This window comes from Armatimonadota bacterium (assembly GCA_018268395.1).
Classification (GTDB): Bacteria; Armatimonadota; Fimbriimonadia; order Fimbriimonadales; family Fimbriimonadaceae; genus JAEURO01.
On the sequence record JAFDWQ010000005.1, the window covers coordinates 173,015 to 230,140 of the forward strand.

Sequence of the window (57,126 nt, forward strand, 5' to 3'; positions counted from 1 at the left end):
CTGCGGGAAGGTCCGGGTCGTCGAAGTCTTGTCCATTGCCCCTCACGACGCCGCGACGTGCAAGAAACGCGTTAGAGCCGTTCCTTTTCCCGCCTGCCCGTCAACCGCTCGACGCTCACAGCGAGGATGACCGCCGACCCGATGATCACCCACTCGTACTTCGAGTCCCAATGGAGCGTGACGACGCCCTGCCGGAACAGCATGATCAAGAGCGCGCCGAGAGCGGCGCCGAACGCCGTCCCCCGGCCACCGAGCAGGCTGACCCCGCCGACGACCGCCGCCGCGATCGCATAGAGCTCGTAACCTTGACCGTCCGAACAAGACGCCGAACCGTAGTACGACGCACCGAGGAAGGCGGCCAGCCCGGCGCAGAGCCCGCACAGCGCGTGCGCCCCGACAATGACGCGCGGAACGCGGATTCCGGAGAGTCCGGCGGCTTCTCGGTTGCCCCCCGTCGCATAGAGGTCGCGCCCGGCGACGGTCCGTGAGAGGTAGACGCCGACGATGACGACCGTCGCGACCATGACGAGCAGCGGGACCGGGTGCAGGTCCTTCCGGAGCCAGAGACTGGACTTGACGGCACCGACGACCGCGTCCGGCATCAGGACGCTCTCCGCCTTGCTGGTCGTGAACGCCAGCCCGCGATAGATCCACATCGTGCCGAGGGTCACGACGAACGGATGGACTCCGAGGTTGGTGACGAGGACGCCGTTGACCAGGCCGCACACGAGTCCGATCGCGAGGCAAAGGACCAAAGCGGCGGCGACCGCCGCCCCAGGAGGCCAGCCCGGCGCGCCCAGCGTGCGGAGGGCCATCGCCGTCCAGACCCCGCTGAGCGCATAGGTGGAGCCGACGCTCAGGTCGATCCCGCCCGTGACGATGACAAGGCCGATCCCTACGGCCAGGACGGCGAAGAAGCTCGTGTCGGTCAGGGTCTGGAAGACCGTCCCCGCGTTAAGGAAACCGTTGACCGTGCGCCCGGTCATCCGGTCGACGTGGGAGCCGGCCAGGGCCGTCACCGCGACCGTGACGGCGAGGATGACGCCGACGAGCCCGGCCTGGGGAAAGCGCGCGCCGACCTTCGCGAGACCCATCGTTGGCCCGGCAGGATACCGGTCGGCCCGCGGAACTTCGTCGTGAGCGAGGGCAAAGCTCCTCTTCGGGACGGACAAAGAGCAGCTCTGGAAAGGAAGAACGATGCTTCAGAAAGGAAAAAAGAAGCTTCAGAAAGCAAAAAAGGTTCTTCAGGAATGAATAAAGAAGCTTCAAAAATGAAAAAAGGTTCTTCAGGAATGAAAAAAGAAGCTTCAGGAATGAAAAAAGGTCCTTCAGGAATGAAAAAGGAAGCTTCAAAAATGAAAAAAGGTTCTTCAGGAATGAAAGAGGGTGGTTCAGAAGAGGAGAAAGGTGCTCTAGATAGGAACGATCGCCTCTCAAACCGCGCCGCTCAGGTTCAAACGATGTGCCGGCAGGTGGTTTTCGGCCGGGTGGCCCGGTCTGGCAACGGCGTCCACGCCTCATCACGCCGGACACGAGACCGTTGCAGACCGGGTCAAGGACGCCGCATTAGACGGGCCGGTGAAGCCGCGCGTTGTGAGTCGGTGCGGACGAAGCCTCCAGACTCGGTTCGGCGGCGTGCGGTGTGAGGTGGTGTCCGGAGTCTGGAGGCAGCAAATGGAGACGGACACTGAGATCCCCATTCACCTGTGCCACCAGGCGGTCGGTCACCTGAGTCCTGCCACACGCCGCCGAAAGGAACTGTCACAGAGTCCCCTGTCACCGACGGAGCCGGAAGACGGTCTTGATGTTGTTCCGACCATCCAGATCCAGCACGACCCCGACGACACCCAAGGGGCAGAGGCCAACACCGTGGGGTTTTCCGTCGATCGTGCCGACGTACAGGAATACCCACCAGCCTTCTGTCATCACGAAGTCCCCCACCTCAACTTTGGCGCGAGGTCCGAGATCCTCGGCGGCACGGCTAAAGTCGGCCACGTCGACGCCGGGCTTCGCCAGCGGATAGTCACTTCTTGCCAGGACATGCGCAAAGAAGCCCCGCGGAACGAACTCGTCGGCCGACCTGTCGGGATGAGGCTTCCACCGGATCTGACGTTCCTGTGCGTCGTAAATCAGGTTGCAGGCCGTCAGCAGCCGCCTGTCGACGTTCGCCGCGTTTAGCGCCGCCAACGCCTGTTGGCGATGAACGGGCGACAGATCCAGGTCGGCAGTGGTCTCAAGGACCCATCGATTGGCACCATCGTTGTTATCGTCATTGATCCCGCTCAGGCGACCCCAGACGTCTGCTGCATCCTTCACGAGCGCTTTCGCCTCGTCACCGGTTATGTCTCGCTTGTTGGAGAACCGGGAAAGGACGGTACCCACCTGATTCAGGTCTTGCCTAGCTAGGAGATTGAAGGCCTCTGCCGTGCGGCCGAACTGCTCGGCCTTGTACTTCGACCAAGAAGCTCTGCGGTCCCAGTCTTCGAGTTGCAATTGTAGCGCCCGAAGCTTCTGCCTTGACTCCTCAAGCTGCTGCTTCGACGCCTTAAGTTGGTCTTGTGTCTGATGAAGGTGGGAGATAGCTTGCTCAGCTTGTCGGCCGATGAAGGCGAACGATCCGAGAGCAGTCGCAATGGCCATTACCAAGAGTGTGCCAAACCCAAGTGCCACAATGGATTGGGCCCGTTGACGCCTTTCTTGTCTCGCGACAACTTCCTCTACCACAGAATTCTTCTCGTCCATGATCACTGCTTCCTAGACCTATTTGCCTCCGCGGCCCATCGACATCAACGGTTTCCAGGAACCTGCCCCGTCCAGGCCGTCCATGTCTTTCAACGCCTTTTCGTTGAGCCCGGCCAGAACCTTGGCGGGCATGTTCGGAATCTGAGAGATCTGATCTCGGTAGTCCAGGATCTTCCGGACGTGCCTGATGATCAGGGGAGCCAAGTAACAGAAAGGAACCACTGAGATCGAAAAGGTGCCGAGGTTGAAAGCTGCGAGGATCGGGCCTAATTTCGGGCTGACTTGCATTGCCGAAACGGTGCTAGAGGCGACCAGGATAACGAGCACTGCCGCCTTCTCATAGGCGGCGCGCCGATGCCTCCGCATCGCCAAGTTGAACAAAAGACCCTTTTCCTCTTCCGTCGCCATCTGCGCGCCGGTGGAATTCTAGCATAGCCAAATGTAGCCGCTGGCGCGCGAAGAAAGGATCGGGCGGAACTGCAGTGCTGCTCCAATCCTTGCTGAGCTTCTAAGGGAACCCTCGCGTTGTCGATGTGTGGGTGCCTCATACGTTTCAGGTGCTTTGCTTGGCGTGAACCTGCGTCCCTTGCTATCTGAAGATCCCCAAGATCCTCCGATTGGAGTCTAAGCACCGTGTAAGCCTCTTGCTTAGTTTACAAAGCAACACGTTGCCCGGTCTGGCAACGGTGTCCACGCACCAGTCCTTCCTTTCAATGACCGTTGAAAACTAGGTCGGAGTGCTCGAGACCTCCCCTCAGCGGGCGGCGAGGGCGGCCTGAGCCTCGCGGCGTGACCGTCCGACCCCTTCCGCTTCTTTGTCCGACGAGGAGAAGGGGAAGGGGTCTTGAGCTTTCCGGCCGCGCAGAGGGACGAACCGACGGTCGAAAGTCGGCCAAGATGTTCCGAATGACTTCGCGCCGTGCCCTCCTTGTCGTCGTCGCGGGCTTGAGCCTGCCCGTTTGGGCCCAATATCCGGGGGCGGCGCCTGTCCCCTCCCCGTGGAAGACCGGGTTCGAGTCGATCCAGGAGCGCGACGCCCGCTCCATCCTAGGCTTCTTGGCCGGACCGGACTTTCTCGGTCGGAACGCCCTGACGGCCGACTTCCAGTTGGCGGCGGGGGCGTGCGCGCAGATGTTCCGCGAGATGGGCGCTTTGCCTGCAGGCGAGAACGGTTCGTATTTCCAGCGGTTGACGCTCGAAACGACGACGGCGGTGCCCGAACAGACCGGGCTGTCCAGTGCGGACGGAAAGTGGAGCGTCCCTTATGGCGTCGACTTCCAGACCGGAGCGTTCGATTCCGGGTCCCGCCGTTTCCGGCTGGCCTTTGTCAGCGGTCCGGCCTCGGGAGGGGCGTCCGGACTGGATTGGGCTCAAGTGCGCGGCGCGATGATCGTCCTGTCGCCGACCGCGTCCCGGAACCCTGAGATCCGGGACAAGACGGCGAACGCCGTGCTCGGACTCGGAGCGTTGGGGGTCCTGACCCCTCGTGCCGGACGGGCCGACGCCAGGAACTCGGCCCAACACGTGCCCGGCGCGGAAGACCCGCGGCGCGGACCGCTCCCCGGCTTCCTGCTGTCGCCCAAATCGGCGGCCGAGCTGGCCCAACGGTCCGGTGCGAAGGGCTACCTCCAAGAGGAGCAAGGTTCGGCGGCCATCGAGCTCTCGGAAGAACTCGAAGTCAAGGTCGCGGTCACCAAGACAGGACAAGACACGGTGAACGTCGTCGCGAAAGTGCCCGGTTCGGATCCGAAATTAAAGGGCGAATGCGTCCTGGTGGGTGCCCACCTCGACCACATGGGCGTGAGCAGCGACGGCGTCCGTTATGGGGCCGACGACAACGCGTCCGGATCGACGGCCGCCCTCCTCCTCACGCGCGCCTTGTTGAAGAACCCGGTCAAGCCGAAGCGCACCGTCGTGGTCGCGCTGTGGTCGATGGAGGAGCGCGGGACGTGGGGTTCGCTGAACTACTCCGAGAAGCCGCACATGCCCATCAAGGACACGGTCGCCTACGTGAACATGGACATGGTCGGACGGAACGAGAACTCGGGGCCTGACATCCCGGAATTCAACACGCGGGCGGTCTACCCCGGGATCGTCAACCTGAACTCTCCGGACTTCGAACGGATCCTGGTCGACGCGAACCGGTACGTCGGACTCGACCTGCGCCAAGACAAGGAAGACCGCACGGAACGCAGCGACACGCGCAACTTCGTTTTCCGCGGCGTCCCGACGGTCAAAGTCTTCACGGGCGAGCACGAGGACTACCACCGGACGGGCGACACGCCCGACAAAGTGAACTACGCCAAGGCCCTTAACGTGACGAAATGGATCTACCTGACCGTCCAGCGGCTCGCTTCCGATGCGGCGCGGCCGAAGTTCGAGCGGCACCCGTTCGTGGCGCCCAAGGACGTCCGCGTCTCCGGTTACGCGACGTTGGCGGAGGGGTCGTTCCCGGCCGGCTCGGTGCTGCGCGTGACGGTCGAGGACACGGCGAGGGCGGACGCGAAGGCCACGGTCCTTGCCAAGTCCGAACATCCGGCGGTGGGGAACCGGGTGCCGTTCCAGGCGCTCGTGCCTCGAAGTTCGCTGACGGCGGAGACCAGGGCCGTCGTACGGCTGCAAGTGTTCGACAAAGGCCAACTCGTGGCGACCACGGACACGGCGGACTCCTTGCCGCCAGCCGGCTGGCCACGGGCGAAGACGATCGCTTTGAAGCGCGTCCCTTAATGGTTTCCTAAAAGGTATCTTTAACTTTGGAGCCGTCAATGAGAACGATCGTGAAAGTGGCCGCCTTCGTGCTGGCCGCAACGTTGCCATTCACCGCACACGCCCAGGACGCGGAGGGCATCGCGAAAAGGGTCTACGCCAAGTTCGCAAGGCTCATGGAGCGAGGCGACGTGACTGGCATGTCAGCCCTATTGGCGCCGGACTACTACGCCGTGGGGCTTGATGGCAAGACCGTCACGAAGGCCGACACCGTCGCGATGATGAAGCAGATGTGTCCGACCTTCCGCGACGTCGACGCCAAGTTCATCGTCACGGAGGCTTACCGATCCGGGAACGAGATTACGGCCTGGGTGACCATGGACGTGAAGGCCAAGGTCAAAACGGACGGGAAGTGGCAGCCGAGGGCGATGAAGATGAGGTTCGTCGAGACGATGGCCTTGCGCGACGGCAAGTGGCTGTTCGTGCAGACCCACTCGCTCGACGAATGACCGTCACGGGACGGTTTTCAGCGTCTCGTCGAAACCTCGCGGGACGAAAAGCCGTTCGTACGAGCCGATCGCGAAGCGGTCGGTCATGCCGCTGACGTAGTCGACCGCGCCTTGCACGCCGAGGTAACCGTCCGGCAACATCCCGTCCTCGACGTAGTACGAGAACAGGGCCTGGACCACCCCCTGTGCCTTCAACGTATCGGGATTGACGGTCGGATAGCGAAGGTACACGTGGTCGTAGAGCCACTCCTTCAAGGCGTTCATCGCCGACAGCATCCGGGGCGAGAGGGCGATGGCGGGCTGGTCGAGGCTGTGTTCGACCACGTCCGCGACCATCGCTCCGACGCGGCGTCCGTGCGTCGCCCCGATCGACGTGAACTCGTCCGGGATCGAACGGACGATCCCGCTGCGTAAGGCGTCGTCGAGGTCGTGGTTGAGGTACGCGATCCGGTCCGAAATCCGGACGACGGCCGCTTCGAGCGTGCTCGTCGGTTCGCCGTCGTGGGAGCTGAGGTCGGCCCGGCCCTTGCTGTGGCCTCCGATCCCGGACTTGACCTCTTCCGTCAAGTTCAGACCCGTGAGCACTTCGAGGACGCGGAGGCTTTGTTCGTAGTGACGGAAGCGGGCGTCGTCGCCGACCGACCGTTTCAGCGCACGGTCGAGGGCTTCCTCGCCCGCGTGGCCAAAGGGCGTGTGGCCCGTGTCGTGCCCCAAGGCGATGGCTTCGATCAGGTCTTCGTTCAGCCGCAGCGCGCGGCCGATCGTCCGGGCGACCTGCGCGACTTCCAACGTGTGCGTCAACCGCGTGCGGTAATGGTCGCCGACGGGCGCGATGAAGACCTGCGTCTTGTACTTCAGCCGCCGGAACGGTTTGGAGTGCAGGATCCGGTCGCGGTCCCGCATATAGCAGGTGCGTAAGGGATCCGGCTCTTCGGGCTTTGTCCGGCCCGCGCCCGCCGCCGAGCGTTGGGCGTATCGGGACAAGGATTCGTCTTCGCGCCGTTCGATCGCCTTACGGACACCGTCTTCCATCCGAAGGTTGAGACGGGGCCGGAGAGGGGAAGTCGTCAGGGACCCGGTTTGCGGGCCGTGCCGCGCTGCTGGTTCCGTCGCATCAGCCGGTCGCGAAGATTGTCGATCCGGAATCGGATGCCGATACGGGTCTCGCTCGGGAACTGTCGGTACGCGATGAAGGGCTCGAACTCCTTGGCGACCAACGCGATCTCGTATTCACGGTCGTACCACTTGTGCAGGTCGACGTCGTACTTCGCGAGATAGCGGAACGTGTAGGGTCCCGACTTGAAGTCCATGCGGGCGTGGAGCGCGCGGTCGGAGACGAGCGGATCGAAGGGGAACGGTGCGTTGCCGGCGTCGCCGCCCATGACATAGGCCGCGCCGAAGCTGAGCGCCGGGCTCGGCCGGTAGACCACGCCCGCCTCGGCCCTGGCCCATCCGTAGACGCCGTCTTTCGACGCCGATCCGAACGCGTCCAACCGGACGTGCGTGCCCAGGTTCTTCGCCAAGGTCTTCGGCGGTGCCAAGAGCGATCCTTGGAGGGTCGCCCGTTCCTTCCAAGGGCTCTCGCCGTTCAGTCGCAGGCTTTGAAGACGGACCGATCCGATCGCGCCCATTCCCATGAGCGGCCCGCCCGTTTCAGCGACGAGGTCGATCCGTTTGCTCACGTTCTCCGAATCCGCCGGCCGGGCCTGGGTGGACTGGTTCCAGAACGATCCCACCGCGAACGACCGACGGGGGTCGCGAAGGTCGGACTGTTCGTCGTCGGGAGTCCGGACGTCGACGGAATCGAACCACCCGTTCGAAGCGCGCTCGCCCAGGTCGCCGCTGGGAGAGATCAAAGTCGTCGCGTCTTGGGACAGAGGGCTGAACGCGTACTGAAGACCGAAGCCAGGTTCGCGACGGGGAAAGGTCTCCCAGAACGTGCTGAACACGCCGTGCGACCCGACGGGCACGCCGCCCGCCCAGGAAATGCCGAACCCTTTGTCCCGTCGGTTCGCGAAACTGGGAAGTCCGAAACCCTTGATGCGGCGATTCAAGGAGAACGCCAAGCGCGGGACCGGTCCAAGTTTCGTGCCGGCGACGAGAAGGTAGACGTTGCGGGCGACGCCTCCGCCGCCGGGAGTGATCGAAACGGACTCGGCGAGGAAGGCGACCGGGCTCTTCCCGCTTTCCGAGAGCGAACCCCGGGCGTTGAAGATCTCCCACTTGCCCGGGCGCACGGACATTCGCTGGGCTTTGATGTTGACGTTGTCCGCCGTCAGTTCGACGTCGTCGGCTTCTCCCGTCTTCGCCTCCCAGTTGAACGTGATGCGGGAGCAGACGACCCGGCCTTCGGGGTCGGTGAGAAGGACGTTGCCACGGGCCGTGCCTTCGGACTTGCCCGGATCGAGACGGAGCTCGTCGCAACGGACGCTCGTCGGATCGTAGGTGGCGGTCACGTCGCCGCTGAGGACGGTTTCGCCCGTGACCGGGTCGTATTCGCCCTCGAGGAAGCTCAGTTTGAGCGTTCCCCGTACCGTGTGTTGAACCTGGGGGAGGGCTTGGGCCGGGACCAGGATCGGCGGAAGGAAGTGTCCCGGAACCATTGACAGGATCTCAGTCTACTCAACGAACTTAACGTTTCAGGGGCGCGTCATATGTCATACTGGTGGGATACGGTCCTATGGCGGAGTCTCAAGTTTTCGGTCAAGTCGACGCTGGTCTCCTTAGCGAAGACTCTTATTGGGTCGCCCGATGCCGCCGCGGCGACGAAAGCGCGATGACGGCCTTGGTCTCCAAGCACCGACAGCGTTTGGTCCGGGTCGCCACGAACATCCTCCGCGACAAGCACGAAGCCGAGGACATCTCGCAAGACGCCTTCGTCAAGTCCTTCCGCGAGATCAAGAGCCTGCGCGACGACCGCGCCTTCGCCAGCTACATCTATCGCATCTGCGTCCGACTCTGCATGGACCGGCTCCGGTCACGGCGCGTCGAGCCCGGCATCGTCGAGCGGTCGACTCCGTCCGAAGCGCCCGGCATCGAAACCCGCCTCGTGGTCGAGATCGTGCTCTCCAAACTCTCCCCCGACCTCCGCGCCACCCTCGTCCTGCGCGAAATGGAACAGCTCAGCTACGAAGAACTGGCCGAAGCCATGCACGTCCCGCTCGGGACGGTGCGCTCACGGCTCCACACCGCACGCGAAAAGTTCCGCGCCGCCTGGCTGGAGGCGATGCAGGAGACCGCCTGACGTGATGGACGACCAGAGCCTTTCCGGCCTTCTGCGCGAAGCCTCGCTCGATACCGAAGCGGGCGACGCGTTCGTCGGTCAGACCCTCCGAAGGGTCAAACTCGACCGAGGGGCAAGGTCGTTGCGGTTCTGGCTTCCGGCCATCGTCGGCGCCGCGGTCGCAGGCCTCGCCGCCCTCTCCGCCGTCGAGATGCTGTACTTCATGCCGGAACAGAGGCCGGTCGACGTCCGAGGGCAAGAAGCGAAGACCGCCCCCAACGATCCGAGCCTGCAAGACTTCATCGATCCCGGAACGCGCGCCACGGCGAGATGAGCGCGACCTGGAGGGCCCTGGCCGGAGCCGTCCTCGGCGCCCTGCTCGTCCTCGCCCTTCACCCCCGGTCCCGACCCTATCTCTTTGCCGGCGTCCTCCGGCGGGGCGACGCCGAACTGCAAGTCGTCCGTAACGCCGTCGCCCAGGTCCAAGGCGACGGGGCCAGGCCGTTGCGGCTCACCGAAGCCGGACTCTGGATGGAGCGCGGGGCCGCCGCCTCCGAACGCAGCGACACCAACCGCCTGCTCCTCCTCTCCGAGATCGCCGACCAAGGCGCCCGCGCCGAACCCGACAACGCCTTCTGGCGACAGATGAAGTCCATCTTCCTCTACGACCTCGCCAAGCGCGACGGACGGCCCGTCGACAGCAGCCTCCGGGAGTGGCAGCGAGCGGCCGGATCGCGACGGTGGGACGACCATCAGAGCGAACGGCTCCGACAGCTCGTCGACACCCTCGCCCTGAAAGACGGCGCCGACTTCGCCTGGCACTACGCCCTCGCCGCGTCGCTCCGTAGCCCGACCGCGGCCGAACGGACCGTCCTCCACAGCCGCGCCATGCTCGTCAACGCGCGCGAACCCAAAGAGGCCCGAGCCGACGACGTCCGCAACGGTTCGCTCATCCGTTCCGGGGCACGGTCCCTCGCCGGAGCCTACTGCGGCGTCCAGATCACCCGGTTCGCCGCCATCGGCTCGGTCGTCGGCATGGAGAGCCCGCGCACCGTCGAAGAGGCGAAGGGAGCGTTCCTCGATCTCTTCGTCGACCGCCCCGACGTCCAAAGGGAGATGGCGTCCCAGATCGCCCTCAACGAAGCCTGGGCCGCGCTCGTCCCCAGCCGCGACGATGCGGCCGGTTCGACGGGCGCGTTGATGCGCGGCGCCGCGACGACCGTCAACCTTCCCGGGATCCTGCTCATGGTCGGCCTTGGAGGACTCGTCACCGCCCTCGCCGCCCACCTCGTCGAAAGGAAGCCGGGGCTCGTCCGGTTCCTCAACACCGATTGGGCGCTCTTCACCGGTGCCGCCGTCGCGATGCTGACCTACATCGTCACCGGCCTCGTCGTCGTCGCGCTATGGAGCTTCGTCGCCATCGTCGCCTTCCGCATCCACCCCTACCGCTTCCGACCGGGCGACCCCAGGGGCCTCGGCGTCGTCTTCGGCGGCACGATCGCGTTCCTCGCCGTCTTCGTGACTTTGGCGCTGGCGTCCTACCTCGTCTATACGTCCGTGCCCGGAACCCTGCTTGGTCAGGCAGCGTCGATCCCCAGCGTCGACGGCCCGGCCGGACGTCAACCGCTCTATCTGGCCATGCTCGGCCTAAGCCTGGTGGTCGTCGCCGCCCCGGCCTGGGGGTTCTTCTACATGTTCCCAGCGACGAAGGTCTTGCCGATCGCGGTCAAGACGTTCGGTTCGGTCGTCGCGGTCGGATGCCTAGGGCTGGCCGTCCTCGCGACCCCGCTCTGCATCGTGGTGGACAAAGGCCTGGCCCAAGGGCTCTCCCAGATCTTGGAGAACGAGCCGAGCTACCACCTGGCCCAGCCGCAATAGGGATCCGGAGTCACGACCTCGTCTGCAGCGCCGCTGGACCCCTTGAGGAAAGTAACCTTGGCAAGTGCATCGGCTCGAGGCCTTCTTCTTAAGCGATTGCGTCGTAAAGGTCGCCCGTGACTGCACGCTGTTGTTGGTGCAATGCGGCAGATCGCACCGAGAAGCTCTCGACCGGCGCGACCGCATGGTGCAGGCGGTGATGGGTATCGACGGTTCGATCGGCCACGTAGCCTCAATGGATCTGGGCGAAGCCTTAGACATCGAAGGGGTGAAGGCTGTGATCGCAGCGCTCGGTGTCGGGATCTACCTTGAGGCGGAACCTGCCGGCTTCGACTTGTCCAGGCTACGCTATGGACACATCGCCATCGAAGTCGAAGACAGTCCGCTGGGTCGAGAGGTCGAAGGACAAGTTCTGGAGTTGTTCGACACGCTGTTCCGCCCGATCCGGGAGTCCGGCCTTCTCAGCTCAAGCTTGGTCGGATCATGAGGCGCTGCGCCCCGGACCGCTTCAGCCGAATTCGAACCGGACCCTAAGGAGCGATTGCGGGCCGACGTCCCAAGGGCTCCACGCGAGAAAGGGGGGGGCCGCAGACTCTCCTCGTCTGGAACGGACGTCCGTGCCGCGAAGACGAGGAAGGGATCGGGAATGGAGGTCCACGCGCTGGGGACGGTCGGACAGCTATGGGCGGTCATCGTGCCCTGATCGACCGGACTCCCGCACTTCGAGACTGCGCCTCCCGTAGGGTTCTCCTCGTCCAGGACCTCAAAACCGTGCTTCAGGACCCTTTATTCGTGCCTCAGGACCCCAAAACCGTGCTTCAGGACCCTTTATTCGTGCTTCAGGACCTCAAAACCGTGCTTCAGGACCTTAAGACCGTGGTCCAGGACCTCAAAACTGTGGTCCAGGACCCCAAAACTGTGGTCCAGAGCAAATAAGTCAGGCCTCAAAGCTCGCTGGTCGTGGCTCAAACCGCGCCTTGATCGACGGTTTGAACCTGGACAACGAGAGCTGGACGTCCTGTACACTGAAGAAATGTTTCGAGCTGCTGCGTTGGCCGCTATGGGACTTGGGAGTCCCGTTGCTCACGGTTCTATTGCCTTCACTCTAACGGAGCTCCGCTATGAGCACTCCCTGCCTTCTGGTGGATCGGACGCCAAGGCCATCAACGACCGCGGGTACGCTGCAGGCGAAGCGACCTTTCCCAGTGGGCTTCAGTTCCCTCGGATATGGCGGCCCGACGGGACGTCTTACGGTGTCGACATGCCTCCGATGCGGGAAGGCACGATCGCGGCGATCAACGGTCATGGGGACGTGTGCGGGACGTTCGACCCAAGCGATGACGAGATCCATGCGTTCTGCACCCAAAGCGGCACGTTCGTGGACATGGGGCTCTTGGAAGGCTTCTATCAGTCATCTGCGGCCACGGGCCTGAACGACAGCGGCACGGTTTGCGGATGGGCGAGGGACGCCTGGGCCGTCAGTCATGCGTTCACCTGGAAGGACAACGTCTTCCTCGACTTGCACGCCTGGGATGATCAGTATTCCACGACCAACGCGTATTCCATCAACAACGACGGCGCGGTCGCGGGAACGGGTCGAGCGCTACCCTACTATGATTACGCGCTCCTATGGACCGCCGGAGAGGCGATCCGCCTTCCCAGCTTGCCGACGGACTTCGTAATGGACATGGCCCTCGGGATCAACCGCGATAGTTGGGCCACGGGAGAGTCCTGGATCGGTTCGGGTTCCCGCGCGGTCCTTTGGCGCGGAGGAGAGGCTATCTCCCTCGGCGTCCCCGCCGGCTACAGCAGTACGACGGGCTGGGACGTCAACGACCTGGGCCAGGTGGCGCTCCTTGCCGGCGGCAACGGCAAATACGACTCGCCCTTCCTCTGGTGCGAGCGCAAAGGCCTCTACGACCTGCGCGCGCTCGCGGGCGGCATGCCGGGCTGGAGCCAGGTCCGCCCCTTCGGCATGAACAACAAGGGCCAGGTCGTCGGGCAGGGCATCTTCGAATACCAGCCGGGCAAGACGCGCTGGACCGCCTTTAAGCTGACCCCGGTCGACGCCACGGTCGCACCGGGCACGGCGACGGTGCTGCTCGGCAAGAAAGCGGCGGGGGACGCATCGAGCCTGGCCGCCCTCGACGGCGACGCGCTCAAGGTCTGCAGGTTCCTCGTGCCGAACCAGGACGCGGCCCCCGTCACGGTCCAGCTCGACGGGACGCTGCCGTCCTTCCCCATGAACCTCTGGCTCTCGGTGACGGCGCGGAGCGCGAACGCCGGCGCCTACACGCTGCGGCTCGACTTTTGGGACCGGGACGCGCTCGCCTATGACCCCCGCGACCTTTCGACGGGCACGCTCGGCACGGGCTTCGCCTTACAGGAGTGCGTGGCCAAGGGCGACCTGGCGCGGTACGTCGGCCCGTTCGGGGAGGTGCGGTCCAGGGTCCGGGTCTCGACGGTCGGCCCCGCCGCATCGGCCGGTTGGTGCGCCGAGTTCGACCAGGCCGTCTGGCACGCCGTTCCGGAAGAGTGACCGCGAAGAAATTGCAGGGAAAGGTGGCCTTTGCCCTTTTGTCCATGGCCAGACGTGCCGATCTCCCTATTGAGGAAGGAGCGGTCCGACGCTCTTGGACGAACAACGATGGCAAGCAACGATTTCCAGGGAAAAAGCGATTCTTCGCTCAGTCAAACGGCTCACCAAGCCGCGACAGTGATCCAGGCTAACCTTGCCGCATATGGCGTCAGTTTGCCGCAGATCACGTCGGTCACGTTAGCCGTTAACGCCCTTGACGCGGACGTGACCGAGGTCACGGCTAAGACGGCCGCGCTCAAGGCCGCTTACGAGGGCAAGCGCGCCGACCGGGCGAACCTCATCAACGTACTCAGCGTCGTCGGGGCTGTGATCTACAACAACCCGAACGTCACCGACGAGATGATCGCGGCGGCAGGTTTCGCCGTCCATGACACGGGCGGGACCCCGGTCGTGCCGCAACAGCCGCTCGACCTCTTGGCGGCCCCGTTCGCGGACGGCTCCGTCAATCTGAAGTGGAAGCGGAACGGGAACCCGACGGGCGTCTCGTTCCTCGTCGAGTCCCGCGGCGCGACGGGCGGATGGGACTTCGTCACGAGCACGAACAAGGCGCGGACCACGGTCAACGGCTTTGCGCCGGGTGTGACGACGTGGTTCAGAGTGACGGCGACGAAGAACGACCTGACGTCGCTCCCTTCCAACGAGGCACCGATCTATGCCTCTGGCGGCGAAGGCGCCCTGAGCCTGGCGGCCTAGGGGGGACCGGGGGGTCGCGGACCGGGTAGGCACGGCCAGGCCACCTACTCCTACCCCTACCCCTGACCCCCGAACCCTGAACCCTTGGCCCGGTCCGCTGGTATCCTGCCCGTCGGTCTTCATGAACGTTTTGATATTGGGGTGCGGCCGGAGCGGGGCGATGCTGGCTTTGCACCTTTCCGCCGACGGCCATAACGTCACCCTTGTCGAGAGGGACCCCGAGGCGCTCCGCCGCTTGGGCACCAGCTATCCGTGCCGGATCGTGGTCGGAGACGGTTTGGACGAAGACGTGCTCCTGAAGGCGGGCGTCGCCGAAGCCGACGCGTTCATGGCGATGACGCGGGGGGACAACACGAACCTGATGGCCGCACAGATCGTCCAGCGCAAGTATAAGGTCGCACGGATCGCGGTCAAGGTGGCCGATCCGATGCGGGCGGAGGCGTACCGAAAGTTGGGGCTGTTCTGCATCAACGCGAGCGCCCTCATCGCGGGGATGTGCCGCGACTTCCTCTCCGAGAACGATTACAAGTCGATCGACCAGTACAACGTCATGATCACGCCGCCGACGGGGGGGAACTGATGTACCTAGTCTTGGTCGGAGGCGGCAACGTCGGGATGCAACTGGCCAAGCGGCTGATCGCTCGCGGCCACGAGGTGCTGATCCTCGAAAAGGACTCGCGCTCGGCCCAACGGCTTTCGAACGTGCTCGGGGACGAGCACGTCATGCACGGGGACGGCTGCGAGATCCACACGCAGAAGTCGGCCGGGTTCAACCGTGCGGACGTCGTCGTCGCGGTGACGGGCGAGGACGAAGACAACCTCGTCGTCTGCCAGCTCGCCAAAGAACAGTGGAGCGTCAAGCGTGTCTTGGCGAGGGTCAACGACCCCGACCACGAGGAGATCTTCCGCGAGATCGGGATCGACCACACGGTCAGCGCGACGGGCATTATTTTCTCGCTCCTGGAGCAACAGTTGCAGGGTGACGACATCGTGCCGATCGGGGCGCTGCACCGGGGGAACGTCGAGGTGGTGGAGACCAGTCTGAGCAGCCGCTCTCCGCTCGTCGGAAAGAAAGTGCGCGACCTGAGCCTGCCACAAGGGGCGTTCATCGTCTGGATGCTGCGCGACGGGCAGGGTGTGACCGTGGACGGCGACACCGAGTTCCGCATCGGCGACATGCTCGTGACGCTCGTCCCGACCGTGAGCGCCGAAGACTTCCGGTCGGTCCTGACCGCGCATTGATCCGCAAAGCCGTCGCGCTCTTCCGGTTGTACGCGGCGGACGTCTTCGCCTATAAGGCAGCGGCCGTGATCTGGGTGCTCGCCGACATGCAGACGGCTTTGCTCATGCCCTTCGTCTGGAGCGCGGTGGGCGGCGTCGCAGGCATGGGGCCGGGGCAGACGGTCGCGTACTACGTCGCGGCGATGTGCGTCAGCCAGTTCGTGACGTGCCACTTGTTGTGGGACATCGCGGTCGACATCCGCGAAGGTGCGTTTTCGAGCCAACTGCTGCGCCCGGTCTCCTACCTGTTCGCGAGCTTCGTGCGCAACGTCGCCTGGAGGCTTGCGAAGGCGGTGCTGTTCGTGCCTGTCGTCCTCGTCCTGCTCCCGCTTTACGGTCGTCCGGACTGGACGGGCCTCCGCTTCGGGCCCGAGTTCGTCCTCTCCGCGGTCCTCGGCCAGGTCCTGGCCTTCGCGGCGGCGTACTGCATGGCCCTCGTGACGCTTTGGACGACCGAGTTCATCTCGATCTTCCAGGTCTACTACTTTCCCGAGCTGTTGCTCTCAGGGCGCGTGGTGCCGCTCGGAGCGTTCCCGCCGGCCGTCCAGGGACTGGCGGGATGCACGCACTTCCGGTATACGGTGGCGTTCCCCGTCGAGGTGCTGTTCGGCAAGGCTTCGGGGGGCGTGTTCTGGGCAGGGATCGGGGCGCAGGTGGCCTGGACCCTTGTTTTCTTGTGGCTGGGGCGGGTCCTCTTCCGGGCAGGAGTCCGGCGTTATGCCGGGTTCGGAGCCTAGCGGGGCGGTCCGGCGTCCGAGCGGGAACTCTCCACCGTGCCAAAATAGTGAGACGAACATGCTCAAGCGTCGCAGTGTCCTGGGTCTAGCGTTCGGTCTGACCGTCGTTTTGGCCGTCGCAGGGTGCAGCCCTTCGACGAAAGTGTTGCGGTTGAACCTGAAAAAGGGCGACACCTGGTCTTACGACTATAAGGTCGACACCTGGATCGACCCGAGTAAGGTCGACCCGAACGACAAGGCGATGCGCGAATACGCGCCAGGTAAGGGCTCGGCCGTCATCGAGGGCGTGGTCTCGATGAACGTCGTCGACGTGAAAGACGGCAAGACCACGATCCGCAAGTACACGACGTTCGACAAAGTGACGGGAAGCGGGATCTGGAAGCAGCAGGCGGAAGTCGAGACGAAGGGCAAGAAGCCTGAGACGCACACGATCGTCTGGGACTCGCGCATGGTCGACCAGGTCAAGCGGCCGGAGGAACTCGATCCGATGACGAACACCTTGAACGGGTTCTTGCCGGAGAAAGCGATCGGCGTCGGCTCGTCGTGGGAGTACTACCCGTACCCGGGCGGAAAGATCCCCGCCAAGGCGAACGTCGAGGCCGAAGAGAAGATCCGCGGTTTTGACACCTATAAGATCGCGGTCGTCCTCCCCGCCAGTATGGAAGAGGAGAAGGTCACGTTGACGGTCTGGATCGAGAAGACGACGGCCCGCCCGATTTCGGTCGAGCTCATCGCCCATTCGAACCAACGGGGCTGCATCACCGAGAACAAATACACCCAGGTCATTAAGGAGTGAGGGTCTTCATCATCGGGGGGACGCGGTTCATGGGACTGCGCCTCGCTCAGAGCTATTCCGCCGACCTGCACGACGTGACGACGTTCACGCGGACGGGCGGCTCCGGTGCCGGTCATATCCAGGGCGACAGGCGCGAGGCCGGGGCCTTGAAGCGTGCGGTCAGCGAGTCCAAGCCGGATCTGATCGTCGACATGATGTGCATGACGGCGCAGGACGCGGTCGACCTCGTCGACGCTTCGGCCTGCCCGTTCGTCGTCGCGAGCAGTTGCGACGTCTATCGCAACTTCGGCTGCGCGATCGGGACGGATTCGGCCGATCCCGACCCGGTGCCGCTGGACGAAGACGCGCACCTCCGCGATTCCCGTTATCCCTATCGAGGGACGGAGAGGGCCAAGCGCGACCCGTGGATCGACGACTACGACAAGATCCTGGTCGAGGAGAAAGTCCTCGCAGCGGGAGGGACGGTCGTACGGCTGCCGATGGTCTTCGGACCCAACGACTACCAGCACCGTTTGTTCGAATACCTGCGGCGGATGGACGACGGCCGCCCTGCCATCCTCTTGGGCCGGCAGCAGGCCCGTTGGACCTCGTGCCGGGGCTACGTCGACGACATGGCCCATGCGATCGCCTTGGCGGGTAAAGGCGCCGGACAAGGGCCCAAGCTTTACAACGCCGCCTACGAGACGCTCATGACCGAGGCGGAGTGGGTGGCCGCGATCGGACGGGCCGTCGGTTGGACAGGAGTGGTCAAGACCGTCGAGGATGCGGCTCTGCCCGAACACTTGAAGTCGCCGACGGACTTCAGCTACGACGTGGCCGTGTCCTCCGAACGCATCCGTCGGGAACTGGGCTATGCGGAGACCAAACCGTTGAGCGAGGCTTTGCGCATCACGGTCGCCTGGGAGAGGGAAAACCCGCCGACCCAGGCGACGGCCCCCGACTATGCCGCCGAGGACGAAGCCCTGGCCGCAGCCGGGGCAGGTTAGCCGATGAGCCGGCTTTCGAGGACGTTCGCCGACCTTTCGACCCGGGGCGAGAAGGCCTTGATCCTGTACGTCACGGCCGGCGATCCGTCGCTCGACGACCTTCCGGGAATCCTTGAGGCCCTCGTCGAAGGCGGCGCGGACGTGATCGAGGTCGGCCTCCCCTTTAGCGACCCGATCGCCGACGGTCCCGTCATCCAAGCCGCGTCCCAACGGGCTTTGGAACGTGGTGTGACGACGTCCCAAGTGTTCCGAGCCTTAGAACGGAGGCCGGACGTTCCGCTCGTCCTCATGGGCTATATGAACCCGATCCTGCGCCGCGGGTTCGACGTTTTCGCCAGGGAGGCCGTGGGCGCCGGTGCCGACGGCGTCATCGTTTGCGACCTGACGCCTGACGAAGCGGGCTCTTGGGTCACGGCCGCCCATGCCGTTGGGCTCGATACCGTCTTCTTGACCGCTCCGACTTCGACCCCTGATCGGCTCGCGCTCGTCTGCGAGAACGCGACCGGGTTCGTCTACGCCGTTTCGAGGACAGGCGTCACGGGATCGTCGGACTCGGGCTGGGACGAAGCCGAAGACCTTGTCGGAAGGATCCGCTCCCGAACGGGCTCGCCCGTCTGCGTCGGCTTCGGGATCAGCACGCCCGACGACGTCCGGGCCGTCTGCGCTTTCGCCGACGGGGCGATCGTCGGTTCCTGGTTGGTCGGCCTGTTGGCCAAGGAATGGGACGGCGGGCGGGGAAGGGACAAGGTCGTCGAGGCGGTCCGTCGCTTGAAAGACGCGACCTGCTGAACCGGCCGCGCATAAAAGGGCCCTCTCCGGAGGCCAGTCCGAAGAGGGCCGACAGGGTTCCTTAGCGGGCGTAGAACTCGACGACGCTCTGCTCGTTGAAGAACTTCGGGAAGTCCTCGCGCTCGGGCAGCGTGACGATCTTACCGGCCATGTTGGCCACGTCCGGTTCGATGTAGACAGGAACGGCGGCGCCTTCGTACTGGCTCCGGCGGGCGATCCCCTTGCTGCTCTCGCGGTCGCGGACGCTGACGACGTCTCCGACGCGGCAAGTGTAGCTGGGGATGTCGACCAGCTTGCCGTTCACGAAGATGTGCTGGTGGCTGACGAGTTGGCGCGCCTGCTCCATTGTCTTGGCGTAGCCGAGGCGGTAGACCTGGGTCTGCAACCGCATCTCCAGAAGCCGGAGGAAGTTCAAGCCGGTGTTGCCGTGCATCTTGCTGGCCTTTTCGAACGTGTTCCGGAACTGCTTTTCAAGCATCCCGTAGTAGCGCCGGATGACCTGTTTGGCCAAGAGTTGCTCGCCGTATTCGGACATGCGCCGTTCGCGCATGTTCGGGCCGTGCTGTCCGGGCGGGTAGGGCCGCTTGGACGACGGGCACTTGGCCTGTCCCCAGATGTTAAAGCCGACCTTGCGGCAAATGTCGCTTCGTCTTCCTCGATAAGTCGCCATGCTTCGTTTCTCGTTTTCGCAGGGCGGACGGGCGCGGCAAGGAGCCGCTCTCGGCACGATCGGCCGATGTCCCGTTCGCCATGCTTGTTCATCAAGCCGTTCCAATGGGTTTCGCACCGGGGCCGAAAACGGCTCCGGGCGGGCGATGGACGGTCATTATGGCACAACCCTCCGGTTCTGTCGTACCGGCCCTACCGGTCCCTGGCGGGCAAAGCCGGTCCGTCTCAGCCACAGGGTGCGGCGCCTCCGGCCAAGGCAGCCGACACCGAATGCAGGGACAGGCGCATCGTCGACCGTGATGCCTATGAGCCTGGACAGGTCCCTAGAGGTCTAGGACTTGTAGATCGAATACGCGTCCCAAGAGGGATCGAGGGAGAGCCGAAGGGAACAGAGCTGTCCCACGTGGTAGAAGTCGTGGCTGGATCCGTACGTGAAGGCCGTTTTGACCGCGTCCTCGGTCGGGTTCTGCGAGACCAGATCGCAAAAGCGGTCGCGGTGGGCGAACGTCTCGCTCCGGAGGGCGTCGAAATCCGTGGCCTTCGGCTTGAACGTGCCCCATTCGTGCTGACCGCCTTCCAGATGCGCCGTCCCGGCGACGTAGCATTCGGCAAGGTGCGCCAAGGTTTCTCTGGCCGACATCGTATGGGCACCCGGTTTGGCGTCTGCGGAACTCTCGTCTAGCCCTTCCAAAGACTTTTCCAGTTGATAGCGGGCATCGTCGGAGACCGTTCGGAAAAGGGCGGTGGTTTCCATTTTGAGGATTCTGACCGGACCGGGCCTACGGCCCGCCGGACGGGTAGAACCGACCGTTATGACCCGATCGGGCGACCACTGGCAGTCCTCGGCCCAAGCCTGGATCGACAGGGTGGAATCGGGCGACCCGAACCGCGACCTCCTGCTCGATCCGGTCATGCTCGGCCTTGTCGAAAGGGCGGGGGGACGCAGAGTCCTTGACGTCGGATGCGGAGAAGGCCGCTTCTGCCGGATGCTGGGCCCTCGAGGCTTCGCGTGCACGGGGATCGATCCGACACCGGCTTTGGTCGCAAGGGCCGCTGCCCTGGACCCGGACGGCCGCTACCTGATGGCTTCGGCAGAGCGTTTGCCATTCGCTGACTCGAGCTTCGAGACGGTCGTGAGCTACCTCACGTTGTGCGACATCGACGACTATCGGGCCGCGATCAAGGAAGCCGCGCGCGTCTTGACGCCAGGCGGACGTTTCATCGCCGCGAACGTCAACACGGCCCTGGGCCCGGCGACCGGATGGGTCAAAGACGACCGGGGGCGAAAGCTCCACTGGCCTCTCGACCACTATGCCGCAGAGTCGGGCTTCATCGCCGAATGGTGCGGCATCCGGATCGTCAACTACCATCGCCCGCTTTCGGACTACTTTGGCGCCCTCTTAGGTGCAGGCCTGGACCTCAAGGGGTTTTGGGAGCCGGTGCCAGAGCCCGAAGCGGTCCGGCGGCACGCCGGGTTAACGGACTGTCTGCGCGTCCCGAACTTCTGGGTCACGTCCTGGCGGAAGCCCGTTTAGCGCGTCCAGCGCCAACGGTTGAGCGGGAAGAAGATGGCTTCGCTCTTGCCGATGACGCTCGCCCGGGGGACAAGGCCCCATCCGCGGCAATCGTACGAGCCGTTGCGGTTGTCGCCCATGAAGAGCAGATAGCCCGGGGGCACGGCGACAGCCGGGGCGTCCCGCCATGCTTTGGCCTGCCGAAGGTCGTTGGGGATGTACTCCGGGGCGCAGGTCGTGAGACCGTCGATGACCTGGTCGTCGAGAGGGAACATGTTCACCGTCGATGGGGAGTACTGGACCGGGACGACGCGGTCTCCGTCCAAGACGAGCTTAAAGTCGGCCTGCATGACGGTTTCCCACTCGTCCTTCGGCGCGACGGGCCCGTTCGGATCGACGGTGTAGTCGACGTAGGGTTCGTCGACCACGCGCCCGTTCCGGACCAACTTCTTGCCCTTCCACTCGATGACGTCGCCGGGAAGGCCGATCAGGCGTTTGATGAAGTCGGTGTCCTCTTGGTCGTGGCCCAACGCCCGCTTCGGCGGTTTGAACACGACGATGTCCCCGTGTCGAGGCTCTTGCACCCGGTAGACGAGCTTGTTCGCGACGATGTAGTCGTAGAGGTTCAGGGTGTCGATCATCGACCCTGACGGGATGAAGAACGTCTGGATCCCGAACGGTCGGACGAGCATGAAGACGACGACTCCCGCATAGCAGACCGCGTCGCAGACCTCGTTCACGATCCGGGCGAACGAGTAGAGGCTGCCCCGGTCGTCAGGCTCGACGGACTTGAGGTAGGGGTAAACCGCGACCCGGACGAGGGTCAGCGACAGCACGAACAGGAGGACGATGCTGAGGGGAGCCCTTGCCAGCCGGTCGATCCAAAGGACGAAGCCCCCTGGTTCGCTTTGGGCGAGCAAAGCTCCGAAGGGCGGCACGGCCTAGCGCTTTTCCTCGATCCTCGCCGCTTTGCCGACCTTGTCGCGCAGATAGTAGAGCTTGGCCCTGCGCACTTTGCCACGCCGCGTGATCTCGAACTTCGCGACGTTGGGCGAATGGACGGGGAACGTCCGTTCCACGCCGATGCCTCCGCTGATCTTCCGGACGGTGACGTTTTTGGCGATGCCGCCGTGGCGGACGGCGATCACGATGCCTTCGAAGACCTGGATGCGCTCTTTGCCGGCTTCACGGACTTTGACGTGGGCCCGCACGGTATCGCCAGGCTTGATGTCGGGCACGTCGTCCTTCTGATACGTTTTGGCAACGCTGTCCAGTATCGCCTGCTTGTTCATGGTCGTCTCCGTCTACGGGGTGCGGACGGAAATTATGACCCAGGCGGGCGTGGCGGTGTTGGGCCTCGTCAGTCGAGCTTCCGCCACCGGGCGACGGGCAGCCAAATGAAGTCGGCGCGGCCGACGATGCTCTCCCTCGGGACGAGCCCCCAGAAACGTCCGTCGGACGACCCGTTCCGGTTGTCGCCCATGAACAGGAAATAGCCAGCGGGCACCTTGGCGGGAGGGGCGTCCTTCCACTTCATCGCTTGGGACTTGTCCTTCGGCCAGTACGGCTGTTTCGTCCCGATCGAATTGGGCTGCAGCATGTCGAGGGAGATCGAGTAGTTGTTGACATAGTCGCCGAGGACCTGGACAGGGACCGTCTGACCGCCGTCTTCGACGAGCTTGAAGTCCGGCTGAGGGATCATCGGCCACATGCTTTCCGGGGCCCGCGGGCCCTCCGGATAGCCGGGCTTGGTGTAGCCCGCGTGCTTCTCTTCGACGAGTCGACCGTTCCGGTACATCTTCTTGTCCTTCCACTCGATCGTGTCGCCGGGCGAGCCGATCAGGCGCTTGATGAAGAACGTGCCGGGGTCTTGACCCGGTTCCAATGCGACGACCGGCGGCTTGAAGACGATGATGTCGCCGTCTTTCGGTTCGCCGCCTCGGTACACCCACTTGTTCACGAACACGAAATCGCCGATCAAGAGCGTGTCGATCATCGAACCCGAGGGGATCGTGAACGCTTGGAACCAGAACGGACGGACGAGCATGAAGACGACGATCGACGCGTAGACGATCGCGTCGGCGATGCCGTCGACCGTCTTCGCCACGCCGTACGTCCCATAGCGCTTATGCTGCGGTGTCTTCTTGAAATAGGGGTAGAGGACCACGCGGACGACGGTCAGGACGAGGCCCAAAACGAAGATCTGGCTCAGGGGCGTGCGGCCCAACTTGTCGACGATCGTCATCATCTGGTTCTGGGCGAGAAGGTCCGTGAGGTTGAACATGGGTTATTCGAGAAGCGAAACGTCCTGGCGGTGGAGTATTGACGCGGCGAAAAGGTCGGGCCGGGACTCCCTGGTCCTCTTCAGGGCCTGGGCGCGGCGCCAAGACCGGATCCGGCCGTGGTCGCCGCTGAGAAGCACGTCCGGAACGCGCTCTCCGAGGAACTCGTTCGGACGGGTGTAAAGCGGATGCCCGAGCAGGCCCCCTTCGAAGGAATCGTCTTCGTGGCTTTCAGGGTCGCCGAGGACGCCCGGGAGGAGCCGGACGACGGAGTCGGCGACCATCAGCGCCGGGAGTTCGCCTCCCGTGACGACAAAGTCGGCGACGGAGAAGGCGTCGGTACAAAGCCGGGTCCGAACCCGTTCGTCCAGTCCCTCGTAGTGTCCGCACACGAGGACGAGCCGGGGGCAGGACGCGAGGTCGCGTGCGTGCCTTTGGCGGAAGGGGACGCCTGCGGGATCCATCAGGACGACCCGGGCGTCGCCTCTCGTGTCCGGACAGGCTCCGATGGATTTCAAGGCTTCGTGCACCGGCGGCGCCATCATGACCATGCCTGGACCGCCTCCCGTCGGGGAATCGTCGACCGAACGGTGCTTGTCGGTCGCGAACGTCCTCGGGTCGACCGTTTCGAAGGTGACGGCGCCGGACGACCGGGCTCGGGCCATGATGCTGAACGACACCGATCGTTGGACCATCTCTGGAAAGAGCGTCACGAAGTCGATGCGCACAGGAGAATGCTACCGTCTACTCTGGCTCCCGTACGGCCAGGTTCGATGCGGGTCCATGCGTCAAGAACTCCTGGAGTTCGAAGCGGGGTCCCTTGCGGTCCGTGCGCTCGTACGTGCCTTCCTGCGTCATCGTCCATGCCTTGACGTTGTCCTGGAAGTGCCGAAGCAGGACGTCGTCGCGGAGGTATCGGACCTGGTCTTTGTCGGTGACGGGGACGAGGACTTCGATCCTTCTGTCCAGGTTGCGGCGCATCATGTCTGCACTTCCGATCCAGACGTCGGGGTCGCCGCCGTTCTCGAAAAGATAGATCCGCGAGTGTTCCAAAAACCGGCCCACGATGCTGACGACTTCGACGTTCTCGCTCAGGCCCTTGACGCCGGGCCTTAAACAGCAGATCCCTCGGACGGCGAGCTTGACCTCGACCCCCGCCGCGCTCGCTTCGTACAAGGCGTCGATCACTTCAGGGTCGACCAGAGAATTGAGCTTGAAAAGGATGCGGCCGCCCCCTTGGGCGACGTGCAGCTTGATTTCACGCTCGATCCGGTCGATGACCTCTTCCCGCAGGTTGTAGGGCGCGACGAGCAACTTGCGGTAGGCCGACTGCTTCGAGAAGCCGGTCAAGGTGTTGAAGAGTTCGACGACGTCCTGGCAGACCTCTTCGTCGCAGGTGAAGAGGCCCAAGTCGGTGTACGTTCGGGCCGTGTCAGGATTGTAGTTGCCCGTTCCGATGTGGGCGTACGTCCGGACACCGTCCGGGTCTTGCCTGACGATCAGACAGAGCTTGCAATGGACCTTTTTGTCGCGGAACCCGTATGTGACGTGCACCCCGGCTTGTTCCAGAGCGCGCGACCAGACCAGGTTGTTGCTCTCGTCGAACCGAGCTTTCAGTTCGACCATCGCTGCGACCTGCTTGCCTTGCTGGGCCGCGTCGAGAAGACTGTCGACGATCGGCGACTTGGCCCCGACGCGGTAAAGGGTCATTTTGAGTCCCGCGACCTTGTCGTCCAACGAGGCGGACTCTACGAACTTTTCGACGGGAAGAAAGCTGTCGTATGGGTGGTGGAGCAAGACGTCTCCGGACCTTACGGCCTCAAAGATCGAGTCCGGCTCGCTCAGATCGTGCCTGAGAGTAGGGACGTGCTGGGGATACTTGAGGTCCTTCCGATCGATACCGTGCAGTTCCCACAGGGCGTCGAATCCCAAATGTCCAGGCACGGCCCAGCAATCCAGCTCGTCGAGTTCGAGCCGCTGCCGGACATGGTCGGCCCAAGCCGTGTCGCCATCGTCCTCGTATTCGAGCAGGACGGGGTCTCCGAACCGCCTCAGGTTCAAAGATTGTTCGACGGCCGTGATCAGGTCGGCCGCCTCGATCTCCCGGACCTCGACGTCGGCGTCCCGGACGACCCGGAAGCGGTGGACGGCCCGGACGTGGACGCCGGGGAAGAAGGCCTCCGAATTGCGCGCGATCACGTGTTCGAGGAAGGTATAGACGCCTGTTCGGGGATCGACGGGCACAAGGCGAGGCAAGATCGTGGGGACTTTGATCCGAGCCAGCTTGTAACCCTCTTCGTCTTCGAGTTCAAAAGCGAGGTTCAGACTGCGGTTCGAGATAAACGGGAACCGGCTGACGGGCTCCATCTGCAAGGGCGTGCAGAGGCTGAAAACGTTCCTTTCGAAGTGCTCTTTGACCGCGTCGGCGTCCAGCCGGGCGTCGTGGGGCCCGATGACTTCGATCCCCTCGGCAGACAGTGCGGGAAGCAGCTCTTTGGCCCACAACCGGCCGCCTTCGAGCCGCATGGGGAGCGCCCGGTCTGCAATGAGCCTTAGTTGTTCGGTCGGGGTCAGGCCGTCGGGCGTCGTCTCGGTGATGCCGCCCGACTCTTGCTCGATGAGGCCGCTCACACGGACCATGAAGAACTCGTCCAGGTTCGATTCGAAGATGGCGAGGAACTTCAGGCGTTCCAGCAACGGGTTGTCAAGGTTCGCCGCCTCCTTCAAGACCCTCTCGTTGAACGCGAGCCAACTGAGCTCCCGGTTGACATAACGTTCCGAGCGTGGGTCGCGCCGCCCAGACGGTCCCTTCATGGTCTGCACGTCACGACCTTGCCTTGGGAGATTTCAAGGACGGCCCCCTCTCGGACGCCGAACGCGCTCACGGTCACTTCCTCGAAACCGAACCGTTCCATCAACGCGAGATAGACCAGGGAGCCAGGGACCAGGGTCGCCGCACGTTTCGGCTTGACAGAGAACCGTCGTGCGATCGCCGCGATGCCCAACCGTGAGGCCGACCAGGCCAAGTACTCGAGTTCCTTTCGGTGGAGGACGGGCGAGAGATCCGGATGGAGGGCGCGCCACAGACCGCGCGCGACCCCGCCGCACGCGACCATGGCTTTGGCGTCCGAGAACGCGGGCAACCCGGTCAAGACCTTATCGATCACGGTTTTCAAGCGAACGGACTGGGCGGGTCGGAGCGGTTGGCTCAACCCCGCCTTGTCGATCAGAACGCCCGTTCCCAGGGGCAGGGAAGCATCCTGCAGGAGGTCGGCGTCTTGGCAATGGGCGACTTGGACGCTGCCCCCTCCGGCTTCGACCAGGACGAAGCGGCCCGTCATCGACGCGTCGGCTTGCACGCCTTTCAATCCTAGCTCGGCCTCACGTTGTGGGGAGATTAAATCGATGGTGACTCCCGTCTCCTTGCGGACGGCGGTCAAGACGGCGCGGTGGTTCCGGGCCCGGCGCACGGCTTCCGTGGCGAAGACATAGAAGTGCCCGGCGTCCAGGTCGTGGGCCGTCTCGCGGAACCGCCTCATCACAGCGGCCAGGTTCGCGGCGTCGGATCTCGGGATCACGCCTTCGTGGCTGACGACCTGTCCCAGTGAAAGCCATTCGCTGACGTTGGCGAGGCGTTCCAAGCCCCTTGGCCCGATCCGGGCGACCAAAAGGTGCGCGGTGTTGCTGCCGATGTCGGCCGCCGCGATCACCTCTCGCATGCCGGCATTGTACTGGCTGTGCCATGCTGGACTCGTGGCGGAAGGCGGACTCATGGAAGCGGTCGAATGGGCCGAAGAGCTTCACAGGGGTCAGTGGCGCGACGGGGACGTGCCCGTTCCCTATCTCTGCCACCCGCTGGAAGTGTTGTCCCTCGTGCGTTATGTCGGCAAAGTCGAGGACCAAGACCTCCTTTGCGCGGCCGTGCTGCACGACGTCGTCGAGGAGACGTCGGCGACCGTGGGCGACGTCCGGTCTCGGTTCGGCGAGAAAACGGCCTCGCTCGTCGAAGAGCTGACGCGGACCGAGCCCGGTCCCGACGTGACCGACGGATTGACCGCCGACGCCGTTTGGGCTTTGCGTTCGGCGATGCTCCTCTCGGAGATCGCCGGCATGAGCCCCGAAGCGGCGACGGTCAAGTTGGCCGACCGGATCTCGAACCTGAAGGAAGCGCGGTCGACCAAGCGGGGCAAAAAACTCGCCCGTTATGCCGACCAAACTTGGCGCATCCTGAAGATCGTCCCAAAGACGGTCAACCCCCGGTTATGGGCCCGGCTCAAAGAGGAAGCGGAGCAGACCGTAAAACCAAAGGACAAGAAGGCTCGCCGTGCTGTACGAAAGTGACGTCGACCCCTCGCCGATCCTCGGCCGAAGGATCGCCGTCGTCGGATATGGGAACCAAGGCCGGGCCCACGCCCTGAACCTGCGGGACCGTGGATTGGACGTCAGTGTCGGCACCCGGCCGGGCGACAGCCGCACCCAGGCCGAATCGGACGGCTTTCCGGCCCTGGACGTCGAAACGGTCGTGGCCGGAGCGGACACGGTCGTGCTCACGGTCCCGGACGAATCCATGGGCCAGGTGTTCGAAAGCTCGGTCAGGCCCGCATTGGCGGCAGAAGCGGCCCTCGTCTTCGCCCACGGGTTCGCACTGACGTACGGCCTTGTGAAGCCGGAAGGCCGGACGTGCGTCCTCGTGTCACCGTCGGGTCCAGGGACCGCCCTTCGGGAGTCGTTCGTAGGCGGGAGCGGCCTTCCGGCGTTCATCGCGTCGGACCCTATGGACGGTTTGACCCTGGCCGCAGCTTATGCCTGGGCGATCGGTTGCGCCCGCGCCGGCCTGATCCCGACCGACTTCCGCGAGGAGACCGAGGCGGACCTTTTCGGCGAGCAGGCCGTCCTGTGCGGCGGCATGCCGGAGTTGGCCACGGCCGCCTTCGAAACCTTGGTCGGGGCCGGATTTTCGCCCGAAGTCGCCTACATCGAGTGCGTCCATCAGGTCCGGCTCCTGGCCGATCTGATCGCGCGGCACGGCGTGGCGGGCATGAAACGACGGATCAGCGACACGGCCGAATGGGGCAGCTACCAGGTAGGGCCGGTCGTCGTCGGTGACGAAGTCCGGGCGGCGATGGCCAGATCATTGGCCCGGATCCGGTCTGGAGAGTTCGCCCAGGAATGGCTGATCGAGGCTTCGAGCGGGAAGCCCCGACTCAAACAGAAGCGCGAAGCCGAAGGAGCGAGCCTTCTTGAACAGACCCGTCGGGGACTCTTTCCGGACGGCGACTAAGACGACCGTTCCCGGGTGTCGAATTCGATCCGAACGGACCGGCCCTCGTCCTGGGTCAGTTCCCGGACGCTCCGGAACCCGGACTTGGTCAGAAAAGACCGCCAGAACTTGAGCGCCGGACGGTTGTCCGCCGAAAACTCGGCCGTCCAGGGCCCTTCCCGGCCTTCCAGGACGGTCTCGACGGCAAGCGAGCCGATTCCGAGGCGGCGGTAGCAACGAAGGACGAAGACGTCGAGGACGGTGCTGTGGCGGGGGCCGTCGGCGACGCTGCAGACGATGAAGCCCGCCGGCTTACCTTTGATGGAGATGATCTGGACGTCGGCCGAACCGTCGGAGTAAGCCTTGGCGCGGGCACCGTCGCAGAAGCTCCCGTCGAAGTCCGGCTCGTGCTCTTCGAACTCGCTCAGGTCGTGACCGTAAAACTGCAGCAAACGCTCAAAGAGCGTACGGTTCGAATCGTCGATGCGCTGTAGTCGGACGGGCACAGGTCGGGCACTTCTCCAAAAAGAAACGGTGCAAACAGATCATGGGACAATACAGCCTTGGGGAGCCCGCAGGTTTCCCCTAAGGAAAAGAAGGATTACTGGGAGAGGGCTTTGTTCGCGGCCTTCGCGACCCGGCTCTTGCGCCTTGCCGCCTGGTTCTTGTGGACGACGCCCTTCTGGACAGCCTTGTCCAGGAACTTGTTGACCGTTGCGACCGCTCCTGCCGTGGCCTTCTGGTCCTTGTCCTGGGCCGCCTTGCGCGCCTTCTTGATGTAGGTCTTCAACGCCGATTTCGCGGCGGTGTTCTTGTCCCGCGCCCGCTCGCTCCGGCGGATGTCCTTCTTGGACGCTTTCAGATTGGCCATAGGTGGAGGAAGGAGTATAGCACGCCGGGAGGCCGGATGGGCCCGAACCTGGTCCCGTCCTGCGGCGTCTAGCGTAACAAGGCGCGGTCACGACCGTCAAACGAGTGTATGATGGCCGCGAGGAACGCACTGGGGTTGAACCTTCAGATGCCGGCAAAAAGCGCATCGATGGAGACGCGGCACGATCGCGACAGTGACGAGTCGCTCGTCGCCAGGGCCCGTGAAGGGGACTACAGCGCGTTCGAAGCCCTTTTCGAGCGCCACCGCGACCTCGTCTACCGCTTCGTCTATCAGATGACGAACCGGCGGGACGACGCCGAAGACTTGACCCAAGAGGTCTTCGTCAGGGCTCACCAGAACCTTCAGCGCTATCGGGACGAGGCCAAGTTCACGACGTGGCTCCTCCGCATCGCCACGAACCTGAGCACCGACCGTGCGCGGATGGTGCAACGCCGGGCGGCCCTCGAGGCCCAGGAGTCCGGCTCACAAGGTGCGCTGGCCTGGATGACCGTCGGGAACGTCGACGATCCGGTGGAAAACCTCGAATCGGACCGCAGGATCGCGGTGCTCCGACAGGCGCTGGCGGAGCTTCCGGACCATCACCGCAACATGATCGTGTTGCGCGACATCGAAGAAATGGACTACAAAGACATGGCCAGCCTTTTGAACTGCACCGTAGGCGGGGCCAAGCTCAGGGTGTTGAGGGCCCGCCGTGCCCTCCGCGACAAGGTGCTGAACCGGTCGAAGGAGCAGTCGCTGTGAAGGACAAGGACCGATTGATCGATGCGGCGTTCGACGGCGCCGTCCAAGACTTGCCGGCCCTCGGCCCGTCCGAAAACCGTGAACTCGACCTGCTGAAAGGCCTGAAGAGGGATCTGGCGGCGTTGAAGGAGGTCCCGGAGTGCCAATTGACGGCCGACAGGGTCAAGAACGCCATCCTGGCGAGCCGCGCCGTCCCGGCCCGTTCGCCTGCCCGCTGGTTCTGGATCCCGACGGCAGCGGCCGCTGCGCTCGCCGTGATCGCGGTCACCCGCATGAACGGACTCCCCGACGCCGTTCCTCAGGCCGGTCCGCCTCGCGCTACGTCTCCCGACGCCGGAACAGTGGCGTCCCGGGGGTCCGACCGTTCGAGCGCGCCGACCGGAGAAGCCGTCGCGATGACCTCGCCGGAACCCGTCATGGCCGACTTGCGGTCAGAAGGCTTCTCGCCGAAACTGGAAGACGTATCGTCGACGAGGCGCATCCGAATTCGGAGTTCGGCCCCTAAGCCGGCCGGTGCCGGCGAGGAAAGGACCGTGGTCGACGCCGTGAACCGTGTCGCGATGGCAGCGACGGGGACCACCCTCCGATCGACCGAACCGACCAGGCCGGAAGCGACGCCCGTTTCGGCCGACAAGCCGGAACCGGAGCCGGTCGTGGTCGTCTCTCCCGACTTGAACCCGGAGACCGGCGTCAGCGACGCCAAAGAGGTGAGCAGGCCCAAAGATGTTCTGTTCGGCGGTTAGTCTTTTCGTCGTCGCCCACGCGGTCGCGGCCGGCCAGCAGCAGGCGGCCCTTCAAGACCCGGTGTGGGAGAAGGTCAAGCCCGTCTTGGCCCGGATCGACGGGATCGGTCAACCGGCCGGCCTGGCCGTTTTGATCGACGCCCGCGGCTTCTTTCTGGCCCACCGGAGCGCCGTCCAGCTCGACGCGGTCGTGGGAACGATCAACGGACGTCTGGTCCCGATGACGCTGACGGCGGTCGACGAACAGACCCAACTCGCGCTCTTGCGGGCCGAAAACTGGCCGATTACAGGGCCAGAGCCTGTCAAGGTCACCGGCAAGCTCGCCCTCGGGAGCAAGGTCGTCGCCGCGACCCCGACCGGCCCGTTGCGGGGCGAACTCGTCCGAGACAACCGTATCGGGCAGATCAAACCGTCCCTCCGGTACGCCCCCCTCTCCGAGATCCGCCTCGAGTCCAATATCGCGCCCATCGGCGGCGCCCTTGTTTTCGATTCTTCGGCCCGGCTGGTGGGCGTCCTCGGAGCGACCCTCGTGTCCCCGGCGAACGTCGGCCAGAACACCCTGACCAAGACTTTCGACAGGGACGCCAAGCAGTCCAATTACGGTCCACAAGGAATGACCGTCGCTTACGCCCTAAGCCCGGCCGTCCTCGAGCGGGTGGTCCAGGGACTCTTGAGCCCGTCGCACAAAGTCCTTCATCCGAGCATCGGGGTGTTCTTCCGCTCCGGCCCGGAACCGGGCGCCCTCCTCGAAGAGGTCGTGGCGGGTTCGTCCGCGGACAAGGCAGGATTGAAAGTCGGCGACCTGGTCGTCGCTGTCGACGGAAAGCCTGTCCAAAGCCACGTGGACTTCGCGATCGCCGTGTTCCAGTCGAACGTCGGTGACACGATGGAGCTGAAGGTCCGGCGCGCCGGCGTGGACTTGACCGTCAGGGTGCCCGTCGTGTCTCAGCAGTCGCTGTCTTGAACGTCGATCAACGTCCAACGGACGGTCGACTTACCGTTGAACACGTTCTCTTCGATCGAGAAGACGGCGTCGACCTTGCAACCGGGCTCGCGGGCTGAAAGCTCCTGACCGAAGCCGAAGGCCATGGCGTGCCGGATCCCCGAGTCCGTCCCCATGGTGACGCGGACGTGTTCGGGTTTCGAGGTCGGGACGACCGTCGACAACGTGACGCCGCGGCAGACGAACACTGGATCGGGGTTGCCGGTGCCGAACGGTTGCAGTCGGGACAGCTCTTCGTAACACTCGGGACCGCATTCGTCGTGACTGAGTTCCGCATCGGCCTGGATCCGCCTCACGAAGTCTTCGGGCCGCAAATGCGCTCCGGCGTAAGTCTCTAGAGCCTCTTCGAGCTCGGTCAATCGGTCCGGAACGACGGAAAGGCCCGCTGCCATCGCGTGGCCCCCACCGCCAAGGACGATGCCGGACATGGCTCGGACGGCTTCGCCAAGATCGAATCCGGGGATCGAACGCGCCGAACCCCTCGCGACGCCGTCCTGCACCGAAAGGACGAACGCAGGTCGGCGGAACCGTTCGACAAGTCGACCGGCGATGAGCCCGATGACACCGGGGTGCCAGGTCGCGTCGGAGACGAACACCGTGTTCCCAAGGGGCCGTTCCCGTCCCTCGACCATGGCGACGGCTTCGTCGACGCACCGGAGTTGTTCGGCGCGTCGGAGTTCGTTCACCCTGTCCAGCTCCTTCGCAAGGTCTTCGGCCTCGGTCGTGTCTTCGGTCAAGAGGAGGTCGAGCGCCGTGCTCGAGTCTTCGATCCGACCGACGGCGTTGATCCGGGGGCCGAGTTGGAACCCGACGTGTCTCGGTGTGAGCTTCGGCTTCGAGGTCAGGTCGCTGATCCGGAGCAACGCCTGGACCCCCTTTTTGTTGCTTTCTTTGAGGGACCGAAGGCCGTGAAAAGCGATCACGCGGTTCTCGCCCAGGAGCGGCATAACGTCTGCGACCGTCCCGAGGACGGCCAAGTCGAGGTACGCCCGGTAAAACGCTTCGGACTTATGGCCGAGTTCTTCGGTCAGTCCTGCACAAAGTTTGAGCGCGACCCCGACGCCCGAAAGTTCCGGCCATGGGTAGCGGGAGTCGGAACGGTGGGGGTTGACGACGGCGACGGCTTCGGGCAGGTCCTCTCCGATTTGGTGATGGTCGGTCACGACGACCGTCATGCCCGCCTCGTTGGCGGCGCGGACTTGCTCATGGGCGCTGCTTCCGCAGTCGCAGGTCAAGAAGAGCTTGCAACCTTGCTCCGCGGCCCATCGCACGGCGTCCAGATGGATGCCGTACCCCTCTCGCATCCGGTGGGGCACGTGGGGGACGACGGTGCACCCGACGCGCTTCAGGAACCGTGTGAACAACGCCGCGCTCGTCACGCCGTCGACGTCGTAGTCGCCGTGGACATAGATCGTTTCGCCCCTCTCCTTGGCACCGAGGACGGCCCTGACGGCCGCTTCATAGTCGGGGAGCAGCGACGGCGGGTGCAGTTGATCGAGCGTCGGATCGAGGAACTTCTCGGCCGCGGCCGGATCGGTCAGACCGCGTGCGACGAGGACGGCGGCGACGACCGGCAACAGGCCCAGTTCGTCCCTGAGTTTGCGTTCGGCGACAGGATCCCGTGCCGGAACCGCCCAGACCGCCCGCTCGGGCACCGTCGCGACCATCCCAAGATGATAGACGATTGTCGAGGGGTCTTTGTCCTGGGTCAGGGTCGGGCGGTCCGGTACACGCACGTGCCCGGTATCCCGGCGGCGGCCCTTTCTTGGACCGATCCCTTGAGGACGACCCAGAGGACCGCGCTTTCGCGGAGCGGAACCACGCCCTGCAGCCTTTCCAGCTTGGGTTTGACGAACTTCGCCCTGTCGACGTGGAAGCCTGCCGGCGAAAACGCGACGACGACGAGGTCGGCTTGTCGGTTCCGGACCGGGTGGGTGCGGCGCACGGTGTAAACGGCCGTGACCTCAGGGTCTTCCTTGAGAACGGCGACAAGGGCGGCCCTTTGCTCTGGAGGGAGGTCGGCGGCAACGGAATGACCGTCGTTCTTCAAGTCCGAGAGCCACGCTTCGATCTCGTTCTCGGTCGCCATGCTGGCGCGGTAACGGTCGTACGCTTGAGCTTCCGCCTCCCAGTCGCCGGTCGAAGCGTAGTAACGGCAAAGGTTTTCCCATGCGGCCGCCTCGTGATCCGGGTCGTTGCTTGCTGCTTCGAGCAGGTCGATGCACCGGGGGTCGTCCACCGTCGCATAGAGGCCTCCGAGCCAGAGCTTCTGTTCGCAACCTTGGCTTCCAGCCCGGTAGGCGGCCATCGCCCAAGGCAGCGCGGCTCCGTTGCCATGGATCCGCCTCACGGCCCGTGCCTTGTCCCAAAGTTCGCTTTCTGGGGCGTCGGCATCAGGATGCTCGACGTCACTGTCGGAAAGCCGGGCCAAGTCTTCGCGCCATTGGCGGACTTTCTCGGGCCACGTCGGTCCGATTTCTTCCGCGATCTTACGGTCGAACGCATGAAGACAGGCCACTTTGACGTCGGGCCTGAGCCAGGCGTCCAGGGCTGTTCCTTCGGACCGGGCCGTACACAAGGGGACCAGGTCGTGCCGCCCACTTTCGGCCCTGGGATCCAGACCAGGCTCGATCCGGGCGATCCGGTCGGCAGTGGACGGATGGGAGTCGTAGGGGCCCGTCTCTTTGTGCGCGATCCGCGTCACGGCACGATCGAAGGCCTCTGGTGTCGGCAGGGGCCATTCCGCGAGCCTCTGGAGAAAGTCCTCGGGAGGAGAATCGCGTGACGCCGCCTCGGGCCAGTACGTCTCTTGGAACGGCTCCAGCCAGAGGTCCGAGCCCGCTCTGATCCGGGTCAGGGCGCGGACGGTCGTTTCGTTTCCGGTCACTTGGGCGGCCAAAAGGTCTGCCTCGTGCTCGTTTTCGCGCCTCAATACGACCGTCATGGCTTCCAAGCGGGGCAGATACCATCGCAAGAACGGCCGCATCGGAGCCCCGGAATAGCCCGTCTGGTCCGGCTGCATCAGGTTCCTCCACATCTGCACGAGACGGTCGTTCGCGGCTCCGAACACGACGTCCCGACGGCAGTGGTGGGCGATCTCGTGGGCGAGGACGCTACGGGCTTCCTCTGGTGACAGGTAGAGAAGGAGCTCGACACCGAAGTGGAGCCGGATCTCCGCTCCAAACGTCGCGAACCTGAACGAAGCCGAAGCTCCGGCATTGAACGTCGTGTCCAAGTAGACCGCGTCCGGCGCCTTCGCCTTGAGGGCCAGCGCCGTGGCCCGAACGTCTTCATAGAGCCCAGGTGCGTCCTCTTCACTGAGTCTCTGGCCCTCAGTCGGGGGTTGGCGGACCGACATCGAGCGGACGACGACCACGGTCGCCAGCAGGATCGGCACGAGCAGGAACAAGGCCGGGCCGCGAACGATGACCGTCGCGACGGTCATGAGGCAAAGGCAGGACAATAGGAGGATCAGATGGCCCGAATACGCCCAATATCCCAAGCGCACGAACCGGCGGACGCGGGCACGATAGGCGCGGGGATCGCTCCTGTTCAGCTCGGACATCCGGTCGATCAAGGCCAGGTAGTCGCTCTGGGTCAACGTCGGATTATGCGCCTCGGCCAGGTGCCGTGACCCCTCGAAGACCGTTGGTATACTCGTTGCCCGGCCTTAACCTGCCTGACCTGGAGCCCCCACTTGCAGTCACGAAGCATCCTGTTCCTCGTACTCGTCGTCGTCCTCGCCGGTCTCTCGGCATGGCGCGTCGCAAAGTGGCCGTTCACGTACGGTCTGGACGTCCAGGGCGGCCTCCGCCTCGTGTACCGGATGGACACGGAGCACATGTCCAAGGAGGACCTCGGCCGCCAGGCGATGATCCAGAGCGATCTCGTCAAGATCCTGGACGGCCGCGCCCGCGGCACGCTGGGCGCCTCGGAACCCTCGGTGATGAGGAAAGGCGAGGACAGCTTCGTCGTCGAACTGCCGGGCATGACCGACATCGCCCGTGCGACCGAGATCATGAGCACGACCGCCAAGATCGAGGTCAAGTGGGCCAAGACGGTCGGAACGGACCTCTATCCCAACCGGCGGTACAAGCACGTCCCGAACCAGCGGGAGTCGGACAAGGTCAAGTACGAGACGTACGTCAAGAGCAGCGACCCGTCCAAGGTGCTCGAACCTGGCGATCCCGATTACAAGGCGATGATCGCGAGTTGGGAGACGATCCTCGAGGGCAAGGACGTCGCAGGCGCGAGTCCGGAAGTGAGCGGCAACGGCAGCCATCCCAAATTCTTCTTCTCACCGTCCGGTGCGGCGAAGATGGAGCAATGGAGCCGGAAGTACATGAACAAGCGCGAGAACATCGCGTTCGTCTTGGACGACCGGGTCCTCAACATGGCTTACGTCAAGGACGGCACCGTCCTCAGCGACGAGGCGTTCTTGGACGGAACGTTCCCGGCCGGGTATGTCAACGATCTTTGCAACCTGGTCCGGTCCGGTTCGTTGCCTGTCGCCCTCGTACCGCTGAGTACCGAGAAGGTCGACCCGACCATCGGCAAGCAAGCCCTGAACGAGATGGAGAAAGCGGGCGCGATCTCCTTCGCGATCGTCGGAGTCCTGCTCGTCATCTATTACGGCTTCCCCGGTGTCATCGCGTTCCTTGCGATGCTGCTGTACACCGTCTTCACGCTGGCCTTTTTGAACCTGATCAGCGCGACGATGAGCCTAGCCGCCATCGCCGCGTTCATCCTCTCGGTCGGCATGGCGGTCGATGCGAACATCCTCGTCTTCGAACGCCTTAAAGAGGAACTTCGGGAGGGGAAGGATCTGGCAAGGGCGACGAGCATCGCCTTCAAACGGGCTTTGACCGCGATCATCGACTCGAACGCCTGTACGGTCCTGACGTGTGCGGTCCTGTACTTCTACGGGACGGGGCCGGTCAAAGGCTTTGCCTCGACGCTCGGCCTCGGCGTCTTCATCTCGTTCTTCACGGCGTTCGTCGTGACCCGCGTCCTGGTCCAAGGTTCGCAGGCGCTCGGAATCGGCCGGAACCCGAAGTGGTACGGCATGGGCAAGGGCTGGTTCTTGGAGCAGCAGAAGGACGACGCCACCCACCACCTTTTGAACATCATCGGGCGGACGAAGTTCTACTTCATCGTCTCCGCCGCCTTGATCATCCCGGGCCTGGTCTTCATCGGCTTGGGCGGGATCAAGCTCAACGTGGAGTTCCTGGGCGGCTATGAAGGCATGTACAAGCTGCCGGCCGGCCTGACGACCGACCAGATCCGCAAGAACCTTTCGTCTAAGGGGATCGAAGGCGTCAACATCAAGGGTGCCGATACGGAGAAGGGCAAAGTCGTCTACCTGACCGTCCCGCCGTTGAAGGACATGGCCGTCGGGGACAACTCCGCGAACGAGAGGATCGCGTCGGCGGCGGGACTGTCGACGGAAGGATCGAGCTTCTCTGCGATCGGGCCCACTGTCCAGAAAGAGACGGTCAACAACGCGGTGATGGGCGTCGGGATCAGCTCGCTGTTGATCGCCGTCTACCTCGCGTTCCGGTTCGGCATCTCTGTCGGTGGCATCAGGAACGGCTTCAAGTTCGGCGCCTCGGCCGTCATCGCCCTGGTCCACGACGTCCTGTTCGTCATCGGCACCGCCGCGATCGTCGGTTACTTCCTGCACTGGGAGATCAGCGCGCTGTTCATCACGGCGATGCTGACCGTCATCGGCTTCTCCGTCCATGACACGATCATCATCTTCGACCGCATCCGCGAGAACCTCAACCGCCAGCACAAGGGCGAGTCGTTCGAGCACCTGTGCGACAAATCGGTCACCCAGTCCGTCGCACGGTCGATCAACACGTCGATGTCGGCCGTCATCCCGCTTGCGGTCTTGATCGCGATCGGCACGCCGACCCCCGACCTGAAGTTCATGTGCCTTTCGATGCTCCTCGGGATCTCGATCGGTGCGTACAGCTCGATCTTCAACGCGACCCCGATCCTTTACATCTGGGACAAGATCGTCATGAAGAAGCGTGGCGAAGGCGCAGGCCTGATGGCCGAGGCGGCCCGCGAGATCAAGGTCAGGGCCCAAGCGGCGGCTACGGCCGCTGGCGCGATGCCGGCCGCCGCCACGGCGACCGGGGCGGCCACGGGAGCGGGGAGCGCCTACGGCCAGATCAAGCGCCGCTCGAGCGCGGTCGAGCAGTCCAAACGCGAGATCGACGACGAAGACTGAACGGTCACCCGTGGCCCGCGACCGTCGGACGCGGGCCACGGCTTGTCCGGCCCTTGGTAGGGCCAGGATCCGACGAACAAGGTCAATCCCGTATGGCAACCCAGGAATTCAGCTTCGACATCGTCTCCAAAGTCGACTTGGCCGAGGTCAAGAACGCCGTCAACCAGGCGCAAAAGGAACTGGAGAACCGCTATGACTTCCGGGGCACGGCGGCCAAGATCGACTTCGACGAAAAGGAAGTGTCGCTGACCGCCGACGACGAGTTCCGGATGGACCAGCTCAAGGACATCGTGTTCAGTAAGTTGATCAAGCGTAACGTCGACGCCCGGAGCATCGAGTACGGCAAGCTCGAACCGGGGCCCGGAATCAGCGTCAAACAGAAGGTCACCTTCAAACAGGGTATCGAGCAGGACAAGGCGAAGTCGTTGGTCAAACAGATCAAGGACAAGGGGCTGAAGGTGAACGCCCAGATCCAGGGCGAGCAGCTCCGAGTCAGCGGAAAGTCCAAAGACGACCTTCAGAAGGCGATCACGTTCGTCAAGTCGCTCGACCTGGAGTTTCCGGTCGACTTCATCAACTATCGCTAAGGGCCGTCCGGTCGGAAGCGCCTTCGGTTAAAATGCGTGCGTCATGCGGAAGACCGGTCTTGCGCTCCTCGCCGTCGCCCTTCTGATCCCCCTCGGTTGCGGGCCCGGAAAATTCGCCGCTCAAGCCGACAAGGGCAAGCCGGGCGTCTTCCGTTATCCGATCGTCACGAACCCGACGACGATGGACCCGCACAAAGTCCAGGACGGCGACACGATCGACTTGCTCCAACAGGTCTACGAGGGACTGGTAGGGTGGAGTCCGGAGAACAAGCCCGTCGGTTACCTTGCCCAGAGTTGGGAAGTGTCGACCGACGGAAAGACGTACACGTTCAAGCTTCGGGACAACGCTAAGTTCCACAACGGACGGCAAGTCACGGCCGATGACGTGAAGTGGAGCCTGGAGCGGTCGGCGAGTTCCAAACTGGCCTCGCCCGTGTCGGACAGCTATCTCGGAGGCATTCAAGGCTTCAGCGACAAGTTCGCGGGTCGGGCTCAAGAGGTGAGCGGTGTCAAAGTCGTCGACCCGTCGCACGTCGCGATCACGCTGACAAAGCCGGACCGAAACTTCCTCGGCAAGCTGACGTACCTGGTCGCGTCCGTCGTCCCGAAAGAGTCGTTTCCGCCGGAAAAGGAACTGAGCGACGTCAGCCAGGCGATCGGCAGCGGGCCGTTCAAGCTGAAGTCGTACCAGCCGAACCAACTGGTCGTACTGGAAGCCTTTAAGGAGTACCACGCCGGAGCGCCGAAGATCGACACGATCGAGCGGTTGGTGCTCGAAGACCCGACGACCCGGCTCAATAAGTTCCGCGGAGGAGAACTCGACCTGGTCATGCTCGAGCGGGCCGACGTCGCCAGCTTGGAGAAGGATCCGGCCCTGAAGCCGATGATCCAGTTCTTCCCCCGTCCCTCCATTTTCTACGTGGGCATGAATCAGCTCATGTACCCGCCGTTCAAGGACATCAAGGTCCGACAGGCGTTCGCGATGGCGATCGACAAGGAGAAGATCGTCAAGGAGTTGTTGAGCGGCGTGAATTCCGTGGCCTATTCGATCGTCCCGCCGAACATCCCCGGCGGCGACCGCAAAGACGCCAAATCGTTCAAATACGATCCCGAAGCGGCCAAGAAGCTTCTCGCCGACGCCGGTCATCCGGGTGGGAAGGGCCTGCCGCCGTTGGTCATGACCTTCCGCGACAACCGACCGGACATCAAGCTCGTCGCCGAAGCGGTGGCCGGCCAGATCAAGACCAACCTCGGCGTGGACGTCAAGCTTCAACAGATGGAGTGGCTCGCGTACTTGGACAAGTTCAATAAGAAGCAGCAGACGTTCTATCACATGCGTTGGGCGGCCGACTATGCCGATCCGCAGAACTTCTTGAGCCACATGCTCGCGACCTGGGGCCCCGAGAACAAGCTCGGATACAACAGTCCCGTTTTCGACGGCTTCTGTCGCGAAGCCGATGCGAGCCCAGAAGTGGAGAAGGTGCTCCCGCTTTACGCCCAGGCTGAGGACACCGTGCTTCAAGACGCCGTCTGGGTCCCGATCTACTTCCAGCGGGACGCCGAGCTGATCCGGCCGTGGGTCAAGGGGATCCGCGAGTCCGTGTTCGGCCACCTTCCGCACACGACGGTCTCTATCGAAGGCTCGACAGGGCCTTAGAGCACCGTTTCAGGTAGATTTGCCCGGCTCAAACCTGGCAGTTTCCCGGTCTATCGGAACAGGGACGTTGCTCCAATAATGATGAGCGTGCTAGTGGCCGTGGTGATTCTCGGTTACGTGACCTGCGCGACGGCGTTCTATTGCCTGTCCGCAAAGTCGGCGCCATGGATCGAAGAAACAGGGTCCTCGGTGCCGGGTCAGCCCGTGCTCCTCGTCGTAGAAGGCGGGAGCGGCGCGACGCCTGACGTCAGAAGTGCGGCATAAGGCTCACCGAGCCTTGAGCGCCCGAGGGGCGCACTGCCTCTACAAGACAGACCGGATCCCGATTTCGGGGTCCGGTCACTCTTTGGGCCGCCGGGTCAGGACGACAGGCGGGTCGCCCTCGCGGACGAACACCACCGTCCCGTCCTTGTTCAAGGCGAGCTTCCTGCTCCCGGTCATGTCGCGCGTCTCAGAGGGCCGGAGCCCGTCGACTTCCCTGACGTTCAGTGTCGCGGTGTCGGAACCGTAGGAACCGCTCCCGGTCTTCGCGAAGCCCTCCTCCGTCAGCCTGAAGGTGCCGTCCGGTCGGACCGTCAAGCGGACGAGGGCGAGCGTTTCGGCCACCGACCTGTCTTCACCTGGAGGCAGGTTCAGAGGGCGCCGGCCGATCCACTCCCCGGTCCAGTCCCCTCGGTCCGAACACCCCGCCGGCACCAGTGCGCCGAGCAAGGTGACGCCTATAATCCACCTCATGACCGCCATTTCTCCGGACGTATACCTTTCCCTTGGTCTGACGCCGGAGGAGTTCCAAGAGATCCGAAAATTGTTGGGCCGGGACCCTTCGGAGACGGAACTCGGCATGTTCTCGGTGCAATGGAGCGAGCACTGCTCCTACAAGTGCTCCAAGCGCGTCCTTTCTTACTTCAAACGGTACAAAGAGGCGGTCGATGGCGAGGGGCTGGAAAACGCCGGGGTGGTCCCGATCGGAGACGGCCTCGGCGTCGTGATGAAGGTCGAATCGCACAACCACCCGTCAGCGGTCGAGCCTTATCAAGGCGCGGCGACCGGCGTCGGCGGGATCATCCGCGACATCTTCACGATGGGCGCCCGCCCGATCGCGTCGCTGAATTCGCTCCGGTTCGGGCCGATCCGGGACGGCGACACGGAGCCGGCGACGGTCCGCCGCAACCGATACCTGTTCGAACGCGTCGTCGCCGGAATCGCCGGATATGGGAACTGCGTGGGCGTGCCCACGGTCGCGGGGGAAGTGTCGTTCCACCGCCGGTACAGCGGAAACCCGCTCGTCAACGCCATGGCGGTCGGGCTCCTTAAGACCGACGCCGTCGCGACGGCGGGCGCGCAAGGCGAGGGCAACCCTGTGATCTATCTCGGGTCGGCCACGGGCAAGGACGGCATCCACGGGGCCAGCTTTGCAAGCGAGGTCTTAGGCGAAGACAGCGAATCCAAGCGGCCCAACGTCCAGATCGGCGATCCCTTCGCGGAAAAACTCCTGATCGAGGCGACGCTCGAGGCGTTACAGACCGGTGCCGTCCAGTCGATCCAGGACATGGGTGCGGCCGGATTGACCTGCTCGACCACTGAGATGTCGTCCAAGGGCAGGGTGGGAATGGAGATCGACCTCGACCTCGTCCCGATGCGCGAGTCCGACATGACCGCGTACGAGCTGATGCTGAGCGAAAGTCAGGAACGGATGCTCTGCGTGGCCCACCGGGGCCGCGAACGCGAGGTCATCGACGTTTTCGCCAAGTGGGGCCTTGCCGCTGTCGTGATCGGTCGGGTGACGGACGACGGACGGGTCAAGGTCTGGCGCCATGGAAAGCTCGAGGTCGACGCGCCGAGCCTGGCTTTCACCGACGGGTGCCCGTCCTTGGCCTTGCCGACGCATGAACCGGCCCGGTATGCGGAGTCCGCGACGTTCGATCCGGCCGGACTGGCGGAGACCGACCCGCTCCAGGCCCTGGAGACCCTCGTATCGTCGCCGGATCTGGCCTCGAAACGTTGGGTGTACCGCCAGTACGACCAGTCCGTGCAGACCCAGACGGCGCTTCTGCCGGGCGACGGGGACGCGGCCGTCCTCTGCCCGCGAGGGACGCGGAAAGGTCTGGCCCTCAAGATCGACGGGAACTCCCGATGGGTCGCCCAAGACCCTTACGTGGGCGGCTTGCTCGCGGTCGTCGAAGCCGCCCGCAACGTAGCGTGTACGGGCGCCATGCCCGTGGCGGTAACGGACGGCCTCAACTACGGGAATCCGAAAGATCCAGAAGTCTATTGGGAGTTCGAGCGCAGCGTCCGCGGCTTGGCCGACGCCGCCGAAGCCCTGGAGACGCCCGTCGTCAGCGGCAACGTCAGTTTCTACAACGAGAGCGAACTGGGCGAAGTCCCGCCGACACCCCTGATCGGCATGTTGGGGGTGATGGACGACGCATCGAAACGGGTCGGCGGGACGCTGCGCCCAGATCAAGACGTGTACGCTTTGACGTGCGGCGTAGACAGCGGTCCGCAACAGGGACTCGGCGCCAGTTCCTACCTTGCCGAAGTGCACGGGATCGAGGACGGTCGTCCCGTCGCCCCCGACTTGATGCTTGAAAGGGCCTTGCACGCCACGCTCGTCAGGATGGCGTCCGAAGGCGCTGTATCGGGTTGCCACGACTCGAGCGAAGGAGGGGCCGCGTTCGCCCTGGCCGAAATGGTCATCAGATCTGGCGCGGGCCTCAAGGCCGACGTTGCCGGTTTGCCCGGATTGGGGAGCCGGACGGACGCCCGCTTGTTCGGCGAAGTTCCAGGAACGGTGTTCCTCGGCGCCGACCCTGGTCAAGAGGAGCGGCTGTCCGGGCTCGTCGAACCCGGTCTTCAGCTTGTACGCATCGGACGGACGGACGGTTCGGGAACGTTCGAACTGAGCGGGAACGGTCGCGTCCTTCTTTCCGTCCAAACCTGTAGGCTTGAGGGATTGTACGAATCGGGCATACCGGCATCATTGGGGGATTCCTGACCGGAGATTTGCCGGATTGACGGGCAGAGGCCCGTGTCTCGGGCAGGGGCGGCACGCCTCGTGCTTTAATGAGACCAAGGCCCTTAGGTTCTATTCGCGGGGATTGAGACAATGAAGAAGATTGTTGCGGCCATTTGTGCCTGTGCGTTGCTGACCGTGGCGCAATCGGCGTTCGCACAGGAGCAGCCCAAGCAGCCGAAACCGTCGCGGGCGTTCCTCGCAGGCGTCGTGTCGGCCGTCAAGCTTTATACCGAGAAGAGCGATGCTCCAGCGGCGGTCAAGGCGCTCGGCGAACTGGAGAAGAAGGAGCCGGGCAACTTCTACGTCAATTCTTGGCTCGGCTACATCCACATGCAGGAGGGCCGGTACGAGGACGCCGTCGCTCCGTATCGGGCCGCCCAGAAAGCCGATCCGAGCGACACCGTCACGATGACCAACCTTGCGGTGTGCTTGGACAAAGCGGGCCGGAAGGACGAAGCGTACGAGGCTTATCGTGCGCTGAACGCGGCGAAACCGGGGAACGCGACGGTCCTTAACAAACTCGGCCTTTTGAGCCTGGACCGGAACGACGCTGCCGGCGCGGTCGCTTACCTCGAAGAGGCGGACAAGGCGTCCCCGAACGACAAGGTCATCGTGGGCAACCTGGCTTCGGCCTACATGAAGGCGAAGGAGACCGACAAAGGGATCGCGACCTACGACCGCCTCGTGGCCCTCGAACCGGACCGGGAGACGCTGGTCGCCGCGCTGTCGTGGCTCGGATTCGCCGCCGTCCAGAACAAGCAGTACGACAAGTCGATCGGTTACCTGGAACGGGCCCGCGAACTGAGGGAGAACGACCTCGAGGTCCTCAACAACCTCGCGAACGCCTATGCGAACGTGACCCCGCCCCAGACCGAAAAAGCGGCCGCCGCCTATCGCCAAATGGTGGCGTCCGATCCGAACCTCTACGAGCCTTGGTACAACTTGGGCGTCCTCTATCTCAAGCAAGAAGACGCCGACCGGGCGATCGAAGCGAACCAGCAGGCCTTGAAGCGCAAGCCGGGCGAGCCGTTCGCTTCGAACAACCTGGGCCGTGCGTACGAAATGAAGGGGCAGACGCAATTGGCGGCCGAAAGCTATGCCGCCGCGTCGAACGCCGATCCGAAGTCCGTGCTGTTCGCCCACAACGCCGGCGTCGCGTTCGCGGCGGCCAAAGACGATCTGAAGGCGATCAAGTACTTGGAGCGGGCCGTCGCATTGGGCGACGAGGACCCGGACGTGGTGTTCGTCTTGGGAGAGCTCTATGGACGCAACGGTCGGACGGAAGAGGCCGCAGAACTCTTGGTCAAGGCGACCGACCGGATCCAGAACAGGGCCGACCTGTGGTTCAACCTGGGCGTCGCCAAGCAGAAGAAGGGGGACACCGAAGGGGCTGCGGAGTGCTACCGCAAAGCCCTTGAGATCAAGCCCGACGACATCGATGCGAACCAGAACCTCGCTCTGATCCTGTGGAAGAAGGGCGACGTCGCTGGAGCGACGACCCTGTTCGCAAAGGTCGCGGGCATGAACCCGTCGAGCATCGACGCGAAACTCAACTTGGCCGCCGCGTATTACAAGGGCGGACGGGTCGAAGACGCTGTCGACCTGTGGAAGCAGGTGCTGCAAGCACAACCGAAACGCACCGACGTCCGTCTGAACCTGGCTTCGACCTTGTGGTCCCAAGGCGATTATGAAGGCGCCCACGTCCATTACAAAGCGGCACTGGCCGAGCGGCCGAAAGACGCGATGGCGTTGAACGGCGTCGGCCTGTGGCAGTTGCGCGAAAGCAAGACGTCGGACGCTGTCGCCAGCTTCCGGGCCGCCGTGGAATCGAACCCGAAATACCTGCCTGCCTACAACAACCTGGCCGTGGCGCTAGAGCGTTTGAACAAGCGCGCCGAAGCGATCGCCGTCCTGGAAAGGGCCGTGAAGATCGATCCGAGATACGAAGACGCGCAGAGGAACCTGAAACGCCTGAAGTCCGCCGGGTAAGACTCTCGGCGTGAGGGTCAACCTTCTCGTCAACCTTTACCGACCGGACGCCATACGGGCCGCCAAGTCGACGGCCGAATGGCTCCGGTCGCGCGGCGTCACGGTCGGCTCCGACCGCGAAGGCGCCGCCAGCCTGGGGGTCGAATCCTTGGCTCCGGACGAACTGGCGCACGCCGACCTCATGATCACGTTCGGCGGTGACGGCACCTTGATCCATGCCGCCCACATCTGTGCGGCTGAAGGGACGCCCGTCCTGGGCGTGTACTACGGACAGTTCGGTTTTGTGACCCAGGTCGAACCTGAGGAGACCGGCGCGGCGCTCAGCCAGTTCATGGACGGCCAGGCTTCGATCGACGAACGGATGATGATCCAGACCGACCTCATACGGGAGGACAAAGTCGTCGCCACGCTCCACTCCCTGAACGAGTCGGCGGTCCAAAGATCGGCCACGACCCGGATGCTCACGTTCGACACCCGGGTGAACGGCCGACTCCTCGCCCGTTATCCGGCCGACGGCGTCATGGTGTCGACCCCGACGGGGTCGACGGCCTATGCTCTGTCCGCAGGCGGGCCTGTGGTGGACCCGTCGATGGAAGCTATCCTCATCACGGCCATCATGCCGCACACCCTCTCCGCCCGTCCCCTCGTCCTCCGCTCGGACTCTCTGATCGAGATCCGCGTGGAGACGCGCGGCGATGCGGTGCTCTCCTGCGACGGTCAAAGCCGCTTGCACCTTCTGAGCGGAGACTTGGTCAGGGTGACGAAGTCGCCCCGGAAGACCCGCCTGGTCTCGGTCGACGAGCAGGACTTCCTCGAAAAGCTCTCGGACCGGTTACGGTGGAGCCAGGGCCGCCGGGAGGACGACTTCTGAGCCTTCTCGAAGTCGACGGGGCCCAGGTCTCCTTCCGCGTCCGAGGAGGCGAGGTCAGGGCCTTGGACGGCGTCAGCCTGTGCGTCGAGCCGGGAGAGACCGTCGCCGTCGTCGGCGAGTCCGGATGCGGCAAGACGACGCTCGCCAGGGCCGTCCTCGGGCTCCAACCGTTGAGCGGCGGTTCGATCACGGTCGCAGGTCGGGCCGTGAAAGGTGTCGAGCGTGGACAAGCTTCGACGGTCGGTATGGTCTGGCAAGACCCGTACGCCAGTTTGGACCCTCGCTGGAAGATCCAGGACGTCATCGCTGAACCGCTGAAGCTCGCGGACAAAGACGGCGACGTGTCTTCGGTCTTGACCGAGGTCGGATTGGACGCGACGTTCGCCGAGCGCTATCCGCACCAGCTCAGCGGCGGTCAACGGCAACGGGTGGCCATCGGACGGGCCCTGGCCCTCCGTCCGCCGCTCGTCATTTGTGACGAACCGACGGCGGCGCTCGACCTCAGCATGCAGGCCCAGATCCTGAACCTGCTTCGAGACCTGCAGAAGTCGCTCGACTGTGCCTTCCTTTATATCTCGCACGATCTGACGACGGTGCGCTTCCTTGCCGACCGGGTCGCCGTGATGTACCTGGGCCGGATCGTCGAAGAAGGGCCGACGGACAAAGTGTTCGGCCGTCCCGAGCATCCGTACACGGCTGCCTTGATGGCGTCGGCGCCGACGCTGGAGACGTTAGGGACTTTGCCCGAAACGGCGAAAGGGGAAGTGCCTGATCCGCGTAGAATCGGCGCAGGTTGCCGGTTCGCGTCCCGGTGCCCTCGCGTCGATGACGAGTGTCGCCTCGCGGCTCCGGCCCTCGTCGGGAACGACGGGCACCGGGTGGCGTGTTTCCACCCATTGGTCGAAACGTCCGCCGAGTGAATCGTTCTCGGCACGTCTACCGTCTGATAGACGCCTTAACCTGTTATTAAGAAATGGAACAGACCCCGGCCCAGCGACCCGCGTATAACCGAGAGATCGGCGAGTTGGAACAGAGCGTCATCGAAATGGCGAGCGGCGCTGAGTCGATGGTGACGCGTGCCGTCGACGCCCTCCAGAGGTTGGACGTCTCCTTGGCCCGGGAAGTCTTGAACGACGACGATGACATCGACGTCATGGAGATCGAACTGGAGCAGCGGTGCCTTCGCCTGCTGGCCCTCCAGCAACCGATGGCGCGGGACCTGCGCGAGATCGGGACGGTCATCAAGATCGTCACCGATATCGAGAGGATCGGCGACCTCGCCGTCGACATCGCCAAGATCTGTATGAAAGTCGAGCACGAGCTCGGTGCGACGAACTACGTCGACGTGCCGTTGATGGCCAACGTCGCGAGGCAAATGATCCGCCAATCCATCCAGATGTTCGTCCGGAAGGAAACCGAGCCGTTCGACGATCTGCAGAAGTTGGAAGACCGTGTCGACGAGTTGTACCGGACCCTGCGCAGCCAGATCTTCGACTACATGATCAAGAACCCCGACCAGGTCGTCGCCGCCGGCTGGCTCCTTTTGGCGATCCATCACATCGAACGGATCGCCGACCATGCCCTCAACATCGGCGAGCGGACGTACTTCATGGTCACCGGACAGGCGTCGAAGAAGGTCGGTTGACGTGGTCGGGGCCCTCGTCCTCACGTTCCTTTACGTTCAAGACCCGGTCCAGACACCCTTCCCGTTCACGGACGTCAAGGTCGGCTCGGGAAAAGCCGCCGGGCTTGGCGACCGCGTGACCGTCCACCTTCATGTCCGAACGGAAGACGGCAAAGTCATCGTCGATTCGGTCAAACGGAGACAGACCTACACGTTCCTATTGAAAGCCCGACCGGACCAGAAGTGGACCGAAGCGGTCGTCGGAATGAAGCCGGGCGGCGTGCGCAGGATCCGGTTGACGCCGGAACAAGGATGGGGCAAGACGGGCAATCCGCCCGTGGTCCCTCCTGACGCCACGCTTGTCGTCACCGTCACGGTCAAGGCCGTCACCCCCTCGGAGTAGACTCCCGCCCGATGCGAGAAGACCTTCGAGAGCTCTGGCGTTTCCGCGAGTTGCTCTGGGCGATGGTCGAACGCGAACTCCGGATCCGCTATAAGAACAGCTTTCTCGGATTCTTCTGGTCGCTCCTCAACCCGCTCTTGACCGTGAGCGTGATGTGGCTCGTGTTCCGGGTCTTCCTCCACAATGCGACCCCGAACTTCACCCCGTACGTCCTCTCGGCGTACCTCCCGTTCCTCTTCATCAATCTGGCGGTGATGGACTCGGCCCAATCGGTCATCACGTCGCTACCGGTCGTGAAGAAGGTCTACTTCCCGCGAGAGATCCTGCCTTTGGCCTCCGTCCTTGCGAACTTCTTCCACTTTCTCTTGGCGATGGGAGTCTTTTTCGCGTTCTTGTTCACGGTGTGGGCGACGACAGGTTTTCACGATTCTCCGTTCACGTGGCGCATCGGCTTCCTTCCCGTCCTTCTCGTCGTGACGTTCGCACTGACGGCGGGCCTTTCGTTGATGATCTCGGCCCTTAACGTCTTTTACGAAGACGTGAAGTACGTGGTGGGCGTGCTGCTGTACTTGACCTTCTTCCTGACACCGATCATGTATTTCAGCGAGAACGTCTATTACTCGTTGAAAGAGAAGGGGCTCGTCCAACTCTATTACCTCTATCACTTGAACCCGATCGCGACGCTGGCGACCGCTTACAAAAAGGCGCTCGTCCCTCCTGGTCAGGTCGACGCCGGCGGTGGGATCGGACTGATACCGGCGTTTCCCATGCATTGGGGCCTGTTCGCGGTCGCGACCGTGGTCTCCTTCGGGGTCTTGATCGCCGGATACGCCTTGTTCAACCGCTTGAAGTGGAGGTTCGTCGAACGGCCATGAGCGAGACCGCGATCTCCGTCCAAGGGCTCCACAAGGAGTTCGCTTTGTCCCACAGCGGTGTCGGGTCGCTGAAGACGCTGGCCCTTTGGTGGAGGCCCCGTAAGCTCGAACGGCTTCACGTGCTCAAGGGGCTGGACTTTGACGTGCGGCGCGGCCAGTGCGTCGCCGTCGTCGGCCGGAACGGGGCAGGGAAGAGCACGCTCCTTTCGCTCCTTGCGCGAGTCTACAAACCGACGTCGGGCACGATCGAGGTCAAGGGTCGGATCGCACCGCTCCTCGAACTGGGCGCCGGGTTCCATCAGGACTTGACCGGACTTGAGAACATCCTGTTCAACGGCATGATCCTCGGATTGACGAGGAAGCAGGCGTTGGAGAGGACTCCCGCGATCGTCGAGTTCGCGGAACTCGGGAGCCACATCGATGCGCCCGTCCGGACGTACTCCAGCGGAATGCAGGCGAGGCTGGGCTTCTCGGTCGCGGTCCACGTGGACGCGGAGGTCCTCATCGTCGACGAGGTGCTCGCCGTGGGAGACCAGGCCTTTCAGGAGAAGTGTTACGCTCGGATCGCGGAGTTCCAGGCCGGCGGCGGAACCGTCCTCTTCGTGTCCCACGACATGGACGCGGTTCGGCGCGTCGCGCACCGCGTGGTCTGGCTCAAAGGCGGGCAGGTCGTGCTCGACGGCCCTCCGGAACCGGTCATCGCCGAATACCTTTCCCACGGTTCTGAACCGGACGGGCTATGAACCCTCTCGCGACGTGCCCCGCGGATCGGGCGGCCCTTCGAACGGTGCGAAGAGGACGCGCGCGAACAACGCGACGCGTCGGCGGAAGCCCGCGACCGAGCCTAAAGTGACCACCGTCGCGACCGTCCAGACGGCCAATCGGAACAAGGCGCCGAAGCGGTCGAACGCCCAACAGACGTCGGCCGCGAACGCCCCGGAGTGGATCTTGAAGAACCGCTCCTTGCCGCTGTTGTAGCGGGCGACCGAAGCCCAGCGTGCAGACGCGCTGGACGCCCCGAGTTCGTGCCCGAAGACGGCGTCGGGGACATAGACGATCCGACCCTGACGGAGGAGCCGGTGGCAAAGCTCCGTATCTTCACAGTACAGGAAGAACCGTTCGTCGAACCGTAGACCCGGCCGCATCATCAGACAGGCCCCCATGACTTGGGCGACATCGTAAACGCGGTACATCGGATTCGGATAGAAGTCCTGGAATTCGAGGAGCGACCTGGTCAGCCAGTAGGGTGTCGTGGTGCTCGCGGCCTCGAGGAGCTTCTCGAGCCAGGTCTGTTCACAGAAGACCGCCCACAAAGTCAGGCCCTTCGCACAAGAGTTCTGGGTCGCGTCGGCTTGCGCTTGGAACAGCTCACGGTAACCGCTCGACCGCTCGACGAAGAGGCGGGCGGTCTCGGATCGGAACAAACCGATCTTCGCAGGGGCGACGAGGCGCCCTCCGCAGGCGACGATGGATTCGTCGGCCATCGTCTTCGCGAGCAGGCCGATGGCTCCCGGCTCGGCAAAGGCGTCGCTGTTCAAGAGCAGGGCCAGATCGCCCGTCAGGAGGTCGAGCCCTTGGTTGTTGGCCGACCCGAAGCCGACATTGACCGCGTTGCGCACGAGCCGGACGTGAGGATAGAACACGGAGACCGCATCGGCCGAACCGTCGGTCGAAGCGTTGTCCACGACGATGACTTCGTCCGCCTCCTCAAGGGAGTCGAGACAGCGACAGAGCAGGTCGCGCGTGTTGAAGCTGACGACGATGACGCTGACCCGCAAGTTGTCCTCCAGTTAACCCAAAGGGCTGTGCCAAAATCCTGCCTTATGTTGCTGTCCCGCGAAGGGTACGACAAGCTGAAGACCGAACTTGACCAACTCAAGTCGGTCGAGCGGCAGCGTATCGCTGACAATATCCGCGAAGCGAAGTCTCATGGAGACTTGCGGGAGAACGCGATGTACCACGAGGCGCGGTTGAACCAGAGACGGCTCGAAAGCCGGATCTCGGAGCTCGAACGCGTGATCTTGACCGCGCAGATCGTCGACAAGGAAGACCGGGAGGAAGGGACCGCCCATCTCGGCACGAAGGTCACGGTGAAGGACCTCGAGTGGGGCGACGAGCTCGCTCTGACGTTGGTCGGGGCGTTCGAAGCGGACCCGACGAACGACATGATCTCCATCACGTCCCCTCTTGGGGAGGCCTTGGTCGGAAAGACGGTCGGGGCGGAAGTCGAAGTCGTGGCCCCTGGCGGTACGCAGAAGTACGAGATCCTTTCGATCGAAGCGGTCGAGTGACCCTCCTCCAGAAACTTTTCAGCGGCCCGGACCGTTGTTAAGAATGGCGCGGTCCCGTTCCCAGGGGCCGTGTACTTTTCACCAAAACAGGAGGTGGTGCACGGGAATGACAGATCAACAACGTAACCAGAGAGGTGCGGGGTTTTAGCGACCCTGGACACGAGACTAGGGTTCGTCATGAACCGCGGTCTCTCTGGTAAAAACCAAAACCCCGGCCGCCAGGCCGGGGTCTTTTCTTGTATCCGGACGCTTTCTGGAGGCGTCAGCCCCCGACCTTGAGCACGGCCGCATCGATCAGGACGCACGGCGCCGCGACGCTCGAAAAGCCGGTCTGGCGGATCTCCGTCCGCGCCGACATCCGTCCGTCGGTCCCGACGTATTGCGACAGCGGAGCTTGAACAGCGACCCCGTTCGACGTCTGATAGCCCGTTCCGATCGGGGCCCCGTCGAGCAACGTGTCGTAGCTCTCGGAACCGTGGACGTCCGGATCATGGCTCAGCGAGAGCCTCAGGGCGAACTGGCCGAACGTCGCCATGCGTGCCGTGACCGAGACCACGATCGACGTCGGTTGTGGCTTCGTCGTGTGGTACGTCGTCCGGATCCGGACGATCGGCGACTGGGCGTTCGGAGCGACGAACTTACACACGCGTTCGGCGACGCCGTCGACGACTCCCAAGTCCTGGAACGAGCCGGACGCATTTTTGCCGAGTTCGACGACGGCCTCTTCCGGCGCTAGGGTCTCGACCGCGCTGCTGGGCGTGTACAACATGGCCAACATCGCACCCAGCGGATCGGGGCACAAGCCATAGGTGTAGTCGTAGAATTCGTCCGGGTCGAGGAAGCCGTCCCCGGGATAGAAGTCGTCGTCCCAGATCGCTCCCTGCCCCGGGCCACTGGGGTTGCCGGACTTGCCGGGCCCCCACATCATGTTCTGACCGACGCCGAGGAACAGGTCGATACCGTTGTAGTCGCCGTGGGCGACCAAGAACCCTCCCGCACCGTCTTGCGGCAGGCGGAGCGGTGCACCGAGTCCGGCGAGGTCGACGTCGGCGAAGTAGTAGCCCGTGTCGCCCAGGATCCCGCCGAACGACACCATGACGGCGTCGATGTCGCTGCGGCCCGTGTTCGGATCCAGTCCGTTGCCATGGGAACCGGTCGCGAAGTCGTCGCACGTGACGACCAGTGTCGTCGAATTGTTGACGTTGGCCGTTTGGTACCACGCGAACTGGATCCGGTCGACGTTCTGACCTTCGGCTCCGGGAGCGACCTTCAGGTCTTCGTACCGTAGACCGTGCTTATACGTGGCCCCGAACCAGTACCGATAGTCTGCTTTACCGCAGTCCGGTCCATAGAGCCCGTCCGTGACGAACGTGTCTTGCGGGTTCGGAGTCGTGAAGAACTCGCATCCGTCATAGGCGAAGGTCGTCGAGGCGGCCGGTTTTTGCATCCCGGAGATATAGGGCTTCCACGGGCCCGTCTTGACGCGGACCACTTTGCCTTTCACCGAAACGATCTTCGCAGAGGCGACGGCGACGGGCTCGACCCGAATGCCGGGCCCGAACAGCGACGGGCGCTTTTGGGCCGGTGCATCCAAGGCGAACGCTAAAAGGGACAGTGCGGCAAGCAACCTCATCATGGACGTGAGACCAGGCTCTATCCTATCACGATCCGTTCCGAAGATGTGCCGGATCGCGCCTGAGGCCCGATTCCTGGCAAGGACACGGGGAAGACAAAAAAGGCCCCTGGGTCGATCCCAGGGGCCGTGCAGACCTGACGGTCTGACTCTTGAGGTCTCAGCCTTAGCCGGTGACCTTCATCAGCGCAGCGTCGATGTCGACGCACGGGGCGGCGACAGCGCTGAAGCTGCGGTAGATCTCGACGCGGCCGGCCATCTGGCCACCGGTGCCGACGTACTGGGTCAGCGGGGTGTTGACCGCGCTACCCGTGTAGGTCGCCATCGTCGTGTTGATCGCCGTCTGCGGCAGGACCACGTCGTAACCCGCGTTGTTGTTCGGGTTGTTCGGGTCCTTGCTGAGCAGGAGCTGGATCTTGAACGTGCCACTGTGGACCATCTTGGCCGTGACGACGTAGTCGATCGCGGTCGGGGTGGTCTTGGTGGTGGTGTAGAGGAAGGTCGCGCGGACGATCGGGCTGGTGGCCGAGGTCACGACGAACTTACAGATGCGCCAGGACACGCCGTCAGCCGCGCCGGTGTCGCCGAAGCCGCCCGTGTTGGACTTACCGATGTTGACCGAACCCGTCGTCGGGGCGAGGGTCTCGGTGGTGGCGCCGCCACCCGTGTAGAGCAGCGAGAGCATGCCGCCGATCGGATCGGGGCAGATGCCGAACGTGTAGTCGAACAGCTCGTCAGGATCCGTGAAAGCGGCGTCCAGAGGAGTGTCGTCGTCCCAGATCAGGCCGTTGCCCGGGCCGGACGGGTTGGTCGGCTGGCCGGGGCCCCACAGCATGTTCTGGCACATGCCGACGATGAGGTTGGTGCCGTCATAGTCGCCGTGGGCGATCAGGTACGCACCGTCGCCGTCCATCGGCAACTGGATGTCGATCGCGAACGGGACCATGTCGATGTCGGCGAAGTAGTAGCCGCCGGCACCCAAGGCGCCGAAGGTGAACAGGACGCCGTCAAGGGCGTTGGCCGTCTCGGTGTTCGGGTCGATGCCGTTTCCGCCGGCGCCCGTCGGGAAGTTCTCCAGCGACAGGACGAGCGTACCGTTATCGTTGGTCGCCGCGGCGTTGTACCAGGCGAACATCATGCGGTCGGCTTTCTTGCCGGCCGCGCCCGGGGCGAGCTTCATGTCGTCGAGTCGACCGCCGTTGACGTAAGTCGTACCGAAGAACCAGCGGCTGCCGTAAGCAAGGCCGAGGCCGAGCGTCGAGCAGTCGCGGCCGTACAGACCGTCCGCCGGAGCCGTGTTGTTGGGGTCGGCGTCAAACGTGAACTCGCAGCCGTCGAACGCGATCGTCGTCGAGGCGGCCGGGCGCTGCATGTTCTCGTTGTACTTGTGCCACTGGCCGAGGCTCAGACCGATCACGTTTCCGTTGCGGACCGTGACTTTGGCCTTCGCCGCCGCGATCGGCTTGACAAGCTGACCGGGCCCAGTAAGCTGCAGGTGCTTCTGCGCATTGGCGGCAAGAGCGAGGCCTGCAATCGCCAAGGCGGATAAGATCTTCAAGCTACTCTTCATAGCGCGTATATCCTATCACGAGAACCCCTCTCAAGGGGCGGGTGCGCCACCCGCAATTCGGTCTTTCCCGGCAATTTCAGCAATGTTTCAGGCAAAATTGCCAGGCTCGGTCTCCGGTAGGATGGCACTTGATGAAGAGCGTCGTCGTCATCCCCGCACGGATGGGCAGCACCCGTTTCCCGGGTAAGCCCTTGGCCGACCTCTGCGGACGCCCGATGGTGCAGTGGGTGTACGAAGCCGCGCTGGCCTCGGGAGCCGCCGACGACGTCGTCGTGGCGACGCCGGACGAAGAGATCGTCGCGGCCTGCGCGTCCTTCGGTGCCAGGGCCGTCTTGACGTCCGACGCCCATGTGACGGGGACGGACCGAATGGCCGAAGTCGCATCGATGACCGAGGCCGACGTCTACATCAACGTGCAGGGCGACGAACCCCTCATGGACCCTGCGTCCATCTCGGCCTGTGTCGCCCCGATGCTCTCCGATCCGTCGATCGAAATGGCGAGCGTCTATTGCACGTGCGAGGAGTCGGAACTCGACGATCCGGCCGTCGTCAAGGTCGTGACCGACCTCCGGGGGTTCGCCCTGTACTTCTCGCGTTATGCCGTGCCGTACCCCCGGAACCCGCGGGCCGAAGCGGTGAAGAAGCACATCGGGCTCTACGCGTGCCGGCGGGACGCCTTGACCCGGTTCTCGACGTGGCCCATGGGGACGTTGGAACGTGCGGAGAGCCTGGAGCAGCTCCGGTTCATGGAGAACGGGGTCAGGATCAAGATGAGCCCGGCCGCCGGGACCGAACTGGCCGTCGACACGCCCGAACAGGCCGAGCAGGTCCGGCAGATTTTAAGCCGACGGGCCCGCCCTATCGTCTAAACTAGGGCCGGTGTCGGGCCGATCGGTCCGAAGCCGTTGGGGAACGACCGCGCGTGGCACTGCCTGATTCGAAGACCGGCTCGGACGGACCGACAGGCGAAGCCTGGCCTTCGTTCTTGGCGTCGGTCCGCGAACGGCGTCCCGAAGCCGACGTGGCCAAGATCGAGTCGGCCTTCCGCCTTGCCGAATCCGCGCACAAAGGCCAAGAACGGATCAGCGGGGAACCGTACATCGCGCACCCCCTCGAAGTCGCCAGGATCGTGGCCGAACTCCGCATGGACGACGACACGATCGTCGCCGCCTTGCTCCACGACGTCCTTGAAGACACCAAAGTCACGATCGAACAAGTCTCTTCGAAGTTTGGGCCGGAGGTCGCGCACCTGGTGAACGGTGTCACGAAGCTCCGGACGAACATCGGCAGCGACGCGACCGAGCGTCAGAAGGCGGCCGCAGAGTCGAACTGGGCCGCCGAAAGCCTCCGCAAGATGCTCCTCGCGATGGCGCAGGACGTCCGGGTGATGGTCATCAAGCTCGCCGACCGGCTTCACAACATGAGGACGATCGGTGCCCTCAAACCTGAAAAGCAGACCCGGATCGCCAACGAGACCTTGGACATCTATGCGCCGCTCGCGGCCCGTCTCGGCATCTGGCAGATCAAATGGCAGCTCGAGGACCTGGCGTTCAAAGTCCTCCATCCCAAGGAGTTCCAGGAGATCAGCGAAAAGGTCGCGAAATCCAGGACGCAACGGGAGTCCGAACTCGTCGAGGCGACCCGCGTCCTCCGCCGTGCCCTCGACGCCCGCGGGCTCCAGAACACCCAGATCGCGAGCCGTCCGAAGCACTTGTTCAGCATCTTTAACAAGATCGTCAAGCAGGGCGTGCCGTTCGAGGAGATCTACGATCTTCAAGCGATGCGCGTGATCGTCGAGGAGCATTCGGAGTGCTACCTCGTCCTCGGCATCGTCCATGAGCTCTGGCTCCCGATGCCTGGCCTGTTCTACGACTACATCGCCATGCCGAAGCCGAACGGCTACCAGTCGTTGCACACGAAGGTCATCGGTCCGGGGGGCGACCCGCTCGAAATCCAGATCCGGACTCAACCGATGCACGAAGTGGCCGAGTTCGGCGTCGCCGCGCACTATTCTTATAAGGAAGGTCAGGCGTCGGCCGATCCCGGCGGTTTCGAGACGCTCCGTCGCCGGCTCTTCGACTGGACGACGGACACGCGCACGTCCAGCGAGTTTCTGCGTACGGTCTCGACCGACCTCTTCAGCGAGCAGGTCTTCGTTTTCACTCCAAAGGGCGACGTCATCGACCTGCCCAAAGACTCGACGACGGTCGACTTCGCCTTCCGGGTCCATACCGACCTTGGACTGAAAACGGTCGGAGCCCGGGTCAACGGCGTGATGGTTCCGCTTTCGACCCGCCTTCAGAACGGCGACGTTGTCGAACTCGTGACA

Annotated in this window: 57 protein-coding genes (1 of these 57 running past the window's edge); 36 read left to right on the forward strand and 21 right to left on the reverse strand. The window is 63.8% G+C overall.

What is annotated here, in order from left to right:
- Positions 1-71 precede the first annotated feature (71 nt).
- On the reverse strand, positions 72-1,094 hold the full coding sequence (locus JST30_10470) for an ABC transporter permease (GenBank protein MBS1714746.1): 1,023 nt from the start codon (positions 1,092-1,094) through the stop codon (positions 72-74).
- Between the two features lie 42 nt (positions 1,095-1,136).
- On the opposite strand from JST30_10470, the gene JST30_10475 reads away from it, so the two are divergent.
- The gene (locus JST30_10475) at positions 1,137-1,646 is read left to right on the forward strand and encodes a hypothetical protein (GenBank protein ID MBS1714747.1); all 510 of its coding nucleotides are present in this window, start codon (positions 1,137-1,139) and stop codon (positions 1,644-1,646) included.
- Between the two features lie 130 nt (positions 1,647-1,776).
- Here the strand turns inward: JST30_10475 and JST30_10480 are convergent, their stop codons facing one another.
- Together JST30_10480 and JST30_10485 are read right to left on the reverse strand one after the other, a co-directional pair.
- A complete protein-coding gene (locus JST30_10480; GenBank protein ID MBS1714748.1) occupies positions 1,777-2,640 on the reverse strand; it encodes a hypothetical protein in 864 nt (287 codons plus the stop codon).
- Between the two features lie 120 nt (positions 2,641-2,760).
- Positions 2,761-3,108, reverse strand: a complete 348-nt coding sequence (locus tag JST30_10485) for a hypothetical protein (protein MBS1714749.1) — start codon at positions 3,106-3,108, stop codon at positions 2,761-2,763.
- A 540-nt stretch (positions 3,109-3,648) separates the two neighbouring features.
- On the opposite strand from JST30_10485, the gene JST30_10490 reads away from it, so the two are divergent.
- Together JST30_10490 and JST30_10495 are read left to right on the forward strand one after the other, a co-directional pair.
- The gene (locus JST30_10490; GenBank protein ID MBS1714750.1) at positions 3,649-5,469 is read left to right on the forward strand and encodes a M20/M25/M40 family metallo-hydrolase; all 1,821 of its coding nucleotides are present in this window, start codon (positions 3,649-3,651) and stop codon (positions 5,467-5,469) included.
- Positions 5,470-5,507: 38 nt separating this feature from the next.
- Complete coding sequence (locus JST30_10495) at positions 5,508-5,957, forward strand: nuclear transport factor 2 family protein (GenBank protein ID MBS1714751.1); 450 nt, start codon at positions 5,508-5,510, stop codon at positions 5,955-5,957.
- Between the two features lie 3 nt (positions 5,958-5,960).
- Here the strand turns inward: JST30_10495 and JST30_10500 are convergent, their stop codons facing one another.
- Entirely contained in the window at positions 5,961-6,989 is a 1,029-nt protein-coding gene (locus JST30_10500) for a deoxyguanosinetriphosphate triphosphohydrolase (protein MBS1714752.1), read from the reverse strand.
- Positions 6,990-7,024: 35 nt separating this feature from the next.
- Complete coding sequence (locus tag JST30_10505; protein ID MBS1714753.1) at positions 7,025-8,560, reverse strand: hypothetical protein; 1,536 nt, start codon at positions 8,558-8,560, stop codon at positions 7,025-7,027.
- A gap of 77 nt (positions 8,561-8,637) precedes the next feature.
- Here JST30_10505 and JST30_10510 point away from each other — a divergent pair, with 77 nt between their 5' ends.
- The 12 genes from JST30_10510 to JST30_10565 all read left to right on the forward strand — a co-directional run bounded on the left by JST30_10510 (position 8,638) and on the right by JST30_10565 (position 18,939).
- Entirely contained in the window at positions 8,638-9,201 is a 564-nt protein-coding gene (locus JST30_10510; protein ID MBS1714754.1) for a sigma-70 family RNA polymerase sigma factor, read from the forward strand.
- A gap of 4 nt (positions 9,202-9,205) precedes the next feature.
- Positions 9,206-9,514, forward strand: coding sequence for a hypothetical protein (locus JST30_10515; protein MBS1714755.1), 309 nt, complete (start codon positions 9,206-9,208; stop codon positions 9,512-9,514).
- Entirely contained in the window at positions 9,511-11,058 is a 1,548-nt protein-coding gene (locus tag JST30_10520; protein ID MBS1714756.1) for a hypothetical protein, read from the forward strand. Before JST30_10515 ends, JST30_10520 begins: the two co-directional genes overlap by 4 nt.
- Before the next feature lie 64 nt (positions 11,059-11,122).
- On the forward strand, positions 11,123-11,545 hold the full coding sequence (locus JST30_10525) for a hypothetical protein (protein ID MBS1714757.1): 423 nt from the start codon (positions 11,123-11,125) through the stop codon (positions 11,543-11,545).
- 546 nt (positions 11,546-12,091) lie between these two features.
- Positions 12,092-13,597, forward strand: a complete 1,506-nt coding sequence (locus JST30_10530; GenBank protein MBS1714758.1) for a hypothetical protein — start codon at positions 12,092-12,094, stop codon at positions 13,595-13,597.
- Positions 13,598-13,705: 108 nt separating this feature from the next.
- Positions 13,706-14,350 (forward strand): fibronectin type III domain-containing protein, encoded by a 645-nt coding sequence (locus JST30_10535; protein ID MBS1714759.1) that lies wholly within the window; start codon positions 13,706-13,708, stop codon positions 14,348-14,350.
- Between the two features lie 121 nt (positions 14,351-14,471).
- Positions 14,472-14,930, forward strand: a complete 459-nt coding sequence (locus JST30_10540) for a TrkA family potassium uptake protein (protein MBS1714760.1) — start codon at positions 14,472-14,474, stop codon at positions 14,928-14,930.
- Entirely contained in the window at positions 14,930-15,592 is a 663-nt protein-coding gene (locus JST30_10545; GenBank protein MBS1714761.1) for a TrkA family potassium uptake protein, read from the forward strand. Before JST30_10540 ends, JST30_10545 begins: the two co-directional genes overlap by 1 nt.
- Positions 15,589-16,368, forward strand: coding sequence for an ABC-2 family transporter protein (locus tag JST30_10550; GenBank protein ID MBS1714762.1), 780 nt, complete (start codon positions 15,589-15,591; stop codon positions 16,366-16,368). The genes JST30_10545 and JST30_10550 overlap by 4 nt, the downstream gene beginning before the upstream one ends.
- Before the next feature lie 58 nt (positions 16,369-16,426).
- Entirely contained in the window at positions 16,427-17,164 is a 738-nt protein-coding gene (locus JST30_10555) for a hypothetical protein (protein MBS1714763.1), read from the forward strand.
- Positions 17,161-18,150: an NAD-dependent epimerase/dehydratase family protein gene (locus JST30_10560; GenBank protein MBS1714764.1), complete on the forward strand. Its 990-nt coding sequence runs from the start codon at positions 17,161-17,163 to the stop codon at positions 18,148-18,150. The genes JST30_10555 and JST30_10560 overlap by 4 nt, the downstream gene beginning before the upstream one ends.
- Positions 18,151-18,153: 3 nt before the next feature.
- Positions 18,154-18,939, forward strand: coding sequence for a tryptophan synthase subunit alpha (locus tag JST30_10565; GenBank protein MBS1714765.1), 786 nt, complete (start codon positions 18,154-18,156; stop codon positions 18,937-18,939).
- A gap of 61 nt (positions 18,940-19,000) precedes the next feature.
- Here the strand turns inward: JST30_10565 and rpsD are convergent, their stop codons facing one another.
- Both rpsD and JST30_10575 read right to left on the reverse strand, forming a co-directional pair.
- Positions 19,001-19,609 carry a 30S ribosomal protein S4 gene (gene rpsD / locus JST30_10570; GenBank protein MBS1714766.1) on the reverse strand — a complete coding sequence of 203 codons (609 nt, stop codon included), beginning with the start codon at positions 19,607-19,609 and terminating at the stop codon, positions 19,001-19,003.
- Positions 19,610-19,939: 330 nt separating this feature from the next.
- Entirely contained in the window at positions 19,940-20,362 is a 423-nt protein-coding gene (locus JST30_10575; protein MBS1714767.1) for a hypothetical protein, read from the reverse strand.
- 58 nt (positions 20,363-20,420) lie between these two features.
- Between JST30_10575 and JST30_10580 the strand changes: the two genes are divergently transcribed.
- Complete coding sequence (locus JST30_10580; protein ID MBS1714768.1) at positions 20,421-21,143, forward strand: class I SAM-dependent methyltransferase; 723 nt, start codon at positions 20,421-20,423, stop codon at positions 21,141-21,143.
- Here the strand turns inward: JST30_10580 and lepB (JST30_10585) are convergent.
- The 6 genes from lepB (JST30_10585) to JST30_10610 form a co-directional block, all read right to left on the reverse strand.
- Entirely contained in the window at positions 21,140-22,060 is a 921-nt protein-coding gene (lepB, locus tag JST30_10585; GenBank protein MBS1714769.1) for a signal peptidase I, read from the reverse strand. The two genes, JST30_10580 and lepB (JST30_10585), sit on opposite strands and share 4 nt — an antisense overlap.
- Before the next feature lie 3 nt (positions 22,061-22,063).
- Positions 22,064-22,414 (reverse strand): 50S ribosomal protein L19, encoded by a 351-nt coding sequence (gene rplS, locus JST30_10590; protein MBS1714770.1) that lies wholly within the window; start codon positions 22,412-22,414, stop codon positions 22,064-22,066.
- 68 nt (positions 22,415-22,482) lie between these two features.
- Complete coding sequence (gene lepB, locus JST30_10595) at positions 22,483-23,406, reverse strand: signal peptidase I (protein ID MBS1714771.1); 924 nt, start codon at positions 23,404-23,406, stop codon at positions 22,483-22,485.
- A 3-nt stretch (positions 23,407-23,409) separates the two neighbouring features.
- Entirely contained in the window at positions 23,410-24,132 is a 723-nt protein-coding gene (trmD, locus tag JST30_10600) for a tRNA (guanosine(37)-N1)-methyltransferase TrmD (GenBank protein MBS1714772.1), read from the reverse strand.
- A 16-nt stretch (positions 24,133-24,148) separates the two neighbouring features.
- On the reverse strand, positions 24,149-26,227 hold the full coding sequence (gene ppk1, locus JST30_10605) for a polyphosphate kinase 1 (GenBank protein ID MBS1714773.1): 2,079 nt from the start codon (positions 26,225-26,227) through the stop codon (positions 24,149-24,151).
- Entirely contained in the window at positions 26,215-27,123 is a 909-nt protein-coding gene (locus JST30_10610; protein MBS1714774.1) for a hypothetical protein, read from the reverse strand. The genes ppk1 and JST30_10610 overlap by 13 nt, the downstream gene beginning before the upstream one ends.
- On the opposite strand from JST30_10610, the gene JST30_10615 reads away from it, so the two are divergent.
- Both JST30_10615 and ilvC read left to right on the forward strand, forming a co-directional pair.
- Entirely contained in the window at positions 27,122-27,745 is a 624-nt protein-coding gene (locus JST30_10615; GenBank protein ID MBS1714775.1) for a bifunctional (p)ppGpp synthetase/guanosine-3',5'-bis(diphosphate) 3'-pyrophosphohydrolase, read from the forward strand. The genes JST30_10610 and JST30_10615 overlap by 2 nt on opposite strands.
- Positions 27,729-28,685, forward strand: a complete 957-nt coding sequence (gene ilvC / locus JST30_10620; GenBank protein MBS1714776.1) for a ketol-acid reductoisomerase — start codon at positions 27,729-27,731, stop codon at positions 28,683-28,685. Before JST30_10615 ends, ilvC begins: the two co-directional genes overlap by 17 nt.
- Here the strand turns inward: ilvC and JST30_10625 are convergent.
- Both JST30_10625 and rpsT read right to left on the reverse strand, forming a co-directional pair.
- On the reverse strand, positions 28,682-29,170 hold the full coding sequence (locus JST30_10625; protein ID MBS1714777.1) for a GNAT family N-acetyltransferase: 489 nt from the start codon (positions 29,168-29,170) through the stop codon (positions 28,682-28,684). The genes ilvC and JST30_10625 overlap by 4 nt on opposite strands.
- Before the next feature lie 95 nt (positions 29,171-29,265).
- Positions 29,266-29,535: a 30S ribosomal protein S20 gene (gene rpsT, locus JST30_10630; GenBank protein ID MBS1714778.1), complete on the reverse strand. Its 270-nt coding sequence runs from the start codon at positions 29,533-29,535 to the stop codon at positions 29,266-29,268.
- 108 nt (positions 29,536-29,643) lie between these two features.
- Here rpsT and JST30_10635 point away from each other — a divergent pair, with 108 nt between their 5' ends.
- The 3 genes from JST30_10635 to JST30_10645 are packed head-to-tail and all read left to right on the forward strand — an operon-like array spanning position 29,644 to position 32,004.
- Positions 29,644-30,297 carry a sigma-70 family RNA polymerase sigma factor gene (locus tag JST30_10635; protein ID MBS1714779.1) on the forward strand — a complete coding sequence of 218 codons (654 nt, stop codon included), beginning with the start codon at positions 29,644-29,646 and terminating at the stop codon, positions 30,295-30,297.
- Complete coding sequence (locus tag JST30_10640) at positions 30,294-31,040, forward strand: hypothetical protein (protein MBS1714780.1); 747 nt, start codon at positions 30,294-30,296, stop codon at positions 31,038-31,040. The genes JST30_10635 and JST30_10640 overlap by 4 nt, the downstream gene beginning before the upstream one ends.
- Positions 31,021-32,004: a serine protease gene (locus JST30_10645; protein ID MBS1714781.1), complete on the forward strand. Its 984-nt coding sequence runs from the start codon at positions 31,021-31,023 to the stop codon at positions 32,002-32,004. The genes JST30_10640 and JST30_10645 overlap by 20 nt, the downstream gene beginning before the upstream one ends.
- Here the strand turns inward: JST30_10645 and recJ are convergent.
- Both recJ and JST30_10655 read right to left on the reverse strand, forming a co-directional pair.
- Positions 31,986-33,710: a single-stranded-DNA-specific exonuclease RecJ gene (gene recJ, locus JST30_10650; GenBank protein MBS1714782.1), complete on the reverse strand. Its 1,725-nt coding sequence runs from the start codon at positions 33,708-33,710 to the stop codon at positions 31,986-31,988. The two genes, JST30_10645 and recJ, sit on opposite strands and share 19 nt — an antisense overlap.
- A 41-nt stretch (positions 33,711-33,751) precedes the next feature.
- Positions 33,752-35,644 carry a M48 family metalloprotease gene (locus tag JST30_10655; GenBank protein MBS1714783.1) on the reverse strand — a complete coding sequence of 631 codons (1,893 nt, stop codon included), beginning with the start codon at positions 35,642-35,644 and terminating at the stop codon, positions 33,752-33,754.
- A gap of 96 nt (positions 35,645-35,740) precedes the next feature.
- On the opposite strand from JST30_10655, the gene secD reads away from it, so the two are divergent.
- From secD to JST30_10675, 4 genes are all read left to right on the forward strand, one after another.
- Positions 35,741-38,281 carry a protein translocase subunit SecD gene (gene secD, locus JST30_10660; GenBank protein ID MBS1714784.1) on the forward strand — a complete coding sequence of 847 codons (2,541 nt, stop codon included), beginning with the start codon at positions 35,741-35,743 and terminating at the stop codon, positions 38,279-38,281.
- A gap of 92 nt (positions 38,282-38,373) precedes the next feature.
- On the forward strand, positions 38,374-38,868 hold the full coding sequence (locus JST30_10665; protein ID MBS1714785.1) for a YajQ family cyclic di-GMP-binding protein: 495 nt from the start codon (positions 38,374-38,376) through the stop codon (positions 38,866-38,868).
- A gap of 43 nt (positions 38,869-38,911) precedes the next feature.
- Entirely contained in the window at positions 38,912-40,525 is a 1,614-nt protein-coding gene (locus tag JST30_10670) for an ABC transporter substrate-binding protein (GenBank protein MBS1714786.1), read from the forward strand.
- A 78-nt stretch (positions 40,526-40,603) separates the two neighbouring features.
- Positions 40,604-40,789: a hypothetical protein gene (locus tag JST30_10675; GenBank protein MBS1714787.1), complete on the forward strand. Its 186-nt coding sequence runs from the start codon at positions 40,604-40,606 to the stop codon at positions 40,787-40,789.
- 75 nt (positions 40,790-40,864) lie between these two features.
- On the opposite strand, the gene JST30_10680 is transcribed toward JST30_10675, so the two are convergent.
- Positions 40,865-41,260 (reverse strand): hypothetical protein, encoded by a 396-nt coding sequence (locus JST30_10680; protein ID MBS1714788.1) that lies wholly within the window; start codon positions 41,258-41,260, stop codon positions 40,865-40,867.
- Here JST30_10680 and purL point away from each other — a divergent pair.
- From purL to JST30_10720, 8 genes are all read left to right on the forward strand, one after another.
- Positions 41,259-43,520, forward strand: coding sequence for a phosphoribosylformylglycinamidine synthase subunit PurL (purL, locus tag JST30_10685; GenBank protein MBS1714789.1), 2,262 nt, complete (start codon positions 41,259-41,261; stop codon positions 43,518-43,520). The genes JST30_10680 and purL overlap by 2 nt on opposite strands.
- A 111-nt stretch (positions 43,521-43,631) precedes the next feature.
- Positions 43,632-45,530 (forward strand): tetratricopeptide repeat protein, encoded by a 1,899-nt coding sequence (locus JST30_10690; GenBank protein MBS1714790.1) that lies wholly within the window; start codon positions 43,632-43,634, stop codon positions 45,528-45,530.
- A 10-nt stretch (positions 45,531-45,540) separates the two neighbouring features.
- The gene (locus JST30_10695) at positions 45,541-46,401 is read left to right on the forward strand and encodes an NAD(+)/NADH kinase (protein MBS1714791.1); all 861 of its coding nucleotides are present in this window, start codon (positions 45,541-45,543) and stop codon (positions 46,399-46,401) included.
- On the forward strand, positions 46,398-47,321 hold the full coding sequence (locus JST30_10700; protein ID MBS1714792.1) for an ABC transporter ATP-binding protein: 924 nt from the start codon (positions 46,398-46,400) through the stop codon (positions 47,319-47,321). Before JST30_10695 ends, JST30_10700 begins: the two co-directional genes overlap by 4 nt.
- A 53-nt stretch (positions 47,322-47,374) precedes the next feature.
- Complete coding sequence (phoU, locus tag JST30_10705) at positions 47,375-48,046, forward strand: phosphate signaling complex protein PhoU (GenBank protein ID MBS1714793.1); 672 nt, start codon at positions 47,375-47,377, stop codon at positions 48,044-48,046.
- 1 nt (position 48,047) lies between these two features.
- Positions 48,048-48,428, forward strand: a complete 381-nt coding sequence (locus tag JST30_10710; GenBank protein MBS1714794.1) for an FKBP-type peptidyl-prolyl cis-trans isomerase — start codon at positions 48,048-48,050, stop codon at positions 48,426-48,428.
- An 11-nt stretch (positions 48,429-48,439) separates the two neighbouring features.
- A complete protein-coding gene (locus tag JST30_10715; GenBank protein ID MBS1714795.1) occupies positions 48,440-49,303 on the forward strand; it encodes an ABC transporter permease in 864 nt (287 codons plus the stop codon).
- Entirely contained in the window at positions 49,300-50,046 is a 747-nt protein-coding gene (locus JST30_10720) for an ABC transporter ATP-binding protein (GenBank protein ID MBS1714796.1), read from the forward strand. Before JST30_10715 ends, JST30_10720 begins: the two co-directional genes overlap by 4 nt.
- Here the strand turns inward: JST30_10720 and JST30_10725 are convergent.
- Positions 50,041-51,081, reverse strand: a complete 1,041-nt coding sequence (locus JST30_10725) for a glycosyltransferase (protein MBS1714797.1) — start codon at positions 51,079-51,081, stop codon at positions 50,041-50,043. The genes JST30_10720 and JST30_10725 overlap by 6 nt on opposite strands.
- A 45-nt stretch (positions 51,082-51,126) precedes the next feature.
- On the opposite strand from JST30_10725, the gene greA reads away from it, so the two are divergent.
- Positions 51,127-51,594, forward strand: a complete 468-nt coding sequence (gene greA, locus JST30_10730; protein ID MBS1714798.1) for a transcription elongation factor GreA — start codon at positions 51,127-51,129, stop codon at positions 51,592-51,594.
- Between the two features lie 262 nt (positions 51,595-51,856).
- On the opposite strand, the gene JST30_10735 is transcribed toward greA, so the two are convergent.
- Positions 51,857-53,230, reverse strand: a complete 1,374-nt coding sequence (locus tag JST30_10735; protein MBS1714799.1) for a hypothetical protein — start codon at positions 53,228-53,230, stop codon at positions 51,857-51,859.
- A 163-nt stretch (positions 53,231-53,393) separates the two neighbouring features.
- On the reverse strand, positions 53,394-54,785 hold the full coding sequence (locus JST30_10740; protein ID MBS1714800.1) for a hypothetical protein: 1,392 nt from the start codon (positions 54,783-54,785) through the stop codon (positions 53,394-53,396).
- 143 nt (positions 54,786-54,928) lie between these two features.
- On the opposite strand from JST30_10740, the gene kdsB reads away from it, so the two are divergent.
- Positions 54,929-55,666, forward strand: a complete 738-nt coding sequence (gene kdsB, locus JST30_10745) for a 3-deoxy-manno-octulosonate cytidylyltransferase (GenBank protein MBS1714801.1) — start codon at positions 54,929-54,931, stop codon at positions 55,664-55,666.
- A 53-nt stretch (positions 55,667-55,719) separates the two neighbouring features.
- Positions 55,720-57,126: the 5' portion of a bifunctional (p)ppGpp synthetase/guanosine-3',5'-bis(diphosphate) 3'-pyrophosphohydrolase gene (locus tag JST30_10750; protein ID MBS1714802.1), read on the forward strand. 801 nt of this gene lie beyond the right edge of the window; 1,407 of the gene's 2,208 nt are visible here — the first part of the coding sequence; its start codon is at positions 55,720-55,722; its stop codon lies beyond the right edge, outside the window.

Coding starts and splice junctions, on each gene's coding strand:
- recJ (MBS1714782.1), bottom strand. CDS start 33,710: ATGGTCGCGACGGTGCCCGAGCGGGCGGTCTGGGCGGTTCCGGCACGG.
- phoU (MBS1714793.1), top strand. CDS start 47,375: ATGGAACAGACCCCGGCCCAGCGACCCGCGTATAACCGAGAGATCGGC.
- rplS (MBS1714770.1), bottom strand. CDS start 22,414: ATGAACAAGCAGGCGATACTGGACAGCGTTGCCAAAACGTATCAGAAG.
- JST30_10565 (MBS1714765.1), top strand. CDS start 18,154: ATGAGCCGGCTTTCGAGGACGTTCGCCGACCTTTCGACCCGGGGCGAG.
- JST30_10480 (MBS1714748.1), bottom strand. CDS start 2,640: ATGGCCATTGCGACTGCTCTCGGATCGTTCGCCTTCATCGGCCGACAA.
- JST30_10470 (MBS1714746.1), bottom strand. CDS start 1,094: ATGGGTCTCGCGAAGGTCGGCGCGCGCTTTCCCCAGGCCGGGCTCGTC.
- JST30_10720 (MBS1714796.1), top strand. CDS start 49,300: ATGAGCGAGACCGCGATCTCCGTCCAAGGGCTCCACAAGGAGTTCGCT.
- greA (MBS1714798.1), top strand. CDS start 51,127: ATGTTGCTGTCCCGCGAAGGGTACGACAAGCTGAAGACCGAACTTGAC.
- JST30_10510 (MBS1714754.1), top strand. CDS start 8,638: ATGGCGGAGTCTCAAGTTTTCGGTCAAGTCGACGCTGGTCTCCTTAGC.
- JST30_10500 (MBS1714752.1), bottom strand. CDS start 6,989: ATGGAAGACGGTGTCCGTAAGGCGATCGAACGGCGCGAAGACGAATCC.
- JST30_10580 (MBS1714768.1), top strand. CDS start 20,421: ATGACCCGATCGGGCGACCACTGGCAGTCCTCGGCCCAAGCCTGGATC.
- JST30_10505 (MBS1714753.1), bottom strand. CDS start 8,560: ATGGTTCCGGGACACTTCCTTCCGCCGATCCTGGTCCCGGCCCAAGCC.
- JST30_10575 (MBS1714767.1), bottom strand. CDS start 20,362: ATGGAAACCACCGCCCTTTTCCGAACGGTCTCCGACGATGCCCGCTAT.
- JST30_10665 (MBS1714785.1), top strand. CDS start 38,374: ATGGCAACCCAGGAATTCAGCTTCGACATCGTCTCCAAAGTCGACTTG.
- kdsB (MBS1714801.1), top strand. CDS start 54,929: ATGAAGAGCGTCGTCGTCATCCCCGCACGGATGGGCAGCACCCGTTTC.
- JST30_10495 (MBS1714751.1), top strand. CDS start 5,508: ATGAGAACGATCGTGAAAGTGGCCGCCTTCGTGCTGGCCGCAACGTTG.
- purL (MBS1714789.1), top strand. CDS start 41,259: ATGACCGCCATTTCTCCGGACGTATACCTTTCCCTTGGTCTGACGCCG.
- JST30_10520 (MBS1714756.1), top strand. CDS start 9,511: ATGAGCGCGACCTGGAGGGCCCTGGCCGGAGCCGTCCTCGGCGCCCTG.
- JST30_10635 (MBS1714779.1), top strand. CDS start 29,644: ATGATGGCCGCGAGGAACGCACTGGGGTTGAACCTTCAGATGCCGGCA.
- JST30_10680 (MBS1714788.1), bottom strand. CDS start 41,260: ATGAGGTGGATTATAGGCGTCACCTTGCTCGGCGCACTGGTGCCGGCG.
- JST30_10555 (MBS1714763.1), top strand. CDS start 16,427: ATGCTCAAGCGTCGCAGTGTCCTGGGTCTAGCGTTCGGTCTGACCGTC.
- JST30_10490 (MBS1714750.1), top strand. CDS start 3,649: ATGACTTCGCGCCGTGCCCTCCTTGTCGTCGTCGCGGGCTTGAGCCTG.
- rpsT (MBS1714778.1), bottom strand. CDS start 29,535: ATGGCCAATCTGAAAGCGTCCAAGAAGGACATCCGCCGGAGCGAGCGG.
- lepB (MBS1714771.1), bottom strand. CDS start 23,406: ATGTTCAACCTCACGGACCTTCTCGCCCAGAACCAGATGATGACGATC.
- JST30_10670 (MBS1714786.1), top strand. CDS start 38,912: ATGCGGAAGACCGGTCTTGCGCTCCTCGCCGTCGCCCTTCTGATCCCC.
- JST30_10535 (MBS1714759.1), top strand. CDS start 13,706: ATGGCAAGCAACGATTTCCAGGGAAAAAGCGATTCTTCGCTCAGTCAA.
- JST30_10485 (MBS1714749.1), bottom strand. CDS start 3,108: ATGCGGAGGCATCGGCGCGCCGCCTATGAGAAGGCGGCAGTGCTCGTT.
- JST30_10545 (MBS1714761.1), top strand. CDS start 14,930: ATGTACCTAGTCTTGGTCGGAGGCGGCAACGTCGGGATGCAACTGGCC.
- rpsD (MBS1714766.1), bottom strand. CDS start 19,609: ATGGCGACTTATCGAGGAAGACGAAGCGACATTTGCCGCAAGGTCGGC.
- JST30_10690 (MBS1714790.1), top strand. CDS start 43,632: ATGAAGAAGATTGTTGCGGCCATTTGTGCCTGTGCGTTGCTGACCGTG.
- JST30_10675 (MBS1714787.1), top strand. CDS start 40,604: ATGATGAGCGTGCTAGTGGCCGTGGTGATTCTCGGTTACGTGACCTGC.
- JST30_10540 (MBS1714760.1), top strand. CDS start 14,472: ATGAACGTTTTGATATTGGGGTGCGGCCGGAGCGGGGCGATGCTGGCT.
- JST30_10735 (MBS1714799.1), bottom strand. CDS start 53,230: ATGATGAGGTTGCTTGCCGCACTGTCCCTTTTAGCGTTCGCCTTGGAT.
- JST30_10645 (MBS1714781.1), top strand. CDS start 31,021: ATGTTCTGTTCGGCGGTTAGTCTTTTCGTCGTCGCCCACGCGGTCGCG.
- JST30_10515 (MBS1714755.1), top strand. CDS start 9,206: ATGGACGACCAGAGCCTTTCCGGCCTTCTGCGCGAAGCCTCGCTCGAT.
- JST30_10610 (MBS1714774.1), bottom strand. CDS start 27,123: ATGCGAGAGGTGATCGCGGCGGCCGACATCGGCAGCAACACCGCGCAC.
- JST30_10530 (MBS1714758.1), top strand. CDS start 12,092: ATGTTTCGAGCTGCTGCGTTGGCCGCTATGGGACTTGGGAGTCCCGTT.
- JST30_10615 (MBS1714775.1), top strand. CDS start 27,122: ATGCCGGCATTGTACTGGCTGTGCCATGCTGGACTCGTGGCGGAAGGC.
- JST30_10715 (MBS1714795.1), top strand. CDS start 48,440: ATGCGAGAAGACCTTCGAGAGCTCTGGCGTTTCCGCGAGTTGCTCTGG.